At 61.8% G+C, this 54,181-nt stretch carries 66 protein-coding genes and 1 tRNA gene (1 of these 67 cut by a window edge); 13 read left to right on the forward strand and 54 right to left on the reverse strand.

All coding sequences use genetic code 11. The features are described from left to right. The coding region (locus tag APH27_RS18400) for a TonB-dependent receptor domain-containing protein (RefSeq protein ID WP_060485591.1) at positions 1 to 1,440 on the forward strand (1,440 nt) is incomplete at its 5' end. On the opposite strand, the gene APH27_RS18405 is transcribed toward APH27_RS18400, so the two are convergent. The 12 genes from APH27_RS18405 to nrdR form a co-directional block, all read right to left on the reverse strand. Beyond that, positions 1,418 to 2,230 (reverse strand): cobalamin-binding protein, encoded by an 813-nt coding sequence (locus APH27_RS18405; RefSeq protein ID WP_060485592.1) that lies wholly within the window; start codon positions 2,228 to 2,230, stop codon positions 1,418 to 1,420. The genes APH27_RS18400 and APH27_RS18405 overlap by 23 nt on opposite strands. Continuing rightward, a complete protein-coding gene (locus APH27_RS18410; protein ID WP_060485593.1) occupies positions 2,230 to 2,649 on the reverse strand; it encodes a hypothetical protein in 420 nt (139 codons plus the stop codon). The genes APH27_RS18405 and APH27_RS18410 overlap by 1 nt, the downstream gene beginning before the upstream one ends. Continuing rightward, positions 2,646 to 3,263, reverse strand: coding sequence for a GTP cyclohydrolase II (gene ribA, locus APH27_RS18415; protein WP_027917810.1), 618 nt, complete (start codon positions 3,261 to 3,263; stop codon positions 2,646 to 2,648). Before ribA ends, APH27_RS18410 begins: the two co-directional genes overlap by 4 nt. Before the next feature lie 259 nt (positions 3,264 to 3,522). Then, a complete protein-coding gene (locus APH27_RS18420) occupies positions 3,523 to 4,266 on the reverse strand; it encodes an ABC transporter substrate-binding protein (RefSeq protein ID WP_060485594.1) in 744 nt (247 codons plus the stop codon). Between the two features lie 16 nt (positions 4,267 to 4,282). Further along, entirely contained in the window at positions 4,283 to 4,786 is a 504-nt protein-coding gene (locus APH27_RS18425) for a phosphatidylglycerophosphatase A (RefSeq protein WP_027917812.1), read from the reverse strand. After that, entirely contained in the window at positions 4,783 to 5,751 is a 969-nt protein-coding gene (gene thiL, locus APH27_RS18430; RefSeq protein WP_060485595.1) for a thiamine-phosphate kinase, read from the reverse strand. Before thiL ends, APH27_RS18425 begins: the two co-directional genes overlap by 4 nt. A gap of 18 nt (positions 5,752 to 5,769) precedes the next feature. Next, positions 5,770 to 6,270 carry a transcription antitermination factor NusB gene (nusB, locus tag APH27_RS18435; protein WP_003255393.1) on the reverse strand — a complete coding sequence of 167 codons (501 nt, stop codon included), beginning with the start codon at positions 6,268 to 6,270 and terminating at the stop codon, positions 5,770 to 5,772. Next, positions 6,267 to 6,743, reverse strand: coding sequence for a 6,7-dimethyl-8-ribityllumazine synthase (gene ribE, locus APH27_RS18440; RefSeq protein ID WP_027917814.1), 477 nt, complete (start codon positions 6,741 to 6,743; stop codon positions 6,267 to 6,269). The genes nusB and ribE overlap by 4 nt, the downstream gene beginning before the upstream one ends. Positions 6,744 to 6,834: 91 nt before the next feature. Further along, on the reverse strand, positions 6,835 to 7,926 hold the full coding sequence (gene ribBA / locus APH27_RS18445) for a bifunctional 3,4-dihydroxy-2-butanone-4-phosphate synthase/GTP cyclohydrolase II (protein ID WP_060485596.1): 1,092 nt from the start codon (positions 7,924 to 7,926) through the stop codon (positions 6,835 to 6,837). An 18-nt stretch (positions 7,927 to 7,944) separates the two neighbouring features. Then, positions 7,945 to 8,610, reverse strand: coding sequence for a riboflavin synthase (locus tag APH27_RS18450; protein WP_027594907.1), 666 nt, complete (start codon positions 8,608 to 8,610; stop codon positions 7,945 to 7,947). A 42-nt stretch (positions 8,611 to 8,652) separates the two neighbouring features. Further along, positions 8,653 to 9,783, reverse strand: coding sequence for a bifunctional diaminohydroxyphosphoribosylaminopyrimidine deaminase/5-amino-6-(5-phosphoribosylamino)uracil reductase RibD (gene ribD / locus APH27_RS18455; RefSeq protein WP_060485597.1), 1,131 nt, complete (start codon positions 9,781 to 9,783; stop codon positions 8,653 to 8,655). A 2-nt stretch (positions 9,784 to 9,785) separates the two neighbouring features. Further along, positions 9,786 to 10,250, reverse strand: coding sequence for a transcriptional regulator NrdR (gene nrdR / locus APH27_RS18460; protein WP_003255402.1), 465 nt, complete (start codon positions 10,248 to 10,250; stop codon positions 9,786 to 9,788). 105 nt (positions 10,251 to 10,355) lie between these two features. Here nrdR and APH27_RS18465 point away from each other — a divergent pair, with 105 nt between their 5' ends. The 3 genes from APH27_RS18465 to trxA are packed head-to-tail and all read left to right on the forward strand — an operon-like array spanning position 10,356 to position 12,384. Next, the gene (locus tag APH27_RS18465; RefSeq protein ID WP_060485598.1) at positions 10,356 to 10,808 is read left to right on the forward strand and encodes a YbaY family lipoprotein; all 453 of its coding nucleotides are present in this window, start codon (positions 10,356 to 10,358) and stop codon (positions 10,806 to 10,808) included. Then, on the forward strand, positions 10,809 to 11,468 hold the full coding sequence (locus APH27_RS18470; protein WP_027917818.1) for a methyltransferase: 660 nt from the start codon (positions 10,809 to 10,811) through the stop codon (positions 11,466 to 11,468). It abuts the gene before it with no gap. A gap of 31 nt (positions 11,469 to 11,499) precedes the next feature. Next, positions 11,500 to 12,384 (forward strand): thioredoxin, encoded by an 885-nt coding sequence (trxA, locus tag APH27_RS18475; protein WP_060485599.1) that lies wholly within the window; start codon positions 11,500 to 11,502, stop codon positions 12,382 to 12,384. A 45-nt stretch (positions 12,385 to 12,429) separates the two neighbouring features. Here the strand turns inward: trxA and APH27_RS18480 are convergent, their stop codons facing one another. After that, on the reverse strand, positions 12,430 to 12,765 hold the full coding sequence (locus APH27_RS18480) for a hypothetical protein (protein WP_060485600.1): 336 nt from the start codon (positions 12,763 to 12,765) through the stop codon (positions 12,430 to 12,432). A 130-nt stretch (positions 12,766 to 12,895) separates the two neighbouring features. On the opposite strand from APH27_RS18480, the gene APH27_RS18485 reads away from it, so the two are divergent. The 5 genes from APH27_RS18485 to APH27_RS18505 all read left to right on the forward strand — a co-directional run bounded on the left by APH27_RS18485 (position 12,896) and on the right by APH27_RS18505 (position 16,888). Then, positions 12,896 to 13,471 (forward strand): DUF2796 domain-containing protein, encoded by a 576-nt coding sequence (locus APH27_RS18485; RefSeq protein WP_027917821.1) that lies wholly within the window; start codon positions 12,896 to 12,898, stop codon positions 13,469 to 13,471. Between the two features lies 1 nt (position 13,472). After that, positions 13,473 to 14,183, forward strand: a complete 711-nt coding sequence (locus APH27_RS18490) for an ABC transporter ATP-binding protein (RefSeq protein ID WP_060485601.1) — start codon at positions 13,473 to 13,475, stop codon at positions 14,181 to 14,183. Beyond that, entirely contained in the window at positions 14,183 to 15,448 is a 1,266-nt protein-coding gene (locus APH27_RS18495) for an ABC transporter permease (RefSeq protein WP_027917823.1), read from the forward strand. The genes APH27_RS18490 and APH27_RS18495 overlap by 1 nt, the downstream gene beginning before the upstream one ends. A gap of 11 nt (positions 15,449 to 15,459) precedes the next feature. Continuing rightward, positions 15,460 to 16,095, forward strand: a complete 636-nt coding sequence (locus APH27_RS18500; RefSeq protein ID WP_256250632.1) for a DUF3299 domain-containing protein — start codon at positions 15,460 to 15,462, stop codon at positions 16,093 to 16,095. A 109-nt stretch (positions 16,096 to 16,204) separates the two neighbouring features. Continuing rightward, positions 16,205 to 16,888 carry an OmpW family protein gene (locus APH27_RS18505; RefSeq protein ID WP_027917825.1) on the forward strand — a complete coding sequence of 228 codons (684 nt, stop codon included), beginning with the start codon at positions 16,205 to 16,207 and terminating at the stop codon, positions 16,886 to 16,888. On the opposite strand, the gene APH27_RS18510 is transcribed toward APH27_RS18505, so the two are convergent. After that, positions 16,876 to 18,069: an MFS transporter gene (locus APH27_RS18510; RefSeq protein WP_082435195.1), complete on the reverse strand. Its 1,194-nt coding sequence runs from the start codon at positions 18,067 to 18,069 to the stop codon at positions 16,876 to 16,878. The two genes, APH27_RS18505 and APH27_RS18510, sit on opposite strands and share 13 nt — an antisense overlap. Before the next feature lie 103 nt (positions 18,070 to 18,172). Between APH27_RS18510 and APH27_RS18515 the strand changes: the two genes are divergently transcribed. Continuing rightward, a complete protein-coding gene (locus APH27_RS18515; RefSeq protein WP_027917827.1) occupies positions 18,173 to 18,616 on the forward strand; it encodes a helix-turn-helix domain-containing protein in 444 nt (147 codons plus the stop codon). A gap of 127 nt (positions 18,617 to 18,743) precedes the next feature. Here APH27_RS18515 and APH27_RS18520 read toward each other — a convergent pair whose 3' ends face one another. The 5 genes from APH27_RS18520 to APH27_RS18540 form a co-directional block, all read right to left on the reverse strand. Continuing rightward, positions 18,744 to 19,676: an NAD-dependent epimerase/dehydratase family protein gene (locus APH27_RS18520; protein ID WP_027917828.1), complete on the reverse strand. Its 933-nt coding sequence runs from the start codon at positions 19,674 to 19,676 to the stop codon at positions 18,744 to 18,746. Beyond that, the gene (locus APH27_RS18525; protein WP_060485604.1) at positions 19,669 to 20,553 is read right to left on the reverse strand and encodes a sugar nucleotide-binding protein; all 885 of its coding nucleotides are present in this window, start codon (positions 20,551 to 20,553) and stop codon (positions 19,669 to 19,671) included. The genes APH27_RS18520 and APH27_RS18525 overlap by 8 nt, the downstream gene beginning before the upstream one ends. Positions 20,554 to 20,663: 110 nt before the next feature. Beyond that, a complete protein-coding gene (locus APH27_RS18530; RefSeq protein ID WP_060485605.1) occupies positions 20,664 to 21,155 on the reverse strand; it encodes an HIT family protein in 492 nt (163 codons plus the stop codon). Next, entirely contained in the window at positions 21,136 to 22,077 is a 942-nt protein-coding gene (locus tag APH27_RS18535) for a ThiF family adenylyltransferase (RefSeq protein ID WP_060485606.1), read from the reverse strand. Before APH27_RS18535 ends, APH27_RS18530 begins: the two co-directional genes overlap by 20 nt. Before the next feature lie 454 nt (positions 22,078 to 22,531). Next, a complete protein-coding gene (locus tag APH27_RS18540) occupies positions 22,532 to 23,341 on the reverse strand; it encodes a helix-turn-helix transcriptional regulator (RefSeq protein ID WP_027917830.1) in 810 nt (269 codons plus the stop codon). Positions 23,342 to 23,520: 179 nt separating this feature from the next. Here APH27_RS18540 and APH27_RS18545 point away from each other — a divergent pair, with 179 nt between their 5' ends. Together APH27_RS18545 and APH27_RS18550 are read left to right on the forward strand one after the other, a co-directional pair. Next, positions 23,521 to 24,963, forward strand: a complete 1,443-nt coding sequence (locus APH27_RS18545; RefSeq protein WP_027917831.1) for a sodium:alanine symporter family protein — start codon at positions 23,521 to 23,523, stop codon at positions 24,961 to 24,963. 72 nt (positions 24,964 to 25,035) lie between these two features. Next, complete coding sequence (locus tag APH27_RS18550; RefSeq protein WP_060485607.1) at positions 25,036 to 26,022, forward strand: asparaginase; 987 nt, start codon at positions 25,036 to 25,038, stop codon at positions 26,020 to 26,022. 139 nt (positions 26,023 to 26,161) lie between these two features. Here APH27_RS18550 and APH27_RS18555 read toward each other — a convergent pair. The 9 genes from APH27_RS18555 to APH27_RS18600 form a co-directional block, all read right to left on the reverse strand. Beyond that, positions 26,162 to 26,257, reverse strand: a tRNA-Sec gene (locus APH27_RS18555). Positions 26,258 to 26,263: 6 nt separating this feature from the next. Beyond that, the gene (selB, locus tag APH27_RS18560; protein WP_060485612.1) at positions 26,264 to 28,183 is read right to left on the reverse strand and encodes a selenocysteine-specific translation elongation factor; all 1,920 of its coding nucleotides are present in this window, start codon (positions 28,181 to 28,183) and stop codon (positions 26,264 to 26,266) included. Continuing rightward, the gene (selA, locus tag APH27_RS18565; protein WP_060485608.1) at positions 28,180 to 29,607 is read right to left on the reverse strand and encodes an L-seryl-tRNA(Sec) selenium transferase; all 1,428 of its coding nucleotides are present in this window, start codon (positions 29,605 to 29,607) and stop codon (positions 28,180 to 28,182) included. Before selA ends, selB begins: the two co-directional genes overlap by 4 nt. 160 nt (positions 29,608 to 29,767) lie before the next feature. Beyond that, entirely contained in the window at positions 29,768 to 30,688 is a 921-nt protein-coding gene (fdhE, locus tag APH27_RS18570; protein WP_027917835.1) for a formate dehydrogenase accessory protein FdhE, read from the reverse strand. A gap of 4 nt (positions 30,689 to 30,692) precedes the next feature. Continuing rightward, positions 30,693 to 31,349, reverse strand: coding sequence for a formate dehydrogenase subunit gamma (locus tag APH27_RS18575; protein WP_027917836.1), 657 nt, complete (start codon positions 31,347 to 31,349; stop codon positions 30,693 to 30,695). Next, complete coding sequence (gene fdxH, locus APH27_RS18580; protein ID WP_027917837.1) at positions 31,346 to 32,296, reverse strand: formate dehydrogenase subunit beta; 951 nt, start codon at positions 32,294 to 32,296, stop codon at positions 31,346 to 31,348. The genes APH27_RS18575 and fdxH overlap by 4 nt, the downstream gene beginning before the upstream one ends. Continuing rightward, positions 32,296 to 35,364, reverse strand: a complete 3,069-nt coding sequence (gene fdnG, locus APH27_RS18585; protein WP_152031493.1) for a formate dehydrogenase-N subunit alpha — start codon at positions 35,362 to 35,364, stop codon at positions 32,296 to 32,298. The genes fdxH and fdnG overlap by 1 nt, the downstream gene beginning before the upstream one ends. A gap of 590 nt (positions 35,365 to 35,954) precedes the next feature. Beyond that, positions 35,955 to 36,497 carry a single-stranded DNA-binding protein gene (locus APH27_RS18595; protein WP_027917840.1) on the reverse strand — a complete coding sequence of 181 codons (543 nt, stop codon included), beginning with the start codon at positions 36,495 to 36,497 and terminating at the stop codon, positions 35,955 to 35,957. Between the two features lie 9 nt (positions 36,498 to 36,506). After that, a complete protein-coding gene (locus APH27_RS18600; protein ID WP_060485610.1) occupies positions 36,507 to 37,901 on the reverse strand; it encodes an MFS transporter in 1,395 nt (464 codons plus the stop codon). A 129-nt stretch (positions 37,902 to 38,030) separates the two neighbouring features. Between APH27_RS18600 and uvrA the strand changes: the two genes are divergently transcribed. Then, on the forward strand, positions 38,031 to 40,865 hold the full coding sequence (gene uvrA, locus APH27_RS18605; protein WP_060485611.1) for an excinuclease ABC subunit UvrA: 2,835 nt from the start codon (positions 38,031 to 38,033) through the stop codon (positions 40,863 to 40,865). 72 nt (positions 40,866 to 40,937) lie between these two features. On the opposite strand, the gene bfr is transcribed toward uvrA, so the two are convergent. The 26 genes from bfr to rplB all read right to left on the reverse strand — a co-directional run. Continuing rightward, complete coding sequence (gene bfr / locus APH27_RS18610; protein ID WP_003257116.1) at positions 40,938 to 41,402, reverse strand: bacterioferritin; 465 nt, start codon at positions 41,400 to 41,402, stop codon at positions 40,938 to 40,940. Positions 41,403 to 41,566: 164 nt separating this feature from the next. After that, positions 41,567 to 43,006, reverse strand: a complete 1,440-nt coding sequence (locus APH27_RS18615) for a catalase (protein WP_027917843.1) — start codon at positions 43,004 to 43,006, stop codon at positions 41,567 to 41,569. Between the two features lie 171 nt (positions 43,007 to 43,177). Then, entirely contained in the window at positions 43,178 to 43,564 is a 387-nt protein-coding gene (rplQ, locus tag APH27_RS18620) for a 50S ribosomal protein L17 (RefSeq protein ID WP_003255451.1), read from the reverse strand. A 42-nt stretch (positions 43,565 to 43,606) separates the two neighbouring features. After that, the gene (rpoA, locus tag APH27_RS18625) at positions 43,607 to 44,608 is read right to left on the reverse strand and encodes a DNA-directed RNA polymerase subunit alpha (RefSeq protein WP_003255452.1); all 1,002 of its coding nucleotides are present in this window, start codon (positions 44,606 to 44,608) and stop codon (positions 43,607 to 43,609) included. Between the two features lie 22 nt (positions 44,609 to 44,630). Then, entirely contained in the window at positions 44,631 to 45,251 is a 621-nt protein-coding gene (rpsD, locus tag APH27_RS18630) for a 30S ribosomal protein S4 (protein WP_027917844.1), read from the reverse strand. Positions 45,252 to 45,266: 15 nt separating this feature from the next. Then, complete coding sequence (gene rpsK / locus APH27_RS18635) at positions 45,267 to 45,656, reverse strand: 30S ribosomal protein S11 (RefSeq protein ID WP_003255454.1); 390 nt, start codon at positions 45,654 to 45,656, stop codon at positions 45,267 to 45,269. Positions 45,657 to 45,674: 18 nt separating this feature from the next. Beyond that, positions 45,675 to 46,031 (reverse strand): 30S ribosomal protein S13, encoded by a 357-nt coding sequence (gene rpsM / locus APH27_RS18640; protein ID WP_003255457.1) that lies wholly within the window; start codon positions 46,029 to 46,031, stop codon positions 45,675 to 45,677. A gap of 131 nt (positions 46,032 to 46,162) precedes the next feature. Next, positions 46,163 to 46,279 carry a 50S ribosomal protein L36 gene (rpmJ, locus tag APH27_RS18645; protein WP_002555468.1) on the reverse strand — a complete coding sequence of 39 codons (117 nt, stop codon included), beginning with the start codon at positions 46,277 to 46,279 and terminating at the stop codon, positions 46,163 to 46,165. A 28-nt stretch (positions 46,280 to 46,307) separates the two neighbouring features. Continuing rightward, a complete protein-coding gene (gene secY / locus APH27_RS18650) occupies positions 46,308 to 47,639 on the reverse strand; it encodes a preprotein translocase subunit SecY (protein WP_016393394.1) in 1,332 nt (443 codons plus the stop codon). After that, positions 47,640 to 48,074 (reverse strand): 50S ribosomal protein L15, encoded by a 435-nt coding sequence (rplO, locus tag APH27_RS18655; RefSeq protein WP_003255461.1) that lies wholly within the window; start codon positions 48,072 to 48,074, stop codon positions 47,640 to 47,642. It abuts the gene before it with no gap. Positions 48,075 to 48,077: 3 nt separating this feature from the next. Further along, positions 48,078 to 48,254, reverse strand: coding sequence for a 50S ribosomal protein L30 (rpmD, locus tag APH27_RS18660; protein WP_003255463.1), 177 nt, complete (start codon positions 48,252 to 48,254; stop codon positions 48,078 to 48,080). Between the two features lie 2 nt (positions 48,255 to 48,256). Further along, the gene (gene rpsE / locus APH27_RS18665; RefSeq protein WP_003255465.1) at positions 48,257 to 48,757 is read right to left on the reverse strand and encodes a 30S ribosomal protein S5; all 501 of its coding nucleotides are present in this window, start codon (positions 48,755 to 48,757) and stop codon (positions 48,257 to 48,259) included. 3 nt (positions 48,758 to 48,760) lie between these two features. Then, positions 48,761 to 49,111 (reverse strand): 50S ribosomal protein L18, encoded by a 351-nt coding sequence (rplR, locus tag APH27_RS18670; protein WP_003255467.1) that lies wholly within the window; start codon positions 49,109 to 49,111, stop codon positions 48,761 to 48,763. Positions 49,112 to 49,121: 10 nt separating this feature from the next. Next, positions 49,122 to 49,655: a 50S ribosomal protein L6 gene (gene rplF, locus APH27_RS18675; protein WP_027917845.1), complete on the reverse strand. Its 534-nt coding sequence runs from the start codon at positions 49,653 to 49,655 to the stop codon at positions 49,122 to 49,124. 12 nt (positions 49,656 to 49,667) lie between these two features. Beyond that, positions 49,668 to 50,060: a 30S ribosomal protein S8 gene (gene rpsH, locus APH27_RS18680; protein WP_009681971.1), complete on the reverse strand. Its 393-nt coding sequence runs from the start codon at positions 50,058 to 50,060 to the stop codon at positions 49,668 to 49,670. A 210-nt stretch (positions 50,061 to 50,270) separates the two neighbouring features. After that, positions 50,271 to 50,576 (reverse strand): 30S ribosomal protein S14, encoded by a 306-nt coding sequence (gene rpsN / locus APH27_RS18685; RefSeq protein WP_012316516.1) that lies wholly within the window; start codon positions 50,574 to 50,576, stop codon positions 50,271 to 50,273. A gap of 13 nt (positions 50,577 to 50,589) precedes the next feature. Beyond that, positions 50,590 to 51,129 (reverse strand): 50S ribosomal protein L5, encoded by a 540-nt coding sequence (rplE, locus tag APH27_RS18690; protein ID WP_003255474.1) that lies wholly within the window; start codon positions 51,127 to 51,129, stop codon positions 50,590 to 50,592. A 20-nt stretch (positions 51,130 to 51,149) separates the two neighbouring features. Next, entirely contained in the window at positions 51,150 to 51,464 is a 315-nt protein-coding gene (gene rplX, locus APH27_RS18695; RefSeq protein ID WP_003255476.1) for a 50S ribosomal protein L24, read from the reverse strand. An 11-nt stretch (positions 51,465 to 51,475) separates the two neighbouring features. After that, a complete protein-coding gene (gene rplN, locus APH27_RS18700) occupies positions 51,476 to 51,844 on the reverse strand; it encodes a 50S ribosomal protein L14 (RefSeq protein WP_008089810.1) in 369 nt (122 codons plus the stop codon). A gap of 23 nt (positions 51,845 to 51,867) precedes the next feature. Continuing rightward, complete coding sequence (gene rpsQ, locus APH27_RS18705; RefSeq protein ID WP_008089812.1) at positions 51,868 to 52,134, reverse strand: 30S ribosomal protein S17; 267 nt, start codon at positions 52,132 to 52,134, stop codon at positions 51,868 to 51,870. A 2-nt stretch (positions 52,135 to 52,136) separates the two neighbouring features. Beyond that, positions 52,137 to 52,328, reverse strand: a complete 192-nt coding sequence (rpmC, locus tag APH27_RS18710; protein WP_002555481.1) for a 50S ribosomal protein L29 — start codon at positions 52,326 to 52,328, stop codon at positions 52,137 to 52,139. After that, complete coding sequence (gene rplP, locus APH27_RS18715) at positions 52,328 to 52,741, reverse strand: 50S ribosomal protein L16 (protein ID WP_003255479.1); 414 nt, start codon at positions 52,739 to 52,741, stop codon at positions 52,328 to 52,330. The genes rpmC and rplP overlap by 1 nt, the downstream gene beginning before the upstream one ends. Before the next feature lie 12 nt (positions 52,742 to 52,753). Continuing rightward, entirely contained in the window at positions 52,754 to 53,440 is a 687-nt protein-coding gene (gene rpsC, locus APH27_RS18720) for a 30S ribosomal protein S3 (RefSeq protein ID WP_003255481.1), read from the reverse strand. A 13-nt stretch (positions 53,441 to 53,453) separates the two neighbouring features. Beyond that, a complete protein-coding gene (rplV, locus tag APH27_RS18725) occupies positions 53,454 to 53,786 on the reverse strand; it encodes a 50S ribosomal protein L22 (RefSeq protein ID WP_003103908.1) in 333 nt (110 codons plus the stop codon). A gap of 11 nt (positions 53,787 to 53,797) precedes the next feature. Continuing rightward, positions 53,798 to 54,073, reverse strand: coding sequence for a 30S ribosomal protein S19 (gene rpsS / locus APH27_RS18730; protein WP_003255482.1), 276 nt, complete (start codon positions 54,071 to 54,073; stop codon positions 53,798 to 53,800). A 16-nt stretch (positions 54,074 to 54,089) separates the two neighbouring features. Next, positions 54,090 to 54,181 carry the 3' portion of a 50S ribosomal protein L2 gene (gene rplB, locus APH27_RS18735; RefSeq protein ID WP_003255483.1) on the reverse strand. Its footprint extends 733 nt past the window's final position, so only the last 92 of its 825 coding nucleotides appear in the window; the start codon falls outside the window, past its right edge; the stop codon is at positions 54,090 to 54,092.

The following is a 54,181-nucleotide window of genomic DNA, read 5'->3' on the forward strand; positions in this document are numbered from 1 at the left end:
GGCGGGGTGATCCAGATCTTCACCCGCCGCAGCAGCGGCCCCGGCCTGCAACCGCGCCTGCGCCTGGCGGCGGGCAGCAACCAGACGTTCCAGCGTAGCCTGGGGCTTTCCGGCGGTGACAACGCCACGCGTTTCAACCTCGGCGCCAGCCTTGATGAAACCGCGGGCATCGACTCAACCGGGCCGTCGTTCGCCAGCGACGGCGACCACGACGCCTACCGTAACAAGTCGCTCAACCTCAGCCTGAGCCACACCTTCGGCGAGCGTTTCGAAGCCGGCCTGAACCTGCTCGACAGCCGCGGCCGCAGCGAATACGACAACCCGTTCGGCCGTTTCGACCCGGTCACCTTCCAGAGTTTCGGGCAAAAACCCTACACCGACTTCAGCGTCAGCAGCCTGGGCAGCTACTTCGATGCGCAGCTCAACGAGCTGTGGCATTCGCGCCTTGAGGTTGGCCACAGCGAAAACCGTGACGACAAGCGCGACAAGCTCAGCGACGAGCGTTTCGTGTTCAACACCTACCGCGATCAGGTCACCTGGCAGAACGACCTGGCCCTGGCCGAACGGCATAACCTGCTGCTGGGAGGCGACTGGTACGAAGACCGTGTGCACGGCAGTACCGACTTCACCGAGGACAGCCGCTGGAACCGTGCAGCGTTCATCCAGCACCGATACAGCGGAGAACGTTTTTCCACCGAGGTGGGCGTACGCCGCGACCAGAACCAGCAGTTCGGTGGCCAGACTACCTGGAGCGGCAGCCTCACTGTACCGTTGAATGCCCAGAACGATGTGCTGCTGTCCTACAGCGAAGGCTTCCGTGCCCCGACGTTCAATGACCTGTACTACCCGCAGTTCAGCAATCCGGCCCTCAAGCCCGAGCGCTCGAAGAGCTATGAAGTGCAGTGGCGCAGCCAGCTCACCCACGACAGCCGCCTGGAAACCTCGCTGTACCGCACCGACCTGCGCGATGCGATCATTTTCGGCCAGGACGCGATCCCGCAGAACGTAGCTGCGGCGCGTATCAATGGCCTGGAAATGGCACTTGACCAGCAATGGGGCGAATGGCGCAGCCAACTTGGCCTTGCGCTGATCGACCCGCGTGACCGCGACAGTGGCCACACCCTCGCCCGCCGTGCCCGGCGCACCCTGAGCCTGGACCTGGATCGTCAGTTTGATCGGTTCACTGTAGGCGCCAGCTGGCAAGCCGTGAGCGCCAGCTACGACGACGAGGCCAACCGCAATCGGCTCGGCGGCTACGGCCTGCTGGGCCTGCGTGCAGGTTGGATGGCTACTGAGGCACTGAAGCTGGAAGTAAAGCTGGATAACCTGTTGGACAAGGACTACAGCCGGGCACTCTACAGCTTCGACGGGGCCAGCTATGGCTACCGCGAAGAAGGCCGCACCGCGCTGTTCAGCGTCACCTGGACGCCGGCACTCTAGCCGCCAGCAGCGCGCACAGGCGAGCGGTGGCTTCGATCATCTGCCCGCTGGGCCGCTCCAGGCCCTTGTCTGGCACCACCAGCAAACCATCCCCTGCCACCGCGCTCAGCCGCCGCCAAGCCTTCCAACTCGAAAGCTGCGCCTTGTCACCTGCCAGGATCACCTGCGGGTCACGCATCAGCACCGACTCGACATTCACCTGTGGTGCCGGCTGGCTCAGGTCGGCAAAGACATTGCGCGCCCCGCACACCGCCAGGGCATCGCTGACCACCTGTTGCCCACCCAAGGTGTACAGCGGCCGGTCCCAGACCTGGTAGAACACCCGCAGCGGCTGCTCACGCCGGTACTGTTGGCGCAACTGCTGCAGGCGCTCGCGCAGGGCCTGCACGTATGGACGACCTTGCTCGCCCCGCCCGACACGCACGGCAATGGCCTCGATCTGTTCGATTAACTGGTTCAGGTTATGGGGTTCAGCGCTGTACGTGGCGATACCCAGGCGCCTGAGCTGGTCGCGCTGGGCCGGTGCCACGCTGCCAGGCCAGAGCAGCAGCAGGTCGGGCTTCAGGCTGAGCAGCGTTTCCATGTCCAGCTGGCCCTGGCGCCCGACCGAAGGCAGCCGCTGCAGTGCCTGCGGTCGCTCGCCGCCATCGAGCACGCCCACCAGCAGGTCATCGGCGCGCAGTTCGAGCATGATCTCGCTCATCGACGGCGCGAGGCTGACCACGCGCAAGGGTTCGCCGGCCCTCGCGGTCAGGGCCAGCAGTGCCAACAGGCAAAGCAGGACGCGCATCAGCCCAGCTGACGCGGAATGCGGTAAAGGTAAAGCACCACCACGGTAGACAGCGCGAGGAGGAACTGCGGCACCGCCTCAAGCCCGACCAGCACCGACAGCGCAGCGACCCAGGCCGGGAAGCATGCGAACAACATGGCCATGCGCCGCACCCGCGCCAGGGTTATCCAGGCTGCAGGCTCTTCAGGGGTGCCAAGCACCTTCGAGGTGGCGATCAGCGCCCGCTTATAGGCGCCGAAGCGCGGCAGGCTGAGGAACATGGTCGCGGCACCGGCGATGAACAGCGGCATCGCCAGCACCGGGATCAGCGCATCGTCACCACCGAAGGCCCAGGCCATGACCGGCAGCGGCACCAGGCCGACCGCCAGGTACTGCCACCAAGCCAGCGCCAGGCGCCGCTTGACCTCGCCGCGGGTCACGCCTGGGGCACCTCGCCCTGGTGTTCGTTACCCAGCATGTGGCCGAGCTTGCCGGCCTTGGTGGCCAGGTAGTAACGATTGTGCGGGTTATGCCCGGTGTGCAGTGGCACACGTTCGGCGACCTTGATGTTCATGTCGGTCAGCGCCTTGACCTTGCGTGGGTTGTTGGTCATCAGGCGCAGCGACTTCACGCCCAAGTGCTCGAGCATCGGCAGGCACATGGCGTAGTCGCGCTGGTCAGCGGCGAAGCCCAGGCGTTCGTTGGCCTCGACGGTGTCAGCACCGCCATCTTGCAGCTCATAGGCGCGGATCTTGTTCAAAAGGCCGATGCCACGGCCCTCCTGACGCAGGTACAGCAGCACGCCACGGCCTTCGCGGGCGATTGCCTGCAGCGCGGCTTCCAGCTGCGAACCGCAGTCGCAGCGCTGGCTGAACAGGGCATCGCCGGTCAGGCACTCGGAGTGCAGACGCCCCAACACCGGCTCACCGTCGGCGAAATCACCCAGGCTGAGCACCACGTGCTCACGGCCAGTGGCTTCGTCGAGGAAGCCATGCATGGTGAAGGTCGCAAAGGGAGTCGGAAGTTTCGAGGCGGCAACAAAGACGACGGGCACGTTGTGCTCCTGGATAAAGTAGGTAATTTCTCGTGAGCCGATTGTATCAGCAGGTCGCCGCGTGTGCGCTCGTTGAATACCGTAGCTTAAGATCGAAAAGTTCGATGCTTAGCAGGGCCTGGCTTTGTGCCCCGCGCAACGCCTGTGGGAGCGGGTTTACCCGCGAACACCGGCAAAGCCGGTGCCACCCACCGCGTCGCCTGCTTCGCGGGTAAACCCGCTCCCACAGGGATCTCGCAGGCATCGGGCAATTGCACGGCTACTGCGGCTTGCTGTCCGGGGTGAAGGGATAGGGCTGCTTCCAGTGCTCGAAGATCGGTTTCAACTCGCCGCTACGCACCAGCTCGGCCATGCGTTTGTCGAACAGGTCGCGCAGGGCCATGGCGTGCTCGTTCTTGGAAAACGCCAGGTACAACGGGAGTTCGGCCACATGGGTGCTGCGAAAACGCTCTGGCTGCGAAGCCTGCCCGAGCACGTAGTCGACTTCGGTCTGCGCATCGATGTAGAAATCCACCCGTTCATGTTCGAGCATCGGCAAGATCCCTTCACGGCGCTGGATCTCGCGGAAGTTGTGCGCGTTGGGCAGGTAACTGCTGTAGTCATAGCCGCGCACCCAGGCCAGGCGGTACTGGCCGACGGTGGCCAAGGTCGGCACCGCAGTGGTGGCCAGCCCCAAGGCATAGATGTGGTCCATGTCGAAATGCCAGCGCGGATAGAGGTTATCGTCGTTTTCATCCTTGTACGACCCGACCCAGGCATCAGCCTCACCACGCTTGACCAGGCCAACCGCGCGGCTGTACGGCGCGCTCTGGGTCAGCACTTTGACCCCCGCAGGCTCAAACACTTTGCGCAGCACATCCCAGGCCACGCCACTGCCATCGGCATTGGTGTAGTCGATCCACTCTTCGCTGACCAGGTGAATCTGCTTCGGTAACGCATCGGCCGCCATTACCCAGGGGGCAAGGCTCAGCATCATTGCCAGCAGCACAGTCCTCACGGCCATCGAAACGCTCCCTGCCTCAGCCTACCGCCCACACCAGAATCTGCATGCCCAGCCAGGCGAACACACCAGCCAGGATATCGTCGAGCATGATCCCGACACCACCGTGCACATGGCGGTCAATCCAGCGGATCGGCCATGGTTTGAGGATGTCGAAGAAGCGGAACATGAGGAACCCTGCGAGGATCCACTGCCACCCTTCCGGCACCAGCCACAGGGTGATCCACATGCCGACCATCTCATCCCAGACAATGCCCTCATGGTCGTGCACGCGCAAGTCGTTAGCGACTTTGCCGCACAGCCAGAACCCGAAAAGCATCATCACGCCCAGCAACAGCCAGTAGCCCCAGTCGGGCAGCATCTGCCACAGCGGGATGAACGGGATCGCTACCATCGAACCCCAGGTGCCAGGGGCCTTGGGCAGGGTGCCAGAGCCGAAGCCGAAGGCGATGAAGTGCCACGGATTGCGCCAGACCGAGGGCGGAACGAACTCCGCAGGCACCTGGTTGGGGTGGTCGGTCACGGTGTCTCCCTAAAGTGTTGATAGCCCCGTTGAAGCGGGGTGATGTCCTGGCCCTGCAGGTCGCGCAGGGTCACGCCCTGGCCTTCGAGCACGCGCCCGATAACGTGCACCTCGGCGAAACCAAGGTCGGTCAACGGAGCGAGCGCCTCAGGCGCAAGGGTAAATGCCAGTACGTAGTCGTCGCCGCCGGTCAGCGCTGCCAGCCGGGCCGCATCGTGCCCAAGGAAGGCCTCCAGAGCAGGAGACACTGGCACCTGCGCCAGGTTCACCTCGAGCGCGACCCCGGATGCCTTGGCGATATGCCCACAGTCGGCGAGCAGGCCATCGGAAATGTCCAACGCCGCCGTGGCCCGGCCGCGCAGCCGCTGGCCAAGGTCGAGCTGTGGCATCGGCGACCAGTAGTGGTCGAGCAGTGGCCCGGCCAGTTCGGCCGCTGCCTCGCGCTCGCCCAGTACCAGCGGCAACGCCCCTGCCGCCTTGCCCAGCGAACCGCCGACGCACAGCAGGTCACCCGGCCGCGCGCCGCTGCGGCGCAACGCCTGGCCAGCCGGCACGCGGCCGAACACGGTGACGGTAATACTCAGCGGGCCACGGGTGGTGTCACCACCGATCAGGCTCATGCGGCAACGCTGGGCCATGCGACTGAGGCCATCGGCATAGGCCGCCAGCCAGTCGGGGCCGACATCAGGCAGGGTCAGGGCGAGGGTGAAGCCGATCGCCGTCGCGCCCATGGCTGCCAGGTCACTGGCCGCCACGGCCAACGAGCGCTGGCCAAGCAGCAGCGGATCGCAGACAGCGGGGAAATGCACCCCGGCGACCAGGGTGTCGGTCGACACCGCCAGTTGTTCACCGGGGGGAAGGTCGAGCAGGGCGCAATCGTCGCCGATGCCCAGCACCACGCCCTCGCCGCCATGCGCACAGGGCGCGGCGGCGAAGTAATGGTTGATCAGCTCGAACTCACCCATGGGCCGGCAGCGCCAGTATCAGCGCTTGTTCGCCTTGACTTCTGCTTCACGCAGGGCCGGAGCGAGCTTGTCCAGCACGCCGTTGACGAACTTGTGGCCGTCGGTGGCACCGAAGACTTTGGCCAGTTCCACGCCTTCGTTGATCACCACGCGGTACGGTACGTCGACGCGTTTGATCAGTTCCCAGGTGGACAGGCGCAGCACCGCCAGCTCGACCGGGTCGAGCTCTTCCAGTGCGATGGTCATGCAAGGCACCAGCGCCTTGTCGATTTCGCCCTTGATTGCCGGGACCCCGTGGAGGATCTCGCGGAAATAGGCACCGTCGACATCGGTGAAATCGTTATCGACCCGGAACTGCGCTTCGATCTCGTTCAGCGAATGCTGGGCCATGTGCCACTGATACAGGGCCTGGGTCGCGAGCTTGCGGGCTTCGCGACGCTTGGCGCTCTTCGATGGCTTGCCGGCATCCGCAGGTTTTGGATCGCGCGGGTTGAAACGATCGCTTTCGTCGCTAATCACTTGGCCTCCAACTGCGCCAGCAGGCTGACCATTTCCAGTGCGGACAGGGCAGCTTCACCGCCTTTGTTGCCAGCCTTGGTGCCGGAGCGCTCGATGGCTTGCTCGATGGAGTCGACGGTCAGAACGCCGAAGGCCACCGGTACGCCGAACTCCATGGACACCTGGGCCAGGCCCTTGGTGCATTCGCCCGCCACGTATTCAAAGTGCGGGGTACCGCCACGGATCACTGCGCCCAGGGCGATGATCGCGTCGTATTCGCCTTGCTGGGCGACTTTCTGTGCCACCAGCGGGATTTCGAACGCACCCGGGGCACGGATGATGGTGATGTCGCTTTCGCTGACACCGTGGCGTACCAGGGTATCAACGGCGCCGCTTACCAGGCTTTCGACGACGAAGCTGTTGAAGCGGCCAACCACCAAAGCATAGCGACCTTTGGGGGCGATGAAGGTACCTTCGATGGTCTTCAGGGTCATTCCGATATTCTCATCTTCAAGAGCGAGGCCGCATACAAGCGGCCTCGACAGGGGTCTGGACTCGAGCTCAGGGCGTCAATGCCGCCTCAAGTCACTCGGAGGGCACGTATTCTACAACTTCCAGATCGAATCCGGATATCGCATTGAACTTCATCGGCGAACTCATCAGGCGCATCTTGCGCACACCGAGGTCGCGCAGGATCTGCGAACCGGCACCGACGGTGCTGTAGGTGGTCGGCGCCTTGGTCGGTGCATCGCCCGCGCTTTCGCGGATATGCGCCAGCAACACGTCGCCGTCCAGCGGGTGGCCCAGCAGCAGCACCACGCCACTGCCAGCCTCGGCGACGGCGGCCATGGCTGCGCGCAGGCTCCAGCGGCCAGGCTGCTTGACCAGCAGCAAGTCACGCAGCGGGTCCATGTTGTGCACGCGCACCAGGGTCGGCTCTTCGGCGCAGATTTTGCCCAGGGTCAGGGCCATGTGCACGTCGCCTTCCACCGCGTCGCGGTAGGTGACCAGGTTGAACTCGCCCAGCTCGCTCTCGATCGGCTGCTCGGAGACGCGCTGCACGGTGCGCTCATGGATCATGCGGTAGTGGATCAGGTCGGCGATGGTGCCGATCTTCAGACCATGCTCGGCAGCGAACACTTCCAGCTCGGCACGGCGCGACATGGTGCCGTCGTCGTTCATCACTTCGCAGATCACACCGCTCGGCTCGAAGCCAGCCATGCGCGCCAGGTCGCAGGCCGCTTCGGTGTGGCCGGCGCGGGCCAGGGTGCCGCCAGGCTGGGCCATCAGCGGGAAGATGTGGCCCGGGCTGACGATGTCTTCGGCCTTGGCGTCCTTGGCTGCTGCAGCCTGCACGGTGCGCGCGCGGTCGGCGGCGGAAATGCCGGTGGTGACGCCTTCGGCGGCTTCGATCGACACGGTGAACTTGGTGCCGAAGCCCGAGCCGTTGCGCGGTGCCATCAGCGGCAGCTTCAGGGTCTCGCAGCGCTCGCGGGTCATCGGCATGCAGATCAGGCCGCGGGCGTGCTTGGCCATGAAGTTGATGTGCTCAGGCAGGCAGCACTCGGCGGCCATGATGATGTCGCCTTCATTCTCGCGGTCTTCGTCATCCATGAGGATGACCATTTTGCCCTGGCGGATGTCTTCGACCAGTTCTTCGATGCTGTTGAGCGCCACTCGGCACCCCCTTCTCAATCAGGATTTCAAGAAGCCGTTGGCGGCCAGGAAGCTTTCGGTGATGCCACTGCCCTTGCTCGGTTCGGCGGCCTTGTCGCCCAGCAGCAAACGCTCCAGGTAACGGGCCAGCAAGTCGACCTCAAGGTTCACCCGACGCCCTGCGCGGTAGTCGGCCATGATGGTTTCGGACAGGGTGTGCGGGACAATGGTCAGCTCGAATTCGGCGCCATTGACCTCGTTGACCGTCAGGCTGGTGCCGTCGACGGTGATCGAACCCTTGTGGGCGATGTACTTGGCCAGTTCCTTGGGTGCACGCACGCGGAACTGGATGGCGCGGGCGTTATCGCTGCGCGAGATGATTTCGCCGACGCCGTCGACATGGCCGCTGACCAGGTGGCCGCCCAGGCGCGTGGTCGGGGTCAGGGCTTTCTCCAGGTTGACCTTGCTACCGCTTTTAAGGTCGATGAAGGCGGTGCGCTTGAGGGTCTCGACGCTGACGTCGGCCCAGAAACCATTACCCGGCAGCTCGACGGCGGTCAGGCACACGCCGTTGACGGCAATGCTGTCGCCGAGCTTGACGTCACCCAGGTCGAGCTTGCCGGTTTCGACGTATACGCGCACGTCACCGCCCTTGGGGGTCATGCTGCGAATGGTGCCGATGGATTCGATGATGCCGGTGAACATGGGGACTTCCTCAGAAACGGATTGCGCGGGGCAAGCCCGGCATTATACGCCGGGTGCCGGCAGAGGTATGGCCGTGACCCGCCAGTCATCGCCCACTGCGCGCATTTCGGTGATTTTCAGCCGCGGCGCCTGGCTCATCTTGTCCAGCGGCCAGTCCAGCAACGGCCGGGCCTGGGAGCCGAGGAAAGTGCCAGCGACGAACAACTGGTACTCGTCGATCAGGCCGTGGCGGGCGAAGGCGCCGACCAGGCCGGCGCCAGCCTCCAGCAGGATTTCGTTGACACCGCGGGTGGCCAGCGCCTGCAGCAATGCCGGCAGGTCTACCTGGCCATTGTCGCCCGGCAGGCTGAGCAGTTCATGGCCGAAGGCGGCATAGCGCGGGTCATCTGCGACAGCGGTGACTACCAGCACCGGGCCGGCCTGGAAGAACGGCGCATCCAGCGGCAGGCGCAGGCGGCCGTCGATCAGCACGCGCAACGGCGTACGGCTGAGCGCCAGAGCGGTGGTGTCGGGGTCCAGGCCCAGCTCGGCGCCACGCACGGTCATCCGCGCGTTGTCAGCCAGCACGCTGGCAGCACTGGTCAGCACCACGCTGGAACGGGCGCGCAGGCGTTGCACCGCCGATCGGGCAGCGGGCCCGGTGATCCACTGGCTTTCACCGCTGGCCATGGCGGTACGGCCGTCCAGGCTCATCGCCAGCTTGGCGCGGACGAACGGCAGGCCGTGTTCCATGCGCTTGAGGAAGCCGGGGTTGAGCGCGCGGGCCTCGGCTTCGAGCACGCCGCTGGCCACGATGATGCCGGCGTCTGCCAGGCGCCGCAGGCCTTGACCGGCGACTTGCGGGTTGGGGTCCTGCATGGCGGCGACCACCCGGGCCACACCGGCCTTGACCAGCGCCTCGGCGCACGGCGGCGTGCGGCCATGGTGGCTGCACGGCTCAAGGGTGACATAGGCGCAGGCGCCGCGGGCCCGTTCGCCGGCCTGGCGCAGGGCATGCACTTCGGCGTGCGGCTCACCGGCACGCACGTGCCAGCCTTCACCGACCACTTCGCCATCGCGCACAATCACACAACCCACACGCGGGTTGGGGTGGGTGGTGTACACGCCCTTGCGCGCCAGCTCCAGCGCGCGGGCCATGTAATGGGCGTCGAGGATCGCGGTCTGGCTGGGCATGCTCACTCTTTAGCCGGCTCGCGGGCCAGGCGGTCGATTTCTTCGCGGAATTCGTCGAGGTCCTGGAAGCGCCGGTACACCGAGGCGAAGCGGATGTAGGCCACTTCATCGAGCTTGCGCAGCTCGGCCATGACCATTTCGCCCACCACCAACGACTTGACCTCGCGCTCGCCAGTGGCGCGCAGGCGGCTCTTGATATGCGCCAGCGCAGCTTCAAGGCGCTCGACGCTGACCGGGCGCTTCTCCAGCGCACGCTGCATGCCGGCCCGCAGCTTCTCTTCATCGAAGGGCTGGCGAGTGCCGTCTTGCTTGATCAGCCGGGGCAGCACCAGCTCGGCGGTTTCGAAGGTGGTGAAGCGCTCGCCGCAGGCGACGCATTCACGGCGTCGGCGCACCTGTTCGCCCTCGGCGACCAGACGCGAGTCGATGACCTTGGTGTCGTTGGCACCGCAAAAGGGACAGTGCATGGTGGCAGGCAACAAAAAAAGGGAGGGCCATGGTAGCGCATTGCACTGGCAAGACAAGCCAAAGGGGTTAACATCCATACAATTCTGCCCGTGAAGGACCCACCCATGCCTCTTCGTGCGCTCGTCGTGCTGTGCTGCGCTTCCCTGCTCGCCGCCTGCGGCAGTGACCGCCCCAAAACCGAAGCAGTCCCCGCGCCAGCATCGGCCAAGGTAGCGAAAAACGCCGAACCGCTTGGCCCATTGCCGGCCTATCAACGAGAACTGAGCGGCACCTTGCTGGAGATCCCCGCCGGCGCCGACGTAGAGCTGGCGCTGCTGGTCATCGACGACCGCGACCGCCCGCAACAGCTGCTGGCCAGCAGCACCCTGACCGGCACTGGCCAGGCCCTTCCCTATCATCTGCGTTTCAACCCCGAAGCCTTCCCGGCGGGTGCCCGCGTGGAACTGCGCGGCCGCGCCAGCAATTCCGGCCAGTTGATCATGCACCTGCCCCCTGTACGCATCATCCAGGCCCAGACCCAGGCCACCGGCCCGCTGCGATTCGAGAAGGCGCCATAAATGGCGCCGCTTGCCCTGCAACAGGCCCTCAGCGGCCTGATCGGTGAAGCGCGCCTGGTGATCAGCGATTTGCCCGAGTGCGAGCTCAAGCTATGGCTGATCGATGACCAGAACATGGACCGCGCCTTCAGCAGCGAAGAAACCCGGCGCATTCTCGAAGATCCGCCGTACTGGAGCTTCTGCTGGGCCAGCGGCCTGGCGATGGCGCGTTACCTGGCCGAGCGCCCGGAATGGGTGGCTGGCAAGCGTGTGCTCGACTTTGGCGCCGGCTCCGGCATCGCCGGGATTGCCGCTGCCCGCGCAGGCGCGTTGGAGGTAGTGGCCTGCGACCTCGACCCGCTGGCCCTCGCCGCCTGCCGCGCCAACGCCGCACTGAATGGGGTGGAGCTCGGTTACAGCAGCGATTTTTTCGCCGAAGATGACCGCTTCGACCTGATCCTGGTGGCCGACGTACTCTACGACCGCGCCAACCTGCCACTGCTCGACGCCTTCCTTGGCCGTGGTCGCCAGGCATTGGTGGCCGACTCGCGCGTGCGTGATTTCAGCCACCCGCTGTATCAACAGCTTGGCGTGCTCGAAGCCCTTACCCTGCCAGACCTGGCAGAGCCACACGAATTCCGCCGAGTCAGCCTGTACCACGCCAGCCGCGAGCCTTTATAGTGGTGCGAATCACGGATTTGCGAGAGTCGCGATGAGCCTAGCCCCTAGTAAAGATCTGCCCTACATCTTCGATGCCACCGATGCCAACTTCCAGCAACTGGTAATCGAGAACTCCTTCCACAAGCCGGTACTGGTGGACTTCTGGGCCGAGTGGTGCGCGCCATGCAAAGCGCTGATGCCACTGCTGGCGAAGATCGCCGAGGGTTACCAGGGCGAACTGCTGCTGGCCAAGATCAACTGCGACGTCGAGCAGCAAGTGGTGGCCCAGTTCGGTATCCGCAGCCTGCCGACCGTGGTGCTGTTCAAGGATGGCCAGCCGGTCGACGGCTTTGCCGGTGCGCAGCCGGAGTCGGCGATCCGCGCCATGCTAGAGCCGCATGTGCAACTGCCTCCCGCGCCAACCGCTTCGCCATTGGAGCAAGCCAAGGCGCTGTTTGCCGAAAGCCGTTTCGCCGAGGCCGAAGCTGCGCTGCAAGCACTGCTGGGCGAAGACAACAGCAATGCCGAGGCATTGATCCTGTACGCCCGCTGCCTGGCCGAGCGTGGGGAGCTGGGGGAAGCCCAGGTAGTGCTGGATGCGGTGAAGACCGACGAACACAAGGCCGCGCTGGCCGGTGCCAAGGCGCAGTTGACCTTCCTGCGCCAGGCCGCCAGCCTGCCGGAAATCGCTGACCTGAAGAGCCGCCTGGCGCAGAACCCGCAGGATGACGAAGCGGCTTACCAGCTGAGCATCCAGCAACTGGCGCGCCAGCAGTACGAGGCGGCGTTGGAAGGGTTGCTGAAACTGTTCCAGCGTAACCGTGCGTATGAAAACGGTTTGCCGCAGAAGGCCATGCTGCAGGTGTTCGAACTCCTGGGCAGCGATCATCCGTTGGTTGGCGTATACCGCCGTCGCCTGTCTTCGGCCATGTTCTGAGCCTGAGAATGCCGGGGCCGCTTTGCGGCCCCTGCATCCAGAACCTTACCCCACCCAGTGATACACCGGCGCATCCACGCCACTTTCCACCTTCACCTTGCTGCTATGCCGCAAGCGCACCAGCAAACGCTTGCCCGCCGCAGTACTCCCGGCCAGCGCTTCCAACCGGTCCAGCAACTCCGGCCCGCTCATCTGCCCTGCCAGGCGCAGTACCTCAAGTGCTGCATTCCACTGCCCATCGTCCTGGCGCGACGACGCTGTCGTGGCTACCGGCTCAGGCAGCGGTTTTTCGATCTGCCGCCCCAACTGCGCCCATTCCGAAGGCTCCAGCTCGATGGTCAGGTCCACCGGCCAGTCACCAATCTGTCCACGAATTCTCACGATACATTCCTTGGGCTCAGGTCAATGCAGCCATCCTACCGCAACATGAAACCTGCGCCACGCAGGCTGGCGGCGCGAAGAAAAGTTGTTATAACATAACCGAATCTTTAAGCCCGCTCCGGAGTCGTCCATGCGTCGTCTGCTGCTCGCCCTGCCCTTCGCCCTGCTGCCCCTGGCCGTGGCTCATGCCCACGACGAACATGATCATGATCACGCCCACGGCACCCTCGGAGCCCACGAGCATGGCGTGGCCAAGCTCAACGCGGTTCTCGACGGCAACACCCTGGAACTGGAGCTGGACAGCCCGGCGATGAACCTGGTGGGCTTCGAGCACATGGCCAGCAGCGATGCCGACAAGGCCAAGGTGGCTGCTGTGCGCCAGCAGCTCGAACAACCGCTGAAGCTGTTCGCCCTGGCCTCGGCCGCCGGCTGCAAGGAAGACCAGCAAGAGCTCGAAAGCCCGTTGTTTGGTGACGCGGCCAAAGCTGACGACGACGCTGACGAGCATGAGAAAGGCCACGTGCACAGTGACATCAATGCCCACTACCAGCTGACCTGCGCCAACCCGGAAAACCTCGCCCAGATCGACCTTACCCCGCTGTACAAGGCCTTCCCGGCCACCCAGAAGATCAATGTGCAACTGATCGGCCCGAACGGCCAGAAAGGCGTCGAGACCTCGCCCGCCAAGGCCGTGGTCGCGTTCTGAAATGAGCCAGGCGTTGATTGAACTGCAGGACCTGGTGTTCGCGTGGCCCGGCCAGGCGCCGTTGCTGGATATCCCGGCGTTCCGCCTGCAAGCCGGCGAAGCGTTGTTCCTCAAGGGCCCCAGCGGCAGTGGCAAGACCACCCTGCTGGGCCTGCTGGGCGGGGTCAATCGGCCGGGCCAGGGGCGTATCCAGCTACTGGGGCAGGACCTCGCCATGCTCGGCCAAGGCGCGCGCGACCGCTTCCGTGTCGACCACACCGGCTACATCTTCCAGCAGTTCAACTTGCTGCCGTTCCTTTCGGTGCGGGAAAACGTCGAGTTGCCGTGCCGGTTCTCGCGCAGCCGCGCCGAACGTGCCATCCAGCGCCACGGCAGCGTCGACCAGGCCGCCAGCGAACTGCTCGCGCACCTGGGCCTGGGTGACCCGGCGCTGCTTGCACGGCGTGCCGACAGCCTGTCGATCGGCCAGCAGCAGCGCGTCGCCGCCGCCCGCGCCCTGATCGGCCAGCCGGAACTGGTGATTGCCGACGAGCCGACCTCGGCACTGGATGCAGACACCCGCGAAGCGTTCATCCGCCTGCTGTTCGACGAATGCCGCGCAGCCGGTTCCAGCCTGCTGTTCGTCAGCCATGACCAAAGCCTGGCACCGTTGTTCGACCGTCACCTTTCACTGGCCGAACTCAACCGCGCCGCCAAGCCTCGGGAGGCCTGATGTACCTGCTCCGCCTTGCCCTGGCCAGCCTGGCCAACCGCCGTTTCACCGCCTTTCTGACTGCCTTCGCCATCGCTTTGTCGGTGTGCCTGTTGCTGGCTGTCGAACGCGTGCGCACCGAGGCTCGCGCCAGCTTCGCCAGCACCATCAGCGGCACCGACCTGATCGTCGGCGCCCGCTCGGGCTCGGTGAACCTGCTGCTGTATTCGGTATTTCGCATCGGCAACGCCACCAACAACATCCGCTGGGACAGCTACCAGCACTATGCCCAAGACCCGCGGGTAAAGTGGGCGATCCCCATCTCACTGGGCGATTCGCACCGTGGCTATCGGGTGATGGGCACCACCACGGACTATTTCAGCCACTATCAATACGGTCGCCGGCAGCATCTGGAACTGAGCCAGGGCCGTGAGTTTGCCAGCGACCCGTTCGAAGTGGTGCTCGGCGCCGAAGTGGCCGAAGCGCTGCACTACAAGCTGGGCGACAAGCTGGTACTGGCGCACGGCGTGGCCGCGATCAGCCTGGTCAAGCATGACGACAAACCGTTCACCGTGGTCGGCGTGCTCAAACGCACCGGCACACCGGTCGACCGTACCCTGCACATCAGCCTCGGTGGCATGGAGGCCATCCACATCGACTGGCACAACGGCGTGCCGGCCCGTGGTGCCGGTCGCATCAGCGCCGATCAGGCGCGGACCATGGACCTACAGCCGGCAGCCATCACCGCGTTCATGCTCGGCCTGAACAACAAGATCGCCACCTTCAGCCTGCAGCGCGAAATCAACGAGTACCGCAGCGAGCCGTTGCTGGCGATTCTGCCTGGGGTTGCCTTGCAGGAGTTGTGGAGCCTGATGGGCACCGCCGAGCAGGCGTTGTTCGTGGTGTCGTTGTTTGTGGTGTTGACCGGCCTGATTGGCATGCTCACGGCGATTCTCACCAGCCTCAACGAACGCCGCCGGGAGATGGCGATCCTGCGCTCGGTGGGCGCACGCCCGTGGCATATCGCCGGCCTGCTGGTACTCGAAGCGCTGGCGCTGGCGGTGACGGGCATCGCGGCGGGGCTTGGGTTGCTGTACGCAGGCATCGCCCTGGCCCAAGGCTACGTGCAGGCCAACTACGGCCTGTACCTGCCCCTGGCCTTGCCTAGCGCACATGAATGGACGCTGCTGGCTATCATCCTTGGCGCAGCGCTGCTGATGGGCAGCGTACCGGCCTGGCGAGCCTATCGGCAGTCGCTGGCCGATGGCTTGTCGATTCATCTCTGAGAGTCAGTGTAATGATCCGGAACCTCATCGCCTTCTTCGCGGGTAAACCCGCTCCCACAGGTACTGCGCTGACGTTGAAAGCTGTGGAGGACTTTGTGGGAGCGGGTTTACCCGCGAAGAGGCCGGGACAGGCAGCACAGCTCTTGCTGGCCGTGCTGCTCTCACTGGCTCTACCAGCCTGGGCAGATGGGGTACGTGAACTGGACTGGCCTGCGCTTATCCCTGAAGGCGCACCGATCATCCCGCCACAACTGGCGCCGCTGCACGACATGTCGCAGCTGAGCGATGCGCTGTCTGCCGAATCGGCCCCGCCGGCACGCCAGCAAGGGCCCGACGCCCCGGTGGTGAAAAGCCTCGATGGCCAGCAGGTCAAGATTCCTGGCTACATCGTGCCGCTGGAGGTGAGCGAAGAAGGCCGCACCACGGAGTTCTTGCTGGTGCCTTACTACGGCGCCTGCATCCATGTGCCACCGCCACCGTCGAACCAGATCGTGCATATCTTCAGCGAAATGGGTGTGCGTGTGGAGGACCTCTATCAGCCCTACTGGATCGAGGGAAAGATGCAGGTTAGAGCCTCCAGCAGCGAATTGGCCGACGCCGGATACCAGATGGAAGCCGAGAAAATATACGCTTATGTTCTCAAGTGAGAACTGTTTCGAATTCGTGATGACGCTTCTTTGAGCTGGGTCAAACATTCCGTTTATTCAGCTCCGTACCATTGGACTATTCAATTACTCACGTCCTTTGGGAGCTTCCATGAACAAGTCCTTGCTCGGTGCCTCGCTTGTGGCCCTTGCGCTCGCCGCCCCTGTTGCCCACGCCCACAAAGCGGGTGATGTCATCGTCCGCGCCGGTGCCATCACCACTGCTCCGAACGAAAGCAGCGGCGACCTGAAATTCGACGGCAACAAGGTGTCGGGCACCAAGGCGACCCTGGACAGCGACACCCAGCTGGGCCTGACCTTCGCCTACATGCTCACCGACCACGTCGGCCTGGAGCTGCTGGCTGCGACTCCGTTCAAGCACAGCGTAGGCGTCAAAGGCCTGGGCGGCGGACTGGACGGCAAATTGGCCGACATCAAGCAGCTGCCACCGACCCTGTCCGTGCAGTACTACCCGATGGAGCCTAACTCCAAGTTCCAGCCCTATGCCGGCGTCGGCATCAACTACACCCTGTTCTTCGATGAAGACCTGACCGGTGAGCGCAAGCAACAGGGCTTCAGCAACCTCAAGCTGCAGGACTCCGTGGGTATCGCCGGCCAGTTGGGCATGGACTACATGATCACCGACAACCTGCTGGTGAACGCCTCGGTCTGGTATGTCGACATCGACACCAAGGCCAGCGTCAACGGCCCGACCGCACTGGGCTACAGCAAGACCAAGGTCGATGTCGATGTCGACCCTTGGGTGTACATGGTCGGCCTTGGCTACAAGTTCTGACCTGAACACGGCAGGGCGGCTTCGGTCGCCCTTTCGCGTTGCCCCCAGGACCAGCACCCCAGCGCCAGCGCACTGATCGCCATCCCCAGCCCACACACCGCAATCCAGCCCCAGCGCGCATAAACCCAACTCGCCAGCACCGCCCCCAGCCCACTGCCGATCGAGTAGCAACACATGTAGGCGCCGATCAACCGGCTGGCCATCGCCCCACGCCCCGCCAGCAACAGGCTCTGGTTGGTGACATGCACCGCTTGCACCGCAAAATCCAGCATCAGCACACCCAGCGCGAACGCCGTCAGCGAGTGCCCGACAAAGGCTGCCGGCAGCCACGACAACGTCAGCAGGCCCAGCGCCAGCCCGGTGGTACGCTCACCCAGCCCTCGATCAGCCAGGCGACCGGCCCGCGACGCCGCCAAGGTACCGGCGATACCCGCCAGGCCGAACAGGCCGACCTCGGTATGGTTGAGCGCCAGCGGTGGCGCACTCAGGGGCAACACCATGGCACTCCACAACACGCTGAACGCCGCGAAGATCAACAGGCCGAACAGCCCGCGCCGGCGCAGCAGACGATCGTGTCGATACAAGGTGAACAACGAGCCGATCAGTTGCAGGTAGCCTGGCCGTTGCGCAGGTAACCGGCTGGCGGGCAACCAGCGCCAGAGCACCACGGCCATCAGCATGAGCACAACCGCCGCCACGAAGTACACCGTACGCCATCCGGCCAGGTCGGCGAGCACACCTGAAACCAGACGTGCCAGCAAAATGCCCAGCACCACACCGCTGGTGACCGTGCCCACCGCTTGACCCTGACTGGCCGGGGTGGCAAGGGTGGCGGCGTGGGCGACCATGACCTGCACCATGACCGCCATCAGCCCGACCAGAGCCAAAGCAGCCAGCAGAACCAGCCACTGCTGCGCCAGGCCAACACCGATCAAGGCCACGGTGGCGAGCAGCAGTTGCACCAGCAGCAGGCGTTTGCGCTCGATCAGATCGCCAAGGGGCACGATCAGGATCAGCCCAACGGCATAACCCGCCTGCGTTGCGCCGACCACCCAACCGATCTGCTGCTGCGCCACGCCGAGGTCTCTGGCTATCGACTCGAGCAAAGGCTGAGCGAAATAGACCGTGGCCACGGCCATGGCGCTGGTAGAGGCAAGCAAGAGGGATATCCAGCGATTCATCGGGCAGACTCCTTCGCAACTGGTTTCAAATTGAAACCACATGATGGATAGTTAGCAAATGTGGTTTTAATATGCAACCAGATGAACCACGCAGGTGCTGCCAATGCTCGACGACGTGAACGCTCAATGCCCCGTGGCCCGGGCGCTGGAAGTACTGGGTGACCGTTGGGCGCTGATGATCCTGCGCGATGCCTTCGATGGCCTGCGCCGTTTCAGCGAGTTCCAGAAGAACCTGGGGCTGGCGAAAAACATCCTTGCGTCGCGGCTGAAGCTGCTGGTGGAGAGCGGGTTGCTGGCTTTGCAGCCGGCGTCCGATGGCAGTGCTTACAAGGAATATGTGCTGACCGAAAAAGGCCGCTCGGTGTTTCCGGTCGTGGTGGGGTTGCGCCAGTGGGGGGAGCGATTTCTGTTCGAAGCGGGGGAAATGCGCTCGGAACTGGTGGACAGTGCCAAGGGGCAAGCTGTTGGGCTTCTGCAGGTACGGGCAGAGGACGGAAGGCCACTGGCGGCGGAGGATTGCCAGCGCAAGCTGGTGCGCCATCGCTGAACAGGGGCGCTTTGCGCCCCTTTCCGACCGGTCCGGCGCCCCGGCAAGTCCGCTCCTACAATAGATCGCGGTCTGCTGTAGGAGCGGCCTTGTGTCGCGAATGGGCTGCAAAGCAGCCCCGGCTATCTCAAGCCTTGCCGAGCAGCTTGGCCAGCCCTTCGACCATCGGGGTCGGCTGCGGGAAGTCGAAACGCGCCAGCAAACGCTGGTTGTTCGCCCGGGAATGGCGAATGTCACCCGACCGCGCCTGGCCGTAGCTGATCGCCGGCAAACTGCCCACCACCTGCTCCAGTGCCTTGAGCATCTGGTTCAGCGAAGTCGCCTGGTTCAGGCCGACGTTCACCGCGCCCTCTTCCACCTGCGGTTGCTCCAGTGCCTGCACCATCACCTGCACCAGGTCGCCGACGTAGAGGAAGTCACGGGTCTGTTCGCCATCACCGAATACGGTGATCGGCAAGCCCTGGGCCGCCCGCTCGCTGAAGATGCTGATCACCCCGGAATACGGCGAGGAAGGGTCCTGGCGCGGGCCGAAGATGTTGAAGAAGCGGAACACCACCGGCTCCAGGCCATGCTGACGGCGGTAGAAGTCGAGGTATTGCTCGCTGGCCAGCTTGTCCACCGCGTAGGGCGTCAGCGGCGCCTTGGGCGTGTCCTCTGCAATCGACTCACCTTCACCATTGTTGCCATACACCGCTGCGCTCGATGCGAAGAGCACGCGGCGCACGCCATGCAGGCGCATGGCTTCGGCCACGTTGAGGGTGCCGATGAAGTTGCTCTGGTGGGTCTTCACCGGGTCTTCGACCGAGGCCTGCACCGACGCCACCGCAGCCAGGTGAACCACGGCACGGCAACCGGCGGCGGCACGCTGAACCAGCTCGGCGTCGGCCACATCGCCTTCAATCAGCTCCAGGTGCGGGTTGCCCAGCTGCAAGTTGTCGCGCTTGCCGGTGGAAAGGTCGTCGAGAATACGTACGGCATAGCCTTTGGCCAGCAACGCATCGCACAGGTGGGAGCCAATGAAGCCGGCGCCGCCGGTGATCAGGATGGGGGCATCAGCCATGGCGGTAGAATCGATCCAGTAATGGTGGCAAGCCTGCGCGCCAGGCACGCGGCTTGATACCGAAAGTGTGAAGAATTTTCTTGCAGGCCAGTACCGCGTGCTGCGGCTCCTCGCTGGCGTCCGGCCGCGCGGCATGGGCCTGCGCGGTCGGCGCCTGAACTGCCAGCTGACGGTACTGCCCGGCTTCGCTGAGAATCGCCTGGCCCAGCGCCAGCGGCGTGGTCGCCTCGTTGCCGGCGTAGTGGTAGGTGCCCCACAGCGGTGCACTGCAATCGAGCTGCTTGAGCACCGACAGGATCACCCGCGCGGCGTCGTCGACCGGAGTCGGATTACCACGCCGGTCATCAGCCAGTAGCAGTTCCTGCGGCTGTTCGGCACGGGTCAGGAAGCGGCCCAAGGCGCCGTCGATGCTCTCGTCCAGCAACCAGCCAAAGCGCAGCAGCACATGCTGCGGGCACGCCGCGCGCACGCTTTGCTCGATACGCCAAAGCGCCTGGCCACGCTGGCCCAGCGGTACCGGTTCGTCCTTCTCGCTGTAGGCGGTGGCCCGCGAGCCGTCGAAAACCCGGTAGCTGGAAGGCTGCACCAGGGTGATCTGGTGATGCTGGCACAACTCCGCCAACCGCTCTACAGCCCGCTCCTGCTGGGCCAGACGGTGGTCGCTGACCGACTCGGCCTGGAACCAGTCGAAGTAGTAGGCCAGGTTGACCAGGGCATCGGGGCGATGATCGTCAAGCAGCTGAGTGAGGCTGGCCGGGGCCCAGCCGTTTTCCGGCGGGCGCGGAGCCAGGAATGTGATGTCCTCCTCGGCCCCGAGACGAATCAGCGCTTGCCCGAGGGCATTGCCACCACCCAACAGCATCAGGCGCATACGCATAGAGTCAGCAGATCCGAACAGGTTGATGAGGGAAAGGGGTCATTTTGCGGTTTCCGCAGCGGGAAGTCCAACCCGGCCACCGTCGGACTTAGGCAATACCGTCCCTCCTTTTATTCTTCGCGCTCTCGCAGCTGTATCGCCAGTGCAGCTAGCTCCTCATCATCTGCTCTTGGCCCATCATGAGACGAGACATAGCCCAAGTAACTGTCAAAATAGGTCCTCACCTTCGAAGAAACTCTCTTGAACCCACTGTCCTCACCAGTACCATGCATTGGATACAATTTGGCATGGAGATGATCAACCCCATATCCTTCAAACACCATGGCAGTACGAGCGACGCCCTTCAGGTTCTTGTCCAGTATCTTTGCGACTTTTTTTGCAGCCAAAAGCAATTCAGCGGCCACCGAATCGCTTTGCTCAAACACGTAGCTCGAACGATGCTCCTTTGGCACTACAACTGTAACTCCCTCCGTATTTGGATAGATGGAGAGAAATGCCAAATGCTTTTCGTCTTCCCAGATAACATGACCTTCAGCGCGCCCATCGACAATTTCACAAAATACACACACAAGATCATCCTCATCAAAAGCAGTGTGCCTCACCCCTGGAGTCCCAGCGAGAGATCGTTGTTTTTTGCATGCCCATTGAGCGCTTCGCCAGTGAAGATATCAAATTACCACTCAGCACTGAGGCCAAGGAAAAATTCATAGGCCCGTAACTTGGCATGATCGCGCTCGGAAGTGATAGCCACTGCTCACCTTCAAGAGACTGCGCCGCCTCCTCAATCGCTTGAGAATCTCCCGGCACCACACTAAAAGAGCAACATAGATGATGAAGATATCCGCCAGACACGACTGGAATATTGTGCTCTTTTACCAATCGCCAACTTTCTCGCGCCAACGAGGGCGGGTTGTCGGCAGTAATCGCAGCTGCATCTACATGGTCTGCAGCCATTAAGCATAGCTCGTCGATGCTCGCACACGCTTGTACGCACTCAACTGATACCCCTTCGAATCGTAACTCGAGAGACCGCTTAAGTACGTCAACCTTCTTTTCTCCTACGTTATCAAGCGTCCAGAAGAGCTGACGATTCAGATTACTTGGTTCGATGACATCCGCATCGACCAGCAAAAATCTCCTAACTCCAGCGCCCGCCAATAGCATACAAAGGGCGCTACCAATGCCACCGCACCCAGCCACCATGACTCGGGCATTGCGCAAGGTGGCCACATCCTCGATTACCTCATCACACTGCCGGGCCAAGCAAAGAAAGTAGCTGACCGTACGGCTGGTCCGCGGATCGCTCAGTAGGTTGATGATCGTCATGACCTCTTCCGCCTGGCCGTGCACCAATGCTCCCGAGTCGAGAAGGGCCTGACGAAAACTGCATTCATTTTTTATCGAGGCACGGGAAATGCCCTGTGGACCATTAACTAAAACCTGATCATCTTGATATGAAAACACCGTGGAAGGGGCGACAATACCTGCCACCTTGCCCTCAACATAATATATTAAGTCATCCATTCTCTCACTCCTTTAAGTCCGGGAGGTTCTCCTCCCGAACTTAGCACTCAATTATTACATTGAGGCATCATTCTCGCGTGAGACCCACTACACTTCGACCGATCCAGACTTGCAACAGTGAGCAAGTGCGGTGCCGTTTTACTTTCCGTGGTCGTTAACTGCGACGGCGCTTCGCCCTTCAAAACCGACGCATTAACCGCAGACGCCCCCATAAGAACTACAGCCGCTACTCCATATAGACATTTCACAAGGCAACTCCTTAAAGTTATCGAGAACGAATATCGTTCCACGGGCAATATTACCCTATGCCATGAGACGGTCAATATGGGCATCTAGTGGAAAACACTACACGCCCCGTAGGAAAATTCATCACGCACACAAAGCAACTTATTTTTAACGCGAAAGCACCACTTGAAAATGCTCAACCATCAAATTTCATAAAAAGACAGGTCAACTATTCAATCTCAAACAAGCTATTACGCAACGGCCCCACACTCAACCGCTCGCGCACATCGTCATCAATCCGTGGGTCATCCGGCCGGTACAGCCTGACCTGCCGATAGGCATTGATGCGGTTGATCTCCTCCCCCAGGTACTCCCACACCACCCGGGTACAGGCCGGGTTGCGCCGGTCGCCGCTGGACACCCCGGCCTTCAAGCCGTTGAGGCGGGTGATGCGGCTCTTGAAGCTGGGGATGAGAATGGTCTGGCTCATCTCGTTGAAAGTCAGCGACTCGTAGTCGATCAGGAACACCCGGTCCTGCAGCTGGAACGCCGCGCCCAGGTAGCGGCAACGCACCTCGGCATGCTGGTCGGTGGCGCTGGAGCGCTCCTGGCGTTCCTGGCGCTCGAACAGGAAGCGGCCACGTTCTTCCCACAGGTGCACCAGCGACACCAGGATAGTGCCGGGTACCGACATGCAGTTGGAGTACTCGAAGTAATAGCCGCAATAGCGCGACAGGTTGCCCGCGTGCTCATGCAGCGGGCGGAAAAGTTCGCTGATCGGGTCATCGGTCTGCTCGGCCGGCGTCGACACACGTGCACCGATCAGGCGGCTGAACTGCTCGGGCGGCAAATTCAGTTCGTACTCTTCAACGCCGAAGAAATCGCCGATGCGCTTGAGGTTGTAAGCCGTCGGACGGCTCTGCCCGCTCAGGTACTTGTTGAATTGCGCACGGTTGATCGAGAGCTGCCGGCAAACTTCGGAAATAGAGCGGTAGTGGCTGCAAGCCAGTTTCAGGTTGGTAGCGAAATGATCGCTCATGCTAAGAGACTCGGGTGACGCGAATGATGCGAGTCTAGCATCAAGTCGCACCAAAACAGAGCAACCCGCGAAATTGTAACCACCTTTGTCATGGCCAACCATGCGCCCCAACGAATAGCGGTGCGCCTGCCGTCCGCTAGTCATTCCATGCGAAGAATAAGAATCGAGGTCATTTTCCAATGCTCGAAGCACTCAACGATTTCCTCTCGGGGAAACTTCTCATCGTGCTGATCGTCGGTCTCGGCGGTTACTTCACCATCCGTTCGCGGTTCGTTCAGTTCCGCCACTTCGGCCACATGTTCGCCGTCTTCAAGGAATCGCTGCGTGGCCAGGCAGGCCAGCTGAGCTCCTTCCAGGCCCTGATGCTGAGCCTGGCCGGCCGCGTTGGCGCCGGTAACATCGCCGGTGTCGGTATCGCCGTAACCCTGGGTGGCCCAGGCGCGGTGTTCTGGATGTGGGTCACGGCCCTGGTCGGCATGGCCAGCAGCTTCTTCGAATGCACCCTGGCCCAGGTCTACAAGCGCGCCGACGGCGACGGCCTGTACCGTGGTGGCCCGGCCTACTACATCCAGCACGGCCTGAAGCGCAAAAGCATGGCCATCGTGTTCTCGATCCTGCTGCTGGTCACCTACGGCTTCGCCTTCATCGGCCTGCAGTCGTACACCGTGACCCACTCGCTGCAGAACGCCTTTGCCTTCGACCCGCGCCACACCGGTATCGTCCTGGCGGTGCTGCTGGCCATCACCTTCCTCGGTGGCATCAAGCGCATCGCGGCAGTGTCGGACCTGCTGGTGCCGGTCAAGACCCTGGCCTACATCGGCGTGACCCTGTACGTGATCGGCACCCAGATCGAACACGTGCCCGCCATGCTGGAAACCATCTTCAAGAGCGCCTTTGGCCTCGACCCAGCGTTCGGCGGCCTGCTCGGCAGCGCCATCGTCATGGGCGTGAAGCGTGGTGTGTTCGCCAACGAAGCCGGTCTGGGCAGTGCACCGAACGTAGCTGCCGTGGCCGCCGTGAAGCACCCAGGTGCCCAGGGCGTGGTCCAGGCTTTCAGCGTGTTCCTCGACACCTTCGTGATCTGCACCTGCACCGCGCTGCTGATCCTGCTGTCGGGCTTCTACACCCCAGGCTTCGAAGGTGACGGCATCGTCCTGACCCAGAACTCGCTGGCCGCGGTGGTCGGTGACTGGGGCCGCCTGTTCGTCAGCGTGGCACTGTCGCTGTTCGTGTTCACCTGCATCCTCTACAACTACTACCTGGGCGAGAACAGCCTGCAGTTCCTCAGCCGCAACCGCATGGTGCTGCTGGCGTTCCGTGCCCTGGTTCTGGCGCTGGTGGTGTGGGGCTCGATGCAGGACCTGTCGACCGTATTCGCCTTCGCCGACATCACCATGACCTGCCTGGCCTTCGTCAACCTGGTAGCCCTGGCCCTGCTGTTCAAAGTCGGCCTGCGGGTGATGCGCGACTACGATGACCAGCGCAAGGCCGGCATCCAGCAGCCGGTGTTCGACTCGTCGAAGTTCGCCGACCTGGACCTGGACCGCAACGCCTGGCCTGCCAATCCACAGGCGGAAACAGCCACTGACAAAGCAGTCGGCCAAGCTCAGCCGCAGCGCTGATATCCTCCCCTGCCCAGCCGCCCCTTCCGTGGGCGGCTGCTCTACCTCCGCTCACCGCTTCGGATGCTTTCCATGCGTGCAGTCAAGAATCTCCTCGTCCTCTACACCGGTGGCACCATCGGCATGCTGGAAACCGCCGAAGGCCTGGCGCCGGCCGGTGGTTTCGACACGCGCATGCGCGAACACCTCGCCCAGCTGACCGATGCGCCCCAAGTGCAATGGACGCTGCAGGAAATGAACCCGTTGCTCGACAGCGCCAACATGCAGCAGCACAACTGGCTGGCGATGCGCGATGCCATCGTCGCAGCAGTGGACGCTGGCCATGACGGCGTGCTGGTGCTGCATGGCACCGACAGCTTGGCCTACAGCGCCGCTGCGCTGTCGTTCCTGCTGCTGGGCCTGCCGGTGCCGGTGCTGCTGACCGGCTCGATGCTGCCAGCCGGGGCGCCGGGGAGCGATGCCTGGGACAACCTGTGCGGGGCCCTGCGCCAGGTCGAACAGGGCCTGGAGGCTGGCGTGCACCTGTACTTCCACGGCCAGTTGCTGCATGGCTGCCGGACTTCAAAACTGCGTAGCGAGGCCTTTGACGCCTTCGCCGCACTGCCGCGCCATCGTGAAGGCGAGCGTGCCACCGAGTTGCCTGCCGCTCTGGGCTATCGCCAGCGGCGCCAACCGGTCAACCTGGCGGTGATGCCGGTGTTCCCGGGCCTGCAGGCCGCGCACCTGAAGGCACTGCTCGACAGTGGCGTGCAAGGGCTGCTGCTGGAGTGCTATGGCAGTGGCACCGGGCCGTCGGACGACCAGGCGCTGCTGGAGGTGCTGCGTGCAGCGCGCCAGCGTGGTGTGCTGCTGGCCGCCATCAGCCAGTGCCCGGAAGGGTCGGTGGTGTTCGATACCTATGCGGCGGGTAACCGCTTGCGCGGTGCCGGGCTGGTCAGTGGTGGCGGCATGACCCGCGAGGCGGCGCTGGGCAAGATGTTTGCGCTGCTGGGGGCGGGGTTGGATGTGGATGCGGCCGAGCACTGGTTCACGCTGGATCTGTGTGGAGAGCGGCTGTAGGAGCGGCCTTGCGTCGCGAAAGGGCTGCAAAGCAGCCCCGGCGACCTATGCGACGAAGCTGAAAACCCGGGGCCGCTTCGCGCCCCTTTCGCGACACAAGGCCGCTCCTATAGAAGAGCGCCTTGCAATGCGGTAAGAATGGCGGAAGGCAGCGGGAGTCGAACCTGCCCGGGAACGGCTGCCGTCCCCAACCGGGTTTGAAGCCCGGCCGCGCCACCGGGCGCGATTGCCTTCCTTGTACTCAGTGCCTGGCCTGCTGGGCCAGGGCGCTGTCGGCGCGGATGTGACGCTGATCGGCCACCCTCCGGGTCAAGCCGATGCGGTCGAAGTATTCGAGAATCTGCACACTACGCTTGCGACCGATGCCCAACATATCGCGAAACGCAGCAACCTGCACTATCGGTGTCTCGCTGGCCTGCCCCAGCAGCAGCTCTGCCATGCGTTGTAGCGTCACCTCAGGGTAGAAGAGGTCACGCACCACCTGATGCACCAGGCCCAACCGGGCCAGCTTGCGCAGCAGCAGGCGCACCTCCGCTTCCGCGCAATTTCCTTCAGCGGCCAGCGTCCTGACCCAGGGCGGATCATATTGCCCTGCCAGCAACTTCGGCTGCAGCTGCTCCCATAGCACGCTGTCGGCAGCGCTCAACTGCACCTTGTGATCAGGCAAATGCAGCCATGGCCCGCTGCTGGCTACCTGTTCATCATTGAGCAGCTCATCGAGCAGGCTGACAAACGCCGGGCGCTCCAGTGGCAAGGCGGCGAAGCGGCGCAGGCGGTCGCGGTCCGGGCCAAGCTGGTCAGGCTCCTGTTCGTGGAACCGAGCCAACTGCTCCAACACCTGGTGCCTCAGTGCCTGCCATTGGCCCTTGGCAAAAAGCAGAGGGCCCTGACGCGTGGCCACCACTTGCACATCTGTGGGCAATAGCCACGTTTCTCGCTGGCGATTGAACTGGCGCTCCAGGCGCTGCGGGTCAAGGCCACCAAGCGCACTGGCGAGCAAGGCCGACAGCGCTTCCTCCAGGCCATCTGCATCGCGCAGCACCTGCAACTGGCGCAGGCGTTCGGCACTGCGGCGCTGCCGGCTCGGCGCGAACGGGTCGAGCACCTTGCCGCCGCCGAGGGTGCGCTGGGCACGCTGGTCTCGCAGCACCAGACGATCACCGTGTACCGCCTGCAACGGCGCGTTGAGCAGCAGCTGGGCAAACATGCGCTGGCCGGCGGCAAGGGTTTCGCCTTCGAGCAAAGCTACCCGGGCTGTCACATCCTGCGTACCGAGGTGCACGTGAACGGCACTGAAATGCTCGAAACTGCGGGTTTCACCGGGTAGCAGGTAAAGTTCGATATCTACCCGAACACTGGGCGCATGCAGCCATTCGGGCACCAGCCAGTCGCCTCGGTGCACCTGCTCTACTGCCAGGCGTTCGGCGGCGAGGTTCAGCGCCACCCGCTGGCCGGCCTCAGCCACCAGTGCCACCTGGTTCTGCGCGTGCAGGCCACGCACCCGCACCGGCTTGCCGGTTTTGCCCAGCAGCAATGTATCGCCGGCACTGACGCGCCCGGCCAGCGCTGTGCCAGTGACGACCACCCCGGCGCCGGTCACGGCAAAGGCGCGATCGACCGCCAGGCGAAAGCCACCGCGCACGCTGCGTTGGCGCACTTGCACCTCGGCCTCCAGCAAGGCCCGGCGCAATACCTCGATACCCTGCCCGGTGATGCTCGACACAGGAAACTGCCGTGCCTTGGCATATGGCCCGTCTGCCAGCATCGCTCTGACCTGCGCCTGCACTTCTGCCAGGCGTTCAGGCTCAACCCGGTCACATTTGCTTATCGCCACCAGCGCCTGGGGAATACCCAGCAGCTCGATGATCGCCAAGTGCTCGCGGGTCTGCGGCATCACCCCATCGTCGGCCGCCACCACCAGCAGCACCAGGTCGATGCCATGGGCGCCGGCCAGCATGTTGTGGATAAACCGCTCATGGCCCGGAACATCGATGAAACCGGTCAACGCCGCTCCTTCTGCCAGCGCAGCGTAGCGGTAGCCAAGGTCGATGGTCATGCCACGGGCGCGCTCTTCCTGGCGCTGGTCACCGGCCTGGCCGGTGATGGCCTGAAGCAGCGCAGTCTTGCCGTGGTCGATGTGCCCGGCAGTGCCGACGATCACTGCACTGGCCCCAATTGCAAGGCCGGCAACTGCGCCAGCCACTGGGCCTCATCGTCGAGCTGACGCAGGTCTAGCCAGAAGGCGTCGTCAGCGATGCGCCCGAGCACCGGCACCGGCAAATCGCGCAGGGCCCGCTCCAGCACATGCAGGCTGCGCCCGCGCAGTTTCTTCGACACTTGCGGGCGCAGGCACAGCGCCGCGCTTGGCAGGCGCGCCACCGGCTGGCTGCCGCTGCCAATCATACCCAGCGCCGGCTGAACGCTTACTACCCACTGCTCGCCCAGGCGGGCCTTGAGTTGCGGTGCCAGGCGCTCGGCCTGGGCCTGGATCTCGGCCTGGCTGCGGGTGAGCAGGCGCAGGCTCGGCAGGCGCTCGGCCAGGCGGTCGGGATTGCGGTACAGCGCCAGCACTGCCTCGAGTGCCGCGAGGGTGATCTTGTCGACGCGCAAGGCGCGCTTGAGCGGGTTTTTCTTGATTTTGGCGATCAGCGCCTTGCGACCGACGATGATCCCCGCCTGAGGGCCACCCAGCAGCTTGTCGCCGCTGAAGGTGACGATGTCGGCGCCATCGGCCAGGGCCTGGCGCACCGTCGGTTCGGCGGGCAGGCCCCAGCGTGTGAGGTCGAGCAGGCTGCCGCTGCCGAGGTCTTCGAGCAGCGGCAGTTCATGCTGATGGGCGATACGCGCCAGCTCGGCAGTCGGTACCTGGTGGGTGAAGCCCTGAATGCTGTAGTTGCTGCAGTGCACACGCATCAGCAAGCCGGTGCGCGGGCCGATGGCGGCCTCATAGTCACGGGCGTGGGTACGGTTGGTAGTGCCGATCTCGTGCAGCTTTACCCCGGCACGGGCCATGATGTCGGGAATGCGAAAGGCGCCGCCGATCTCGATCAGTTCGCCGCGGGAGATGATGCCCTCCTTGCGCGCACCCAGGCTGTTGAGCGCCAGCAGCACAGCGGCCGCGTTGTTGTTGACCACGGTGACGGCTTCGGCGCCGGTCAGCTCGCGGATCAGGCCTTCGATCAGGTCGTCACGGTCGCCACGCTTGCCGGTGGCCAGGTCGAACTCCAGGTTGAGCGGGTAGCGGGCGGCCATCTGCATGGCCTCGATGGCTTCCTCGGGCAGCAGCGCGCGGCCGAGGTTGGTGTGCAGCACGGTACCGGTGAGGTTGAACACACGACGGACCTGGCTGCGTTGCTGCATGGCCAGGCGTTCGCCGGTACGGCCGAGGAGGATCTCGGCGGCCAGCTCGGTGGCGGTGAGTTCACCACGGTGGGCGGGGTCGCGCAGGTCATCGAGCAGTTGGCGCAGAGTGGCCAGTACTGCGTCGCGGCCATAGCGGTCAATTAGCGGGAGGCAGGCCGGGTGACGCAATAGAGTATCGATGGACGGCAGGCGTGGGGTGTCGCTGGCGAGGCTGGAAGACATGCAGTACTACCTTGGACTGATCCGTTGTCTGTTCTGACCTCTTCGCGGGCAAGCCCTCTCCCACAGGGTTCTCCACAGGTCTGAAAGCCTGCGCAGTTCTTTGTGGGAGCGGGCTTGCCGCGAAGAGGCGACTCGGTATTACAGTGTAGACATTCACCTACTACCCGGGCGCGAACATCAGGTTCGGTGCCAGGCGGTGGAAGCCCTCCTCGTCGAGCCGGATATCCAGCGCCAGGCTAGCCAGGTCGTCAGCCAGTGGCTCGGCCGCGGCATCGTTCTCCAGGTAGTTCTGCTTCAGGTAGCTCTCGCAGCCTGGGCAACACTCGGCACGCAGCGGCGCCTTGCCCGGCGCATGGCGGTCATCTTCAAGGCTGGTGTAGCGCAGATCCTTGCTCGACTCGCAATACACGCACTTGACCCGCACCACATGCCACTCACAGGCGCACAGCGAACAGACCAGGTAACGCAAACCGTTGTGCTTGCCACGGTTACGCACAACCCCGGCCATTGCTGGCGAACCGCAGGCCGGGCACTGGGCCAGGCTGCCGGCGGGCTTGAGCTCGGGGGCTGGCAGCGCCAGCAACCAGCTCGACCAGGCAGCCTGCAAGGCGGCGCCAATGAACGGCACCAACGCTGCAGGCAGCGCATCGTACTGTCCGCCGAGCAAGGCGATACCCCAGCCCTTGCGCTGGCTATCATCGCTGTCGCGCAGGGCCTGCAGCGCCTCGCCCAGCGGGCCGCTGGCCTCACTGTCAAGGCGGGTAAGCAAGGCCTGCAACCAGACCAGCCACGGCCCTTCACGCACCAGGCTGTCGGCTGCCAGCGGTGGCAGGCCATGACTTATGCACAGGCGCTGACGCTCCTCGGCCACCGGCAAACCGCCGGGTGGGTTATCCACAAGCTGCTGCTGGACGTGGCACAGCTGCGCGATCAGCCGCAGGTAATCACACAGGGCGTTGCCCTCTGCCAGGTATTCCAGGCGCGCTGCGCGCATTGCAAACAGATTGGCAGGCGGCAGATGCAGAAACGGCGGCATCACCGCCGAAGCTTCGATCTGCCCAGGTTCGAGTATCGTGCTCAAGCGCTCATCCTTCTTTGCGTCCATGATTGCTCGGCGTCTTGTCGCCGGTCACTTCGCGGTACCACAACTCGTGGTGCTTGCGTGCCCAGGCGCGGCTGACCCAGCCATGCAGCATGGCGCCGATCGAACCCTTGATCCAGATACCGGCGTAGATGTGCACGATGATGCTGAGGATCAGTACGAACGCCGCCAGGGCGTGGGCCAGCGCCGACAGGCGAATGACCTCGATACCGAACAGGTGGCTGAAATACGCGCGCCAGATCACCACGCCGCTGAGCAACAGCACCAGCATGCATGCCAGCAGGGTCCAGAACAGCAGCTTCTGGCCGGCGTTGTACTTGCCGATCGGCGGCACGCCCTCCTCCTTGTTCAGCATCACCCGATCCACGCGGCGCAACCACAGGCGGTCGTTGGCGGTGATGAAGTTGGCACGCCAGAAGCGCACCACCAGGCCCAGGAAGAACACGAACATCGCCACGCCCAGGAACGGATGCAGGATACGTGTCCAAGGCCCGCCGCCGAACAGATGGCTGAGCCAGAACAGTGCCGGGTGGAACAGCGCCAGCCCCGAGAGCCCTGCCGTCATGAACAGGATCGCGACGATCCAGTGGTTGGTCCGCTCGTTGGCGTTGTAGCGCAGGATGGGTTTGTTGTCGTTCATGGTCGCTGCTCCCCTTGCCCACCGGGCTTGGTCGGATCATAGACATGCACCGACGGGTCCACCTGATGCACGCTTTCGTCCGGGGGTGTGGGGTGTTCGTCCTCGTCCACCCGCTGTGGCCCCACCCGCACATAGTGGAAGAACCCGGCCAGCACCGCTGCGCCCATGGCCAGCAGCGCCAGCGGCTTGGTGAAGCCCTTCCACAAGCCCACCAGCGGGCTGATCACTGGCTGGTCCGGCAGGCCGGCGTACAGCTTCGGCGTGTCGGCATGGTGCAGCACATACATCACATGGGTGCCGCCGACGCCGTCCGGGTCGTACAGCCCGGCCTTGTCGTAACCGCGCGACTTGAGGTCGACGATGCGCTCGGCGGCATGCACTTTCATCTCATCCTTGCTGCCGAACACGATTGCCCCGGTCGGGCAGGTCTTCACGCAGGCCGGCTCCAGGCCCACGCTTACGCGGTCGGAACACAAGGTGCACTTGTACGCCTTGTGGTCCTTCTGCGAGATGCGCGGGATGTTGAACGGGCAGCCAGTGATGCAATAGCCGCAACCGATACAGTGATCCTGGTTGAAGTCGACGATGCCGTTGGCGTGCTTGATGATCGCCCCCGGGCTCGGGCAGGCCTTCAGGCAACCTGGGTCGGCGCAGTGCATGCAGCCGTCCTTGCGGATCAGCCACTCCAGGTTGCCGTCGTCGCGCTCGTGCTCGGTGAAGCGCATCAGGGTCCAGGTCTCGGCCGTAAGGTCCTGGGGGTTGTCGTAGGTGCCGTGGTTGTGGCCGACCTCGTCACGCAGTTCGTTCCACTCCGAGCACGCCACCTGGCAGGCCTTGCAGCCGATGCACTTGGTGGTGTCGATCAGCTTGGCGACCTCCTCCAGCTGGCGTACCGAGGACGGAACGGTGGTGGTGGCCGAGCGGGCGATGATGTCTTGGCTGGCCATCAGAGTTTCTCCACTTTGACGAGGAACGACTTGGACTCCGGCGTCTGGGTGTTACCGTCACCGAGGAACGGCACCAGGGTGTTGGTCAGGTAGCCATGGCGCGTGGTCCCGGTAAAGCCCCAGTGCAGCGGGATGCCGATCTGGTGCACGGTCTGGTTGTTGACCTGCAGCGGGCGAATCCGCTTGGTCACCACCGCGACCGCATCGATATGCCCGCGCTTGCTCGACACCCGCACGCGGTCACCGGCCTTGATGCCCTTCTCGTTGGCCAGCACCTCGCCGATTTCGACGAACTGTTCGGGCTGGGCGATGGCATTCAGGCGGCAGTGCTTGCTCCAGAAGTGGAAGTGCTCGGTCAGCCGGTAGGTGGTCGCTGCATAGGGGAACTCGTCGTGCGTACCCAGGGTGTCCCACACCGAATCGAAGATCCGCCCGGCCGGGTTGCTGGTGGCCTTCTTGTTCTGCGGGTGCAGTGGGTTGATGCCAATTGGCGTCTCGAACGGCTCGTAATGCTCGGGGAACGGGCCTTCGGCCATCTTGTCGATGGCGAAGAACCTCGCCACGCCTTCGGGGTTCATGATGAACGGGTTCATCCCCGCCTCTGGCGGCGAGTCGACCTTGAAGTCGGGCACGTCGGTGCCGGTCCAGGCCTTGCCGTTCCACCACACCAGGCGCTTCTTCTCCGGGTCCCAGGGTTTGCCTTGCGGGTCGCTGGAAGCACGGTTGTAGAGAATGCGGCGGTTGGCTGGCCAGGCCCAGGCCCAGTTCTGCACCTGATGCATGCCGTACGGGTCGCTGTTGTCGCGGCGGGCCATCTGGTTGCCCTGCTCGGTCCAGCAACCGGCGAAGATCCAGCAGCCGGACGCGGTGCTCCCGTCGTCCTTCATCTGGGCAAAGCCTGCCAACTGCTGGCCGGCCTTGAGCGTGGCACCGGTGGCGTCGGTAAGGTCGCTGACCGCCCAGCCGTTCATCTCCTTGGCCAGCTCCTCAGGCGATGGCTCTTCGGGGATCTTGTACGGCCAGTGAATGTTCATCATCGCATCAGGGTAGGCACCGCCCTCGGTCTGGTAACGATGGCGCAGGCGCAGGAACAGCTCGCTCATGATCTGCACGTCGGTGCGGGTCTCGCCAGGGCCGTCGGCGCCTTTCCAGTGCCACTGCAGCCAACGGCTGCTGTTGACCAACGAACCATCCTCCTCGGCGAAACAGGTGGTGGGCAGGCGGATCACCTCTGTCTGGATATTGGCCGTGTCGACGTCGTTGAACGGCCCGGCGTTGCGCCAGAACTCCGAGGTTTCGGTGGCCAGCGGGTCCATGATCACCAGCCATTTGAGCTTGCCTAGTGCCGCAGTCACGCGGTTCTTGTCCGGCAGCGCGGCAATCGGGTTGAAGCCCTGACACACGTAGCCATTGACCTTGCCCTGGCCCATCATCTCGAACATGCGCAACACGTCATAGGCCGGCACATCGAGCTTGGGCAGCCAGTCGTAGCCCCAGTTGTTTTCTGCAGTGGCATTGGCGCCGTACCAGGCCTTCATCAGGCTGACGTGGAACTTGCCGTAGTTCTGCCAGTACGACAGCTGCCCCGGGCGCAACGGCTTCGACGCACGCTTGTCGATGTAGGTGGCGTAGTCCTGCTCGGCGTCGCCAGCCAGGGTCAGGTAGCCCGGCAAAGAGTTGGACAGCAGGCCGAGGTCGGTCAGGCCCTGGATGTTGGAGTGCCCGCGCAAGGCGTTGACCCCGCCACCCGGCATGCCGACGTTGCCCAGCAGCAGCTGGACCATGGCCGCACTGCGGATGATCTGCGCGCCGATCGAGTGCTGCGTCCAGCCGAGCGCGTAGAGGATCGTCATGGTCTTGCCCGGTACCGAGCAACTGGCGATCTCTTCCCAGACCTTCATCATGGCGTCCTGCGGCATGCCACAGGTCATGCTCGCAAGTTCCGGGGTGTAGCGGCTGTAGTGCTGCTTCATCAACTGATATACGCAGCGCGGGTGCTGCAAGGTCGGGTCGACCTTGGCGAAGCCGTCCTCACCCAGCTCGTAGCCCCAGCCGGATTTATCCGCATACACGCGCTTGGCCTCGTCGTAGCCGCTGAACAGCCCGTCTTCGAAGCCATAGCTCTCTTTGACGATGAACGACACGTCGGTGTAGTTGCGCACGTACTCGTGCTGGATCTTGTCGTTGCTCAACAGGTAGTTGATCAGCCCGCCCATGAAAGCGATGTCGGTACCGGTTCGGATCGGCGCGTAGTAGTCCGCCACCGAAGCGGTGCGGGTAAACCGCGGGTCGACCACGATCAGCCGCGCCTGGTTGTGCGCTTTGGCCTCGGTCACCCATTTGAAGCCGCACGGATGCGCCTCTGCTGCGTTGCCACCCATCACCAGGACCAGATTCGCGTTGGCGATATCGGACCAGTGGTTGGTCATGGCGCCACGGCCGTACGTCGGGGCAAGACTTGCCACCGTCGGGCCATGTCAGACACGTGCCTGGTTATCGAACCCCAGCATGCCTGTTGCGCGGACGACCTTGTGGGTCAGGTAGCCAGCCTCGCTGGAGGCAGCGGAGGCAGCGAGAAAACCGGTGGTAAGCCAGCGGTTGACGGTTTGCCCCTGGGCGTTCTTCTCGATGAAGTTGGCGTCGCGGTCCTTTTTCATCAGGTCGGCGACGCGGTCGAGCGCCTCGTCCCAGCTGACCCGCACCCACTCATTGCTGCCCGGCTTGCGCATCTCTGGATACTTGAGGCGGCTGGGGCTGTGGATAAAGTCGAGCAGGCCGGCACCTTTCGGGCACAGGGTGCCGCGGTTGACCGGGTGATCGGCGTCGCCTTCGATGTGGATGATGTTCTGTTTGACGTTTTTTCCCGCATCGCCCTGGCTGTACAGGATCAGGCCGCAGCCGACCGAGCAGTAGGGGCAGGTGTTACGGGTTTCTTTGGTGTGCGCCAGCTTGAAGTGACGCACCTGCTCGGCGAAGGCCGGCGTCGGGGCCATGCCCAACGCCGCCAGGCTCGAGCCTCCAAGGCCGACTGCGGCGACCTTGAAGAACTGCCGACGGTTGAGATCCATCGTGCACTCCTGATCAGGTTTGGACGCACGGAACATGGCCGGCGCCTCTTGGTAGTCACGGTGGCGGTTTTGACGGCCGCCAGTAAGTAAGACTAGTCAAGAAACCAGAAGGTGCGATGACATGGGTCAGGGGTGTGGGGATTGGTTGTATCTGGCGGTTGCATTTGGGCTGCCGGTCGCATGCCTTGGGTTCTATGGCGCCTGTAAGACCGAGCGCCGCCCGCGCGGCGCATCGCGGATAAATCCGCTCCTACCGTCTGTTTCGGGGCCAGTCCATCCTGTCATGGTCACCGCTGTCCGCCTTCTTTGTCCGATTCGTAATCGAAAGATATCGCTGCTGCTCAATCTGTCTTCTGCATACGCCTAGGACTCGCGCGCCAATGCTGCAAGATAACTGGCCCGAAACAGACGGTAGGAGCGGATTTATCCGCGATGCGCCGCGCGGGCGGCGCTCGATCTCATAGGCGCTGAACATTTTGCGGCAAGCACCTGGTGGCCCTCACCTCCTCTTCTGGCATGCCCACCAGCCATAAAAAAACCCAGAGCAACTGCCCTGGGTTTCTATTCCAGCTAAACGCCAGACCGTTCAATCAGAACGGAATATCGTCATCAAAGCTGTCAAAGTCAGCCGCCGGCTGCGGTGCTGGCTGCTGCGGCGCAGGGCGCTGTTGCTGCTGCGGACGCTGGGCCTGCTGGCGTGGCGGAGCCTGGTTGTACTGTTGCTGCTGGCCGCCACCATAGTTGCCGCCACCCTGGTTGTACTGATCGCCGCCGCCTTGCTGGCCCTGCGGACGGCCGCCAAGCAGCTGCATGGTGCCGTTGATGTCGACGATGATCTCGGTGGTGTAGCGCTTGATGCCGTCTTTTTCCCACTCGCGGGTCTGCAGCTTGCCTTCGATGTAGCACTGCGAACCTTTGCGCAGGTACTCGCCGGCGATTTCGGCAACCTTGCCGAACAGCGACACACGGTGCCACTCGGTACGCTCGACCTTCTGACCCGACTGCTTGTCGGTCCACTGCTCGCTGGTGGCCAGGCTCAGGTTGGTCACGGCGTTACCGTTGGGCAGGTAGCGGACTTCGGGATCCTGGCCACAGGTGCCGACCAGAATGACTTTGTTAACCCCACGGGCCATAACGTTCTCCTAGGCTTCGCACGCCGAAGAGGCTGGATTCACCAGTCGCTCGAGGGTCGCACGGTCCAAAATTTTCGTATCCAGTTTGATATAGATGGCGGCTTCATCTGCCACCACCACGGCGTCGGTCACACCCGGCACGGCCATCAGGCGCTCGGTCAAGCCGGCTTCCCGAACTGCCTCTGGCGTCAGCGGCATGCGCAGGCTGGTCACATAGGGTGGCTCGTTCATGCGCAAGGCGACGACCAACCAGATGGCACACAGGGTTGCGCAACCAAGGAACACCAGGTTCAGCCCGCCGTGCTGGAACAGCCAGCCACCGAGGATTCCTCCAAGAGCGGCACCGAGGAACTGGCTGGTGGAATACACCCCCATCGCCGTCCCCTTGCCACCAGCAGGCGACACCTTGCTCACCAGCGAAGGCAACGAAGCCTCCAGCAGGTTGAATGCGGTAAAGAATACCACGGTGCCAATCACCAGTCCGCGCAAACCGTCAGCCCACTGCCAGAAGAATACCTCCGTCAGCAGCAGGACACTGACCGCACCCGCCAACACACGTTTCATCTTGCGCTTTTTTTCGCCGTAGATGATGAACGGGACCATTGCAAAAAATGAGATGAACAGCGCGGTCAGGTACACCCACCAGTGCTGCTCTTTCGGCAGGCCGCCGCGCTCGACGAAGGCCAGCGGCAGTGCGACGAAGCTGGCCATGAGGATGGCGTGGAGGATGAAGATACCCACATCCAGGCGCAGAAGGTCCGGATGGCGCAGGGTCGGGCCGATGGCCTGGCGCGCCACACCCGATTCGCGGTGCTGCAAGATGCTGTGGGTATTGGGCACGACAAAGGCAATCAGCAGGATGCCGACCAGGGCAAGTCCGGCAGTGGCCAGGAACAAGCCTGACAAACCAAAGGCACTTGTCAGCAATGGGCCGACGACCATGGCCACGGCGAACGATAACCCGATGCTCATGCCGATCATGGCCATGGCCTTGGTCCGATGTTGCTCGCGGGTCAGATCGGACAGCAGTGCCATGACCGCAGCGGAAATCGCCCCGGCGCCCTGCAGGATTCGCCCGGCGATCACGCCCCAGATGGAGTCTGCCTGGGCTGCCAGTACGCTGCCCAGGGCAAAGATCAGCAGCCCCAGGTAAATCACCGGGCGGCGACCGATGCGGTCGGAAATCATCCCGAAGGGGATCTGCAATACTGCCTGGGTCAGGCCATAGGCGCCAATGGCCAGGCCAATCAGCGCGGGCGTGGCGCCGGCCAGGTCCATGCCGTAGGTGGCCAGCACCGGCAAGACCATGAACATGCCCAGCATACGAAAGGCAAAGACCAGGGCCAGGCCGCCAGCAGCGCGGGTTTCGCCGCTGCTCATGCGCTCGTTGTGGGTGTCGTGCATGGATAAACCTCGTGTGAACCGGCGGCGATTCTATCAGTCCGACAGCTTGACGGCATCTACGCGACGCTTTGCCGCGTACTGGCAGCGCGCCGTATACTTCCTTGTTTATGCCCGCCGAGCGAGGCCGCAGTGGACAAGATCCTGATTCGTGGGGCTCGAACCCACAACCTGAAGAACATCGACCTGACTCTGCCGCGGGACAAGCTGATCGTGATCACCGGCCTGTCCGGATCCGGCAAGTCGTCCCTGGCGTTCGACACCCTCTATGCCGAAGGCCAGCGCCGCTACGTGGAGTCGCTGTCAGCCTATGCCCGGCAGTTCCTGTCGATGATGGAAAAACCTGACGTCGACACCATTGAAGGCCTGTCGCCGGCCATTTCCATCGAACAGAAGTCGACCTCGCACAACCCGCGCTCGACGGTCGGCACCATCACCGAGATCTACGACTACCTGCGCCTGCTGTATGCCCGCGTCGGTACGCCGCGCTGCCCGGACCACGACATTCCGCTGGAAGCGCAAACGATCAGCCAGATGGTCGACCTGGTGCTGGAGCGCCCGGAAGGCAACAAGCTGATGCTGCTGGCGCCGGTGGTGCGCGAGCGCAAGGGTGAACACCTGGCGGTGTTCGATGAACTGCGCGCCCAGGGCTTCGTCCGTGCGCGGGTCAACGGCAAGCTCTATGAGCTCGACGAACTGCCCAAGCTGGACAAGCAGAAGAAGCACAGCATCGACGTGGTAGTGGACCGTTTCAAGGTCCGCGCCGACCTCCAGCAGCGCCTGGCCGAGTCATTCGAGACCGCACTGAAGCTGGCAGACGGTATTGCCCTGGTGGCGCCAATGGATGACGAGCCCGGCGAAGAGATGATCTTCTCGGCACGCTTCGCCTGCCCGGTGTGCGGCCATGCGATCAGTGAGCTGGAGCCGAAGCTGTTCTCGTTCAACAACCCGGCCGGTGCCTGCCCGACCTGCGATGGCCTGGGGGTCAAGCAGTTCTTCGACACCAAGCGCCTGGTCAACAGCGAGCTGACCCTGGCCGAAGGCGCCATTCGCGGCTGGGACCGGCGCAATGTGTACTACTTCCAGATGCTCGGCTCGTTGGCCGCGCATTACGGCTTCAGCCTCGAGGAGCCGTTCGGCGAACTGTCGGCCGAGCATCAGAAGGTCATCCTGCAGGGTAGTGGCAAGCAGAGCGTTGACTTCAAATACCTCAATGACCGCGGTGACATCGTCAAGCGCTCGCACCCGTTCGAAGGCATCGTGCCGAACCTGGAGCGCCGCTACCGCGAGACCGAGTCGGCCACCGTGCGTGAAGAGCTGGCCAAGTTCCTCGGCACCCAGCCCTGCCCGGATTGCCGCGGCACCCGCCTGCGCCGCGAAGCCCGCCATGTGTGGGTTGGCGAGAAGACCCTGCCAGCGGTGACCAACCTGCCGATCGGCGAAGCCAGCAACTACTTCGGCGAGTTGACCCTGACCGGCCGGCGCGGCGAAATCGCGGCGAAAATCCTCAAGGAAATCTGCGAGCGACTGCAGTTCCTGGTCAACGTCGGCCTCGACTACCTGACCCTGGACCGCAGCGCCGATACGCTGTCCGGTGGTGAAGCCCAGCGTATCCGCCTGGCCAGCCAGATCGGCGCCGGCCTGGTCGGGGTGATGTACATTCTCGATGAACCGTCCATCGGTCTTCATCAACGCGACAACGACCGCTTGCTGGCCACCCTCAATCACCTGCGTGACCTGGGCAACACCGTGATCGTGGTGGAGCACGACGAGGACGCCATCCGCCTGGCGGACTACGTGGTCGACATCGGCCCGGGTGCTGGTGTGCACGGCGGCCAGATCGTCGCCGAGGGCTCACCGCAGGAGGTCATGGACCACCCAGACTCACTGACCGGCAAGTACCTGTCCGGGCGCAAGAAGATCGCCGTGCCGGCCAAGCGCACCCCACGCAACAAGAAGCTGCAGCTCAAGCTCAAGGGCGCGCGTGGCAACAACCTGCAGAACGTCGACCTGGAAGTGCCGATCGGCCTGCTGACTTGTGTCACCGGCGTGTCTGGCTCGGGCAAGTCGACGCTGATCAACAACACCCTGTTCCCTCTCGCCGCCACCGCCCTAAACGGCGCGAGCAGCCTGGAAGCCGCGCCGCACAGCAGCATGGACGGCCTGCAGCACCTGGACAAGGTGGTGGATATCGACCAAAGCCCGATCGGACGCACCCCGCGCTCGAACCCGGCGACCTACACCGGTATCTTCACACCAATCCGCGAGCTGTTCTCCGGCGTGCCGGAATCCCGGTCGCGCGGCTACGGCCCGGGGCGTTTCTCGTTCAACGTCAAAGGCGGCCGTTGCGAAGCCTGCCAGGGCGACGGCTTGATCAAGGTGGAAATGCACTTCCTGCCAGACATCTACGTGCCCTGCGACGTGTGCAAGAGCAAGCGCTACAACCGCGAAACCTTGGAGATCAAGTACAAGGGCAAGAACATCCACGAGGTGCTGGAAATGACCATCGAGGATGCCCGCGAATTCTTCGATGCAGTGCCGGCGCTGGCGCGCAAGCTGCAGACTTTGATGGACGTGGGCCTGTCGTACATCAAGCTGGGGCAGTCGGCGACCACCTTGTCCGGTGGCGAGGCGCAGCGGGTGAAGCTGTCCCGTGAGTTGTCCAAGCGCGATACCGGCAAGACCTTGTACATTCTCGACGAACCGACCACCGGCCTGCACTTTGCCGATATCCAGCAACTGCTGGATGTACTGCATCGCTTGCGTGACCACGGCAACACAGTGGTGGTGATCGAACACAACCTGGATGTGATCAAGACGGCAGACTGGTTGGTGGACCTTGGGCCGGAAGGCGGCTCCAAGGGTGGGCAGATCATCGCCTGCGGTACCCCGGAAGAATTGAGCAAGATGAAACAGTCGTATACCGGGCATTACCTCAAGCCACTGCTGGAGCGTGACCGAGCCTGAGTGCCGTCACTGGCATGAAAAAGCCCCTGGTACCGTTGGTGCCAGGGGCTTTTTCGTGAAGCTGTGGATAACTTACATCTGCGACTGCAGGTAGTTTTCCAGGCCAATGGCCTTGATCAGGCCCTGCTGCTTTTCCAGCCAGTAGGTGTGATCTTCTTCGGTGTCTGCCAGCTGCGCGCGCAGGATGTCGCGGCTGATGTAGTCCTTATGCAGTTCGCACAGCTCGATGCCTTTGCACAGTGCGCCACGCACCTTGTACTCGAGCTTGAGGTCGGCCTCGATCATTTCCGGCACGGTGCTGCCAACTTCCAGATCGTCCGCGCGCATGTCGGGAGTGCCTTCGAGCATCAGGATACGGCGCATCAGGGCATCGGCGTGCTGCGTTTCTTCTTCCATCTCGTGGTTGATACGCTCGTAGAGCTTGGACAAGCCCCAGTCTTCGTACATGCGCGAGTGGATGAAGTACTGGTCGCGCGCGGCCAGTTCGCCCTTCAGCAACGTGACGAGGTAGTTGATTACGTCCGGGTGACCTTGCATCGCCCTGCTTCTCCCTGTGAAAACGGCTTGATGCACATAGTGTGAACCAGCTTTTGCGCGCGGTCACTGAAAAACGCGCAATCAGAAGCAAAAAATCGGTTAAACAGTAGTGATATTCATTGAAAAACCGCCCAAATGAGGGCGGTTCTTCTTATCACTTCGACTTAGGCGAGACTCACGCCCAACGCCTTGGCGATGCCTTCGCCATAGGCCGGGTCGGCCTTGAAGAAATACTGCAACTGGCGCTGGATCACGTCTTCGCTGACGCCTGCCATGGTTCCGGCGATATTGCTGATCAGCAGTGCCTTCTGTTCGTCGCTCATCAGGCGGAACAGTGCACCGGCGTGGCTGTAGTAGTCCCTATCCTCGCGGTGCTCGTGTCGATCAGCGGCACCGCTCAGGGCCAATGCAGGCTCGGCGTGGCGTGGCGACTGTTTCGGTGCGTCGGCGTAGCTGTTGGGCTCGTAGTTAGGCGCACTGCCGTAGCTGCCCATGGCCATCGAACCGTCACGCTGGTAGCTGTTCACCGGGCTGCGCGGGGCATTCACCGGCAGTTGCTGGTGGTTGGTGCCCACACGGTAGCGGTGTGCATCGGCGTAAGCGAATACGCGGCCTTGCAGCATGCGGTCAGGCGACAGGCCGACACCCGGGACCATGTTGCTCGGGCCGAACGCTGCCTGTTCCACTTCGGCGAAGTAGTTGAGCGGGTTGCGGTTGAGTTCCAGCACACCCACTTCGATCAGTGGATAGTCTTTCTGCGACCAGGTTTTGGTCACGTCGAACGGGTTTTCAGCGCGGCTGGCCGCCTCGGCCTCGCTCATCACCTGGATGCATACGGTCCAGCGTGGGAAGTCGCCACGCTCGATGGCTTCAAACAGGTCACGCTGGGCGTAGTCCGGATCGGTGCCGGCCAGGCGTGCCGCATCGGCCGGGGCCAGGTTCTTGATACCTTGCTGGGTCTTGAAGTGCCATTTGACCCAGGTGCGCTCGCCTTGGGCATTGATCAGGCTGTAGGTGTGGCTACCGAAACCGTGCATGTGCCGGTAACCGTCCGGGATACCCCGGTCTGAGAACAGGATGGTGACCTGGTGCAGGGCCTCGGGCGAGTGCGACCAGAAGTCCCACATCATCTGCGCGTTCTTCAAATTGGTTTGCGGGTGGCGCTTCTGGGTGTGGATAAAATCCGGGAACTTGAGCGGGTCGCGGATGAAGAACACTGGCGTGTTGTTGCCAACGATGTCCCAGTTGCCTTCCTCGGTGTAGAACTTCACCGCAAAGCCACGTGGGTCGCGCTCGGTATCCGCCGAGCCTCGCTCACCGCCGACCGTAGAAAAGCGCAGGAATGTCTCGGTCTGCTTGCCGATCTGCTCGAACAGCTTGGCGCTGGTGTATGAGGTGATATCGCGGGTAACGGTGAAAGTGCCGTAGGCGCCCGAACCTTTGGCGTGTACACGGCGCTCAGGAATGTTCTCACGGTTGAAGTGAGCGAGCTTCTCGATCAGATGGAAGTCATCGAGCAGCAGTGGGCCGCGTGGGCCGGCGGAACGGGAATTTTGGTTATCGGCTACAGGTGCACCGCTGGCGGTGGTGAGAATCTTGCTCATGGGCTCTCCTTATGGTCTTCGAGTGCCGGCTAAACGGCTTGATAAAGAGTATCGACGAGCGGTCACCTCAGAACAAATTCATTACATGACTCGTATCAATAGAAATTAACAATACCTGCAGACACAAAAAACCGGGCACTAGGCCCGGTTCCTTGTAGCAGACAGAACGTCTTACTCAGCAGCTTCTACAGCACCGCCGACCGGACGATCAACCAGCTCGACGTACGCCATAGGCGCGTTGTCGCCAGCGCGGAAACCGCACTTCAGGATGCGCAGGTAGCCGCCCTGACGGGTGGCGTAACGCTTGCCCAGGTCGTTGAACAGTTTGCCAACAGCGGACTTCGAACGGGTACGGTCGAAGGCCAGACGACGGTTAGCAACGCTGTCTTCCTTGGCCAGGGTGATCAGCGGCTCGGCAACGCGGCGCAGTTCCTTGGCTTTCGGCAGGGTGGTTTTGATCAGCTCGTGCTCGATCAACGACACTGCCATGTTCTGGAACATAGCCTTGCGGTGAGAGCTGGTACGGCTCAGGTGACGTCCACTTTTACGATGACGCATGATTCATTCCTTACCAAACACTACGTTCGGTGATTACGACGATCAGGCGGTCGCCTTGTCGTCTTTCTTAAGACTTGCAGGCGGCCAGTTGTCGAGGCGCATGCCGAGAGACAGACCACGAGAGGCCAGGACGTCCTTGATTTCAGTCAGGGACTTCTTGCCCAGGTTAGGAGTCTTCAACAGCTCTACTTCGGTACGCTGAATCAGGTCGCCGATGTAGTAGATGTTCTCCGCCTTGAGGCAGTTGGCCGAACGTACAGTCAGTTCCAGGTCGTCAACCGGGCGCAGCAGGATCGGATCGATCTCGTCTTCCTGCTCGACTACGACAGGCTCACTGTCACCCTTGAGGTCGACGAACGCGGCCAGCTGCTGTTGCAGGATGGTCGCAGCGCGGCGGATAGCCTCTTCAGGATCCAGGGTGCCGTTGGTTTCCAGATCAATGACCAGCTTGTCCAGGTTGGTACGCTGTTCAACACGGGCGTTCTCGACCACATAGGCGATACGACGCACCGGGCTGAACGAAGCGTCCAGCTGCAGACGGCCAATGCTACGGCTTTCGTCTTCGTCGGTTTGACGGGAGTCAGCCGGCTCGTAACCGCGACCACGAGCTACGGTGAGCTTCATGTTCAGGGCGCCGTTGGACGCCAGGTTCGCGATTACGTGATCGGGGTTGACGATCTCGACATCGTGATCCAGCTGAATATCGGCAGCGGTAACCACCCCCGAACCCTTTTTCGACAAGGTCAGCGTAACTTCGTCACGACCGTGCAGTTTGATAGCCAGGCCTTTCAGGTTCAACAGGATTTCAATTACGTCTTCCTGAACACCTTCGATCGCGGAGTACTCATGGAGTACGCCATCGATCTCGGCCTCGACTACTGCACAGCCAGGCATGGAGGACAACAGGATGCGGCGCAGCGCGTTGCCCAGGGTATGGCCGAAACCACGCTCGAGAGGCTCGAGCGTAATCTTGGCGCGGGTCGGACTGACTACCTGCACATCAATATGGCGGGGAGTCAGGAACTCATTTACCGAAATCTGCATGGATGCACCTATTTTCTAGCCCTTACTTGGAGTAGAGCTCGACAATCAGGTTTTCGTTGATGTCGGCAGACAGATCGCCACGAGCTGGAACGTTCTTGAAAACGCCCGACTTCTTAGCGGAATCTACGTCTACCCACTCAACGCGGCCACGCTGGGCGCACAGTTCAAGGGCTTGAACAATGCGCAGCTGGTTCAGCGACTTCTCGCGAACCGCGACCACGTCACCCGGACGAACTTGGTAGGATGGAATGTTTACAGTCTTACCGTTGACGCTGATCGCTTTGTGCGAAACCAGCTGACGGGACTCGGAACGAGTCGAGCCGAAGCCCATACGGTAAACGACGTTATCCAGACGGCACTCGAGCAGTTGCAGCAGGTTCTCACCGGTTGCGCCTTTTTTCGAGGCAGCAGCTTGGTAGTAACCGCGGAACTGACGCTCCAGAACACCGTAGATACGACGGACTTTTTGTTTCTCGCGCAGCTGGGTACCGTAGTCGGACTGACGGCCACGGCGCTGGCCGTGGATACCTGGGGCTGCTTCGATGTTGCACTTCGATTCCAGAGCGCGAACGCCGCTCTTCAGGAACAGGTCGGTGCCTTCACGACGAGACAGTTTGCATTTTGGACCAATGTAACGTGCCATTCTTCTGTCTCCTGATTACACGCGACGCTTCTTCGGCGGACGGCACCCGTTGTGCGGGATTGGCGTCACGTCGGTGATGCTGGCGATCTTGTAGCCGCAGCTGTTCAATGCACGAACGGCGGATTCACGACCTGGACCTGGACCCTTGACGTTGACGTCGAGGTTCTTCAGACCATATTCCAGCGCAGCTTGACCAGCACGCTCAGCAGCAATCTGGGCTGCGAACGGGGTGGACTTGCGCGAACCACGGAAACCCGAACCACCGGAAGTAGCCCAGGACAGTGCGTTGCCCTGACGGTCGGTGATGGTCACGATGGTGTTGTTGAAAGAAGCGTGGATGTGGGCGATGCCATCAACCACTGTCTTTTTGACTTTCTTACGAGGACGAGCAGCAGGTTTTGCCATGTCTATATTCCTGGGCGATTACTTGCGGATCGGCTTACGCGGGCCCTTACGGGTGCGTGCGTTGGTCTTGGTGCGCTGACCGCGAACCGGCAGACCTTTACGATGACGCAGGCCGCGGTAGCAACCCAGGTCCATCAAGCGCTTGATCTTCATGTTGATGTCACGACGCAGGTCACCTTCGGTGGTGAACTTCGCGACTTCGCCACGCAGGGTTTCGATTTGCTCGTCGCTCAGATCCTTGATCTTAGCGGCTGGGTTTACACCAGCGTCTGCACAGATCTTCTGTGCAGTTGTGCGACCGACACCATAGATGTAGGTCAGCGAGATAACAGTATGCTTGTTATCTGGAATGTTGACGCCTGCAATACGGGCCATTCAGTGGGACTCCAATTGACAGCTACCTACGCCCCGGAAGCCAAGAAATAGGGCGCGAGATAATATCGCTGTAGAAACGAATAATCAACCCAGCAGCACACTAGCTGCTGGGTTTGAAACGCAGATCACACTCAGCCTTGGCGCTGTTTGTGACGCGGTTCCGCGCTGCAGATCACTCGTACGACGCCTTCGCGACGGATGATCTTGCAGTTACGGCACAGCTTTTTCACCGATGCACGAACTTTCATTACCGACTCCTCGAACCTTAGGGGCGTATCAGCGCAGCAGACCGCTGCCACCGTAGCCTTTCAGGTTGGCTTTCTTCATCAGGGATTCGTACTGGTGCGAAACGAGGTGCGATTGTACTTGGGACATGAAGTCCATCACAACCACTACCACAATCAGCAACGAGGTCCCGCCAAGGTAGAACGGCACATTTGCTGCCACCACCAGGAACTGGGGCAGAAGGCAGACGGCCATCATGTAAAGAGCACCGAACATGGTCAGACGAGTCAGAACGCCATCAATGTAGCGTGCGGACTGCTCACCAGGACGGATACCCGGAATAAAGGCACCGGACTTCTTCAGGTTTTCCGCTACGTCTTTCGGGTTGAACATCAGCGCTGTGTAGAAGAAGCAGAAGAAAATAATCCCTGCACTAAACAGCAGAATGTTCAACGGCTGACCAGGAGCGATCGACTGCGAGATGTCCTGCAGCCAGCCCATACCTTCGGACTGACCGAACCAGGCACCCAGCGAAGCCGGGAACAGCAGAATGCTGCTCGCGAAAATGGCCGGGATAACCCCCGCCATGTTCACCTTCAGCGGCAAGTGGCTGGTCTGCGCCGCGAAGACCTTGCGGCCCTGCTGACGCTTGGCGTAGTGAACGGCAATACGACGCTGACCACGCTCAATGAACACCACGAAACCGATGATCGCTACTGCAAGCAAACCGATTGCGACCAGGGCGAAAATGTTGATATCGCCTGTGCGTGCAGACTCGAAAGACTGCCCGATTGCTCTCGGAAGACCGGCAACGATACCTGCGAAGATCAACATCGAGATACCGTTACCCACACCGCGCTCGGTGATCTGCTCACCCAGCCACATCATGAACATCGCGCCTGCCACGAAGGTGGAGACAGCAACGACATAGAAGCCGAGGCCCACAGAAAACGCCACGCCCTGGTTGGCCAGGCCAATGGACATGCCAATGGCTTGAACCAGTGCCAGGATAACGGTGCCGTAGCGGGTGTACTGGCTGATCTTGCGACGGCCAGCTTCACCTTCCTTCTTCAACTGCTCCAGTTGCGGGCTGACCGCCGTCATCAGCTGCATGATGATCGATGCCGAGATGTACGGCATGATCCCCAGTGCAAAGATGCTCATGCGCTCAAGCGCGCCACCGGAAAACATGTTGAACAAGCTAAGAATGGTCCCCTCATTCTGCCGAAACAGATCCGCCAGACGGTCTGGATTGATGCCAGGAACCGGGATATGCGCACCTATCCGATAGACGATGATCGCCATGAACAGAAAGCGCAGACGAGCCCAGAGTTCCGACATCCCGCCCTTACCGAGCGAAGAGAGAGCACCTTGCTTAGCCATTTATTCCTCGAATTTGCCGCCAGCTGCTTCGATAGCCGCACGCGCACCCTTGGTGGCTGCGATGCCCTTGATGGTGACTGCGCGAGTAACTTCGCCAGACAGCATGATTTTCACACGCTGAATGTGCTGGTTGATCACGTTGGCATCCTTCAGGGACTGCACGGAGATCACGTCGCCTTCCACTTTGGCCAGTTCCGACAGACGCACTTCAGCGCGGTCCATGGCTTTCAGGGAAACGAAGCCGAACTTCGGCAGACGACGGTGCAGCGGCTGTTGACCGCCTTCGAAGCCAGGAGCGATCGAACCACCGGAACGGGAGGTCTGACCTTTGTGGCCACGGCCGCCAGTCTTACCCAGACCGCTACCGATACCACGACCTGGACGATGCTTCTCGCGACGGGAACCCGGCGCTGGACTCAGATCATTGAGTTTCATCGATTAACCCTCGACCTTCAGCATGTAGTAAGCCTTGTTGATCATCCCGCGGTTCTCGGGAGTATCCTGGACTTCTACAGTGTGACCGATGCGACGCAGACCCAGACCTTTAACGCACAGTTTGTGGTTAGGCAGGCGGCCCGAGACGCTCTTGATCAGCGTTACTTTTACGGTTGCCATGATTAGAAGATCTCCTCAACGCTCTTGCCGCGCTTGGCAGCAATGGACTCAGGAGATTGCATGGCTTTCAGACCCTTGAAGGTGGCGTAAACCACGTTCACTGGGTTGGTCGAACCGTAGCACTTGGCCAGGACGTTCTGAACACCAGCAACTTCCAGGACGGCACGCATAGCGCCGCCGGCGATGATACCGGTACCTTCCGAGGCAGGCTGCATGTAAACCTTCGAGGCGCCGTGGGCAGCCTTGGTGGCGTACTGCAGGGTGGTGCCCTTCAGGTCAACCTGGATCATGTTGCGACGAGCAGCTTCCATGGCTTTCTGGATCGCAGCAGGTACTTCGCGCGATTTGCCACGGCCGAAACCAACGCGACCCTTGCCATCACCTACCACGGTCAGTGCGGTGAAGGTGAAGATACGGCCGCCTTTAACGGTTTTGGCTACGCGGTTAACTTGAACCAGCTTCTCGATGTAGCCTTCGTCGCGCTTTTGATCGTTATTTGCCATAACTTAGAACTCCAGCCCGCCTTCACGAGCAGCATCAGCCAGCGCTTTGACGCGGCCGTGGTACTTGAAGCCGGAACGGTCAAAGGCAACTTGAGATACACCGGCGGCTTTCGCACGCTCAGCTACCAGCTTGCCAACCTTAGTGGCCGCGTCGATGTTGCCAGTGGCGCCATCACGCAGGTCTTTGTCCAAGGTCGAGGCGCTTGCCAGAACCTTGCTGCCGTCGGCCGAAATGACCTGGGCGTAGATGTGCTGCGAGGAGCGGAACACGCACAGGCGCACGACTTCGAGTTCGTGCATCTTGAGGCGTGCTTTGCGAGCGCGACGCAGTCGAATAACTTTTTTGTCGGTCATTTGCTAGGCCCTACTTCTTCTTGGCTTCTTTACGACGGACTACTTCGTCCGCGTAACGCACACCCTTGCCTTTGTAAGGCTCCGGCGGACGGAACCCGCGGATTTCAGCGGCCACCTGACCTACCAGCTGCTTGTCGATACCCTTGATCAGGATGTCGGTCTGGCTAGGCGTTTCAGCGGTGATACCGGCTGGCAGTTCGTAGTCCACTGGGTGAGAGAAGCCCAGGGCCAGGTTCAGGACGGTGCCCTTGGCCTGTGCCTTGTAACCAACACCGACCAGCTGGAGCTTGCGCTCGAAGCCTTGGCTTACGCCTTGGACCATGTTGTTGACCAGAGCGCGGGTAGTACCGGCCATGGCGCGAGCTTGCTGGTCACCATTGCGAGCGACGAAACGCAGTTCACCAGACTCTTCGGTAACTTCAACAGACGAGTGAACGTTCAGTTCGAGAGCGCCTTTGGCACCCTTCACCGAAAGCAGCTGACCTGCGAATTTGACTTCGACACCGGACGGCAGCTTAACGGGGTTCTTAGCGACGCGAGACATGTCTATCCCCCCTTAGAACACTGTGCACAGAACTTCGCCGCCGACACCGGCAGCGCGCGCAGCGCGATCAGTCATCACACCTTTGTTGGTGGAGACAATAGACACGCCCAGGCCGCCACGTACTTTCGGCAGCTCAGCGACGGACTTGTACTGGCGCAGGCCTGGACGGCTGGAGCGCTTCAGTTCCTCGATGACCGGACGGCCTTCGAAGTACTTCAGTTCGATCGACAGGGAAGGCTTGGCTTCACCAGTAACCTGGTAGCCAGCGATGTAACCTTCGTCCTTAAGAACTTTGGCAACCGCAACCTTCAGAGTGGAGGAAGGCATGCTTACGACGGACTTTTCAGCCATCTGGGCATTACGGATGCGAGTTAGCATGTCCGCTAACGGGTCCTGCATACTCATGGGCTAGATGCTCCTGATACAAGAAATATTAGCCTTGCGGCTATCACAACCACCCGAACGGGCAGGGCAAAAAACCCAGGCTCGGGTGAGCCGGTCATTCTAGACACAAGGCAGAAACGAAACAAGCCCCACGAGGGGGCTTGTTTGTTGGCAAGATCACCGGCGGTCGGAAGATCACCCCCCCTTCCACCGGGATCACACCTGCAGCGATTACCAGGAGGCTTTGACCAGACCTGGTACGTCGCCGCGCATTGCCGCTTGACGCAGCATGTTACGGCCCAGGCCGAACTTACGGTATACACCGTGAGGACGACCGGTCAGGCGGCAACGGTTGCGCAGACGCGCAGCGCTTGCATCACGTGGCTGCTTCTGCAGAGCGACAACGGCAGCGAAACGCTCTTCTGGAGAGGCGTTCAGGTTGACGATGGTCGCTTTCAGCTCAGCACGCTTTTTGGCGAACTTGGCTACCGTGAGCTGACGCTTCAGCTCGCGGTTTTTCATGCTCTTCTTGGCCATTTTCCTACTCCAATCAGTTGCGGAACGGGAATTTGAATGCACGCAGCAGAGCGCGGCCTTCGTCATCCGAACGAGCAGTGGTGGTCAGGGTGATGTCCAAACCGCGCAGAGCATCGATCTTGTCGTAATCGATTTCCGGGAAGATGATCTGCTCTTTCACGCCCATGCTGTAGTTGCCACGACCATCGAAGGACTTGGCATTCAGGCCGCGGAAGTCGCGTACCCGAGGCAGGGAGATCGCCAGCAGGCGGTCCAGGAATTCGTACATCTTGTCGCTACGCAGGGTCACCTTGACGCCGATCGGCCACCCTTCACGGACTTTGAAGCCCGCGATGGATTTACGAGCGAAAGTCACGACCGGCTTTTGACCGGTGATCTTTTCCAGGTCGGCAACAGCGTGCTCGATGACTTTCTTGTCGCCGATCGCTTCGCCCAGACCCATGTTCAGGGTGATCTTGGTAACGCGCGGAACTTCCATCACGTTCGACAGCTTAAGTTCTTCCTTAAGCTTAGGAGCGATTTCGTTCCGGTAAATCTCTTTCAGTCGTGCCATGGTCTTCTACCTAGCAGTGTTCAAGCATCAACCGCTTTTTGGGTCGACTTGAAGACACGAATTTTCTTACCGTCTTCTACTTTGAAACCAACGCGGTCAGCCTTGTTGGTTTCGCCGTTGAAGATGGCAACGTTGGAAGCGTGCAGAGGCGCTTCTTTTTCGACGATACCGCCCTGAACGCCCGCCATCGGGTTAGGCTTGGTATGACGCTTGACCAGGTTCACACCACCGATGACCAGACGGTCATCAGCCAGAACCTTCAGCACCTTACCGCGCTTACCTTTGTCTTTGCCGGCGATCACGATGATCTCGTCGTCACGACGAATCTTTTGCATGTCGGATCTCCTTACAGCACTTCAGGGGCGAGCGAGACGATCTTCATGAACTTCTCAGTACGAAGTTCACGGGTCACTGGCCCGAAGATGCGAGTGCCGATCGGCTCTTGCTTGGTGTTCAGCAGAACAGCAGCGTTGCCGTCGAAACGAATGATGGAACCGTCAGCGCGACGTACACCGTGACGGGTACGGACGACAACAGCAGTCATCACCTGGCCTTTTTTGACCTTACCGCGCGGAATTGCTTCCTTTACGGTTACTTTGATGATGTCACCGATGCCGGCGTAACGGCGGTGCGAGCCGCCGAGCACCTTGATGCACATGACGCGACGAGCGCCGCTGTTATCGGCCACATCGAGCATGGATTGAGTCTGAATCATAAAATTTCTCCGACCCCTAGCCCTTAGACTTCAACAGCGCGTTCGAGGACTTCAACCAGTGCCCAGGACTTGGTCTTGGCCAGCGGACGGGTTTCACGGATGGAAACCTTGTCGCCGATTTTGCACTGGTTGGATTCGTCGTGCGCGTGCAGCTTAGTCGAACGCTTAACGTATTTACCGTAGATCGGGTGCTTAACGCGACGCTCGATCAGAACGGTGATGGTCTTGTCCATTTTGTCGCTGACGACACGGCCAGTCAGCGTACGGACGGTTTTTTCAGCTTCAGCCATGATCACTTACCTGCCTGCTGGTTAAGCACAGTTTTCACGCGAGCGATGTCACGCTTAACTTGCGAGAGCAGGTGCGACTGCCCCAACTGGCCAGTTGCTTTCTGCATACGCAGATTGAACTGGTCGCGCAGCAAGCCGAGCAGTTGCTCATTCAGTTGCTGTGCAGATTTTTCACGAAGTTCATTCGCTTTCATCACATCACCGTCCGCTTAACAAAGGAGGTGGCGAGAGGCAGCTTTGCAGCAGCCAGGGCGAAAGCTTCGCGCGCCAGCTCTTCAGAAACACCCTCGATCTCGTACAGGACTTTGCCTGGTTGGATCTGGGCAACCCAGTACTCCACGGAGCCCTTACCTTTACCCATACGAACCTCGAGAGGCTTCTTGGAGATCGGCTTGTCCGGGAACACACGGATCCAGATCTTACCGCCACGCTTAACGTGACGGGTCAGCGCACGACGTGCGGACTCGATCTGGCGAGCGGTGAGGCGACCGCGAGCAACAGCTTTCAGGGCGAATTCGCCGAAGCTGACTTTGCTACCGCGCAGTGCCAGACCACGGTTGTGGCCAGTCATCTGCTTGCGGAATTTTGTACGCTTTGGTTGCAACATTTGGCGTACCCCTTACTTAGCAGCTTTTTTACGAGGCGCTGGTGCTTGTGGTTTCAGTTCTTCTTGGCGACCACCAATAACTTCGCCTTTGAAGATCCAAACCTTCACACCGATCACACCGTAAGTGGTGTGAGCTTCGTAGGTGTTGTAGTCGATATCGGCACGCAGGGTGTGCAGCGGCACACGACCTTCGCGATACCACTCGGTACGAGCAATCTCAGCACCGCCGAGACGACCGCTCACCTGGATCTTGATGCCCTTGGCACCAATACGCATGGCGTTCTGTACGGCGCGCTTCATGGCGCGACGGAACATTACGCGGCGTTCCAGCTGCTGAGCTACGCTCTGCGCAACCAGCATAGCGTCGAGTTCCGGCTTGCGGATCTCTTCGATGTTGATGTGCACAGGCACACCCATCTGCTTGGTCAGGTCCTGACGCAGCTTCTCGACATCTTCACCTTTCTTACCGATAACGATACCGGGACGAGCGGTGTGGATGGTGATGCGTGCAGTTTGAGCCGGACGATGAATATCGATACGGCTTACGGACGCGCTTTTTAGTTTGTCTTGGAGGTACTCACGCGTTTTCAGATCCTTCAACAGGTAATCTGCGTAAGTAGCACCGTCTGCGTACCAGACGGAGGTGTGCTCCTTGACGATTCCCAGGCGAATGCCAGTGGGATGTACTTTCTGACCCATCTGATCGACTCCGTTACTTGTCCGCAACCTTGACAGTGATATGGCAAGACCGCTTGACGATGCGATCAGCACGGCCTTTGGCACGTGGCATGATGCGCTTCAGCGAACGCCCTTCGTTGACGAAGACGGTGGAGACCTTCAGGTCATCAACGTCAGCGCCTTCGTTGTGTTCGGCGTTGGCAACGGCCGACTCGAGGACTTTCTTCATGATTTCAGCGGCTTTTTTGCTGCTGAAGGCCAACAGGTTGAGCGCTTCGCCCACCTTCTTCCCGCGGATCTGGTCGGCGACCAAGCGGGCTTTCTGGGCGGAGATGCGAGCGCCCGACAACTTAGCGGCTACTTCCATTTCCTTACCCCTTAACGCTTGGCTTTCTTGTCAGCCACGTGCCCGCGATAGGTGCGGGTACCGGCGAACTCGCCCAGTTTGTGGCCGACCATGTCTTCGTTCACGAGAACTGGGACGTGTTGGCGACCGTTGTGTACCGCGATGGTCAGACCGACCATTTGTGGCAGGATCATCGAACGGCGCGACCAGGTTTTAACTGGCTTGCGATCGTTCTTCTCCACCGCCACTTCGACCTTCTTCAACAGGTGAAGATCGATAAAAGGACCTTTTTTCAGAGAACGTGGCACTGTCGTATCCCTCTAGTTACTTGCGACGACGGACGATCATGTTGTCGGTACGCTTATTACCGCGGGTCTTCGCACCCTTGGTTGGGAAGCCCCATGGCGATACCGGAT

Source organism: Pseudomonas sp. NBRC 111123, from assembly GCF_001320205.1.
GTDB classification, from domain to species: domain Bacteria; phylum Pseudomonadota; class Gammaproteobacteria; order Pseudomonadales; family Pseudomonadaceae; genus Aquipseudomonas; species Aquipseudomonas putida_J.

Excerpts from the sequence above, each read along its gene's own strand:
- APH27_RS18405 (WP_060485592.1), bottom strand. The coding sequence starts at position 2,230 with ATGCGCGTCCTGCTTTGCCTGTTGGCACTGCTGGCCCTGACCGCGAGG.
- APH27_RS18420 (WP_060485594.1), bottom strand. The coding sequence starts at position 4,266 with ATGGCCGTGAGGACTGTGCTGCTGGCAATGATGCTGAGCCTTGCCCCC.
- thiL (WP_060485595.1), bottom strand. The coding sequence starts at position 5,751 with ATGGGTGAGTTCGAGCTGATCAACCATTACTTCGCCGCCGCGCCCTGT.
- ribE (WP_027917814.1), bottom strand. The coding sequence starts at position 6,743 with ATGACCCTGAAGACCATCGAAGGTACCTTCATCGCCCCCAAAGGTCGC.
- APH27_RS18450 (WP_027594907.1), bottom strand. The coding sequence starts at position 8,610 with ATGTTCACCGGCATCATCGAATCCATCGGCACCATTCGCAGCATGACC.
- ribD (WP_060485597.1), bottom strand. The coding sequence starts at position 9,783 with ATGCCCAGCCAGACCGCGATCCTCGACGCCCATTACATGGCCCGCGCG.
- nrdR (WP_003255402.1), bottom strand. The coding sequence starts at position 10,250 with ATGCACTGTCCCTTTTGCGGTGCCAACGACACCAAGGTCATCGACTCG.
- APH27_RS18465 (WP_060485598.1), top strand. The coding sequence starts at position 10,356 with ATGCCTCTTCGTGCGCTCGTCGTGCTGTGCTGCGCTTCCCTGCTCGCC.
- APH27_RS18470 (WP_027917818.1), top strand. The coding sequence starts at position 10,809 with ATGGCGCCGCTTGCCCTGCAACAGGCCCTCAGCGGCCTGATCGGTGAA.
- trxA (WP_060485599.1), top strand. The coding sequence starts at position 11,500 with ATGAGCCTAGCCCCTAGTAAAGATCTGCCCTACATCTTCGATGCCACC.
- APH27_RS18485 (WP_027917821.1), top strand. The coding sequence starts at position 12,896 with ATGCGTCGTCTGCTGCTCGCCCTGCCCTTCGCCCTGCTGCCCCTGGCC.
- APH27_RS18490 (WP_060485601.1), top strand. The coding sequence starts at position 13,473 with ATGAGCCAGGCGTTGATTGAACTGCAGGACCTGGTGTTCGCGTGGCCC.
- APH27_RS18495 (WP_027917823.1), top strand. The coding sequence starts at position 14,183 with ATGTACCTGCTCCGCCTTGCCCTGGCCAGCCTGGCCAACCGCCGTTTC.
- APH27_RS18500 (WP_256250632.1), top strand. The coding sequence starts at position 15,460 with ATGATCCGGAACCTCATCGCCTTCTTCGCGGGTAAACCCGCTCCCACA.
- APH27_RS18505 (WP_027917825.1), top strand. The coding sequence starts at position 16,205 with ATGAACAAGTCCTTGCTCGGTGCCTCGCTTGTGGCCCTTGCGCTCGCC.
- APH27_RS18510 (WP_082435195.1), bottom strand. The coding sequence starts at position 18,069 with ATGAATCGCTGGATATCCCTCTTGCTTGCCTCTACCAGCGCCATGGCC.
- APH27_RS18515 (WP_027917827.1), top strand. The coding sequence starts at position 18,173 with ATGCTCGACGACGTGAACGCTCAATGCCCCGTGGCCCGGGCGCTGGAA.
- APH27_RS18520 (WP_027917828.1), bottom strand. The coding sequence starts at position 19,676 with ATGGCTGATGCCCCCATCCTGATCACCGGCGGCGCCGGCTTCATTGGC.
- APH27_RS18525 (WP_060485604.1), bottom strand. The coding sequence starts at position 20,553 with ATGCGTATGCGCCTGATGCTGTTGGGTGGTGGCAATGCCCTCGGGCAA.
- APH27_RS18535 (WP_060485606.1), bottom strand. The coding sequence starts at position 22,077 with ATGGATGACTTAATATATTATGTTGAGGGCAAGGTGGCAGGTATTGTC.
- APH27_RS18540 (WP_027917830.1), bottom strand. The coding sequence starts at position 23,341 with ATGAGCGATCATTTCGCTACCAACCTGAAACTGGCTTGCAGCCACTAC.
- APH27_RS18545 (WP_027917831.1), top strand. The coding sequence starts at position 23,521 with ATGCTCGAAGCACTCAACGATTTCCTCTCGGGGAAACTTCTCATCGTG.
- APH27_RS18550 (WP_060485607.1), top strand. The coding sequence starts at position 25,036 with ATGCGTGCAGTCAAGAATCTCCTCGTCCTCTACACCGGTGGCACCATC.
- selA (WP_060485608.1), bottom strand. The coding sequence starts at position 29,607 with ATGTCTTCCAGCCTCGCCAGCGACACCCCACGCCTGCCGTCCATCGAT.
- APH27_RS18575 (WP_027917836.1), bottom strand. The coding sequence starts at position 31,349 with ATGAACGACAACAAACCCATCCTGCGCTACAACGCCAACGAGCGGACC.
- fdxH (WP_027917837.1), bottom strand. The coding sequence starts at position 32,296 with ATGGCCAGCCAAGACATCATCGCCCGCTCGGCCACCACCACCGTTCCG.
- APH27_RS18595 (WP_027917840.1), bottom strand. The coding sequence starts at position 36,497 with ATGGCCCGTGGGGTTAACAAAGTCATTCTGGTCGGCACCTGTGGCCAG.
- APH27_RS18600 (WP_060485610.1), bottom strand. The coding sequence starts at position 37,901 with ATGCACGACACCCACAACGAGCGCATGAGCAGCGGCGAAACCCGCGCT.
- bfr (WP_003257116.1), bottom strand. The coding sequence starts at position 41,402 with ATGCAAGGTCACCCGGACGTAATCAACTACCTCGTCACGTTGCTGAAG.
- APH27_RS18615 (WP_027917843.1), bottom strand. The coding sequence starts at position 43,006 with ATGAGCAAGATTCTCACCACCGCCAGCGGTGCACCTGTAGCCGATAAC.
- rplQ (WP_003255451.1), bottom strand. The coding sequence starts at position 43,564 with ATGCGTCATCGTAAAAGTGGACGTCACCTGAGCCGTACCAGCTCTCAC.
- rpoA (WP_003255452.1), bottom strand. The coding sequence starts at position 44,608 with ATGCAGATTTCGGTAAATGAGTTCCTGACTCCCCGCCATATTGATGTG.
- rpsD (WP_027917844.1), bottom strand. The coding sequence starts at position 45,251 with ATGGCACGTTACATTGGTCCAAAATGCAAACTGTCTCGTCGTGAAGGC.
- rpsK (WP_003255454.1), bottom strand. The coding sequence starts at position 45,656 with ATGGCAAAACCTGCTGCTCGTCCTCGTAAGAAAGTCAAAAAGACAGTG.
- rpsM (WP_003255457.1), bottom strand. The coding sequence starts at position 46,031 with ATGGCCCGTATTGCAGGCGTCAACATTCCAGATAACAAGCATACTGTT.
- rpmJ (WP_002555468.1), bottom strand. The coding sequence starts at position 46,279 with ATGAAAGTTCGTGCATCGGTGAAAAAGCTGTGCCGTAACTGCAAGATC.
- secY (WP_016393394.1), bottom strand. The coding sequence starts at position 47,639 with ATGGCTAAGCAAGGTGCTCTCTCTTCGCTCGGTAAGGGCGGGATGTCG.
- rplO (WP_003255461.1), bottom strand. The coding sequence starts at position 48,074 with ATGAAACTCAATGATCTGAGTCCAGCGCCGGGTTCCCGTCGCGAGAAG.
- rpmD (WP_003255463.1), bottom strand. The coding sequence starts at position 48,254 with ATGGCAACCGTAAAAGTAACGCTGATCAAGAGCGTCTCGGGCCGCCTG.
- rpsE (WP_003255465.1), bottom strand. The coding sequence starts at position 48,757 with ATGGCAAATAACGATCAAAAGCGCGACGAAGGCTACATCGAGAAGCTG.
- rplR (WP_003255467.1), bottom strand. The coding sequence starts at position 49,111 with ATGACCGACAAAAAAGTTATTCGACTGCGTCGCGCTCGCAAAGCACGC.
- rplF (WP_027917845.1), bottom strand. The coding sequence starts at position 49,655 with ATGTCTCGCGTCGCTAAGAACCCCGTTAAGCTGCCGTCCGGTGTCGAA.
- rpsH (WP_009681971.1), bottom strand. The coding sequence starts at position 50,060 with ATGAGTATGCAGGACCCGTTAGCGGACATGCTAACTCGCATCCGTAAT.
- rpsN (WP_012316516.1), bottom strand. The coding sequence starts at position 50,576 with ATGGCCAAGAAGAGCATGAAAAACCGCGAGCTGAAGCGTCAGCTCACG.
- rplE (WP_003255474.1), bottom strand. The coding sequence starts at position 51,129 with ATGGCACGACTGAAAGAGATTTACCGGAACGAAATCGCTCCTAAGCTT.
- rplX (WP_003255476.1), bottom strand. The coding sequence starts at position 51,464 with ATGCAAAAGATTCGTCGTGACGACGAGATCATCGTGATCGCCGGCAAA.
- rplN (WP_008089810.1), bottom strand. The coding sequence starts at position 51,844 with ATGATTCAGACTCAATCCATGCTCGATGTGGCCGATAACAGCGGCGCT.
- rpsQ (WP_008089812.1), bottom strand. The coding sequence starts at position 52,134 with ATGGCTGAAGCTGAAAAAACCGTCCGTACGCTGACTGGCCGTGTCGTC.
- rpmC (WP_002555481.1), bottom strand. The coding sequence starts at position 52,328 with ATGAAAGCGAATGAACTTCGTGAAAAATCTGCACAGCAACTGAATGAG.
- rplP (WP_003255479.1), bottom strand. The coding sequence starts at position 52,741 with ATGTTGCAACCAAAGCGTACAAAATTCCGCAAGCAGATGACTGGCCAC.
- rpsC (WP_003255481.1), bottom strand. The coding sequence starts at position 53,440 with ATGGGTCAGAAAGTACATCCCACTGGCATTCGCCTGGGAATCGTCAAG.
- rplV (WP_003103908.1), bottom strand. The coding sequence starts at position 53,786 with ATGGAAGTAGCCGCTAAGTTGTCGGGCGCTCGCATCTCCGCCCAGAAA.